49 protein-coding genes (2 of these 49 cut by a window edge) are annotated in these 57,671 nt (G+C 58.1%); 20 read left to right on the top strand and 29 right to left on the bottom strand.

The annotated features are described in order from the left end of the window. On the top strand, positions 1–1,025 hold the 3' portion of the coding sequence (locus AC07O1_RS10790; protein ID WP_495088753.1) for an amino acid permease. The gene continues 394 nt to the left of window position 1, outside the view; 1,025 of the gene's 1,419 nt are visible here — the last part of the coding sequence; the start codon falls outside the window, past its left edge; its stop codon occupies positions 1,023–1,025. 71 nt (positions 1,026–1,096) lie between these two features. On the opposite strand, the gene AC07O1_RS10785 is transcribed toward AC07O1_RS10790, so the two are convergent. Further along, positions 1,097–2,221: an OpgC family protein gene (locus tag AC07O1_RS10785; RefSeq protein WP_495088752.1), complete on the bottom strand. Its 1,125-nt coding sequence runs from the start codon at positions 2,219–2,221 to the stop codon at positions 1,097–1,099. Positions 2,222–2,643: 422 nt separating this feature from the next. Here AC07O1_RS10785 and AC07O1_RS10780 point away from each other — a divergent pair, with 422 nt between their 5' ends. The 4 genes from AC07O1_RS10780 to AC07O1_RS10765 all read left to right on the top strand — a co-directional run bounded on the left by AC07O1_RS10780 (position 2,644) and on the right by AC07O1_RS10765 (position 7,115). Further along, a complete protein-coding gene (locus tag AC07O1_RS10780) occupies positions 2,644–3,024 on the top strand; it encodes a GtrA family protein (RefSeq protein WP_494992144.1) in 381 nt (126 codons plus the stop codon). Further along, the gene (locus AC07O1_RS10775; RefSeq protein ID WP_495088751.1) at positions 3,021–3,962 is read left to right on the top strand and encodes a glycosyltransferase family 2 protein; all 942 of its coding nucleotides are present in this window, start codon (positions 3,021–3,023) and stop codon (positions 3,960–3,962) included. Before AC07O1_RS10780 ends, AC07O1_RS10775 begins: the two co-directional genes overlap by 4 nt. 40 nt (positions 3,963–4,002) lie before the next feature. After that, on the top strand, positions 4,003–5,487 hold the full coding sequence (locus AC07O1_RS10770; RefSeq protein WP_495088750.1) for a glucosyltransferase domain-containing protein: 1,485 nt from the start codon (positions 4,003–4,005) through the stop codon (positions 5,485–5,487). A gap of 83 nt (positions 5,488–5,570) precedes the next feature. Further along, the gene (locus tag AC07O1_RS10765) at positions 5,571–7,115 is read left to right on the top strand and encodes a glycosyltransferase family 39 protein (protein WP_495088749.1); all 1,545 of its coding nucleotides are present in this window, start codon (positions 5,571–5,573) and stop codon (positions 7,113–7,115) included. Positions 7,116–7,266: 151 nt separating this feature from the next. Here AC07O1_RS10765 and AC07O1_RS10760 read toward each other — a convergent pair whose 3' ends face one another. Then, complete coding sequence (locus tag AC07O1_RS10760; protein ID WP_495088748.1) at positions 7,267–8,067, bottom strand: helix-turn-helix transcriptional regulator; 801 nt, start codon at positions 8,065–8,067, stop codon at positions 7,267–7,269. Positions 8,068–8,194: 127 nt separating this feature from the next. Here AC07O1_RS10760 and AC07O1_RS10755 point away from each other — a divergent pair, with 127 nt between their 5' ends. After that, positions 8,195–9,016: a carbon-nitrogen hydrolase family protein gene (locus tag AC07O1_RS10755; protein WP_495024627.1), complete on the top strand. Its 822-nt coding sequence runs from the start codon at positions 8,195–8,197 to the stop codon at positions 9,014–9,016. A 212-nt stretch (positions 9,017–9,228) separates the two neighbouring features. Continuing rightward, positions 9,229–10,554, top strand: a complete 1,326-nt coding sequence (locus AC07O1_RS10750) for an APC family permease (protein ID WP_495011107.1) — start codon at positions 9,229–9,231, stop codon at positions 10,552–10,554. Positions 10,555–10,591: 37 nt separating this feature from the next. On the opposite strand, the gene AC07O1_RS10745 is transcribed toward AC07O1_RS10750, so the two are convergent. The 5 genes from AC07O1_RS10745 to AC07O1_RS10725 are packed head-to-tail and all read right to left on the bottom strand — an operon-like array spanning position 10,592 to position 19,000. Next, a complete protein-coding gene (locus AC07O1_RS10745) occupies positions 10,592–11,998 on the bottom strand; it encodes an ATP-binding protein (protein ID WP_495088747.1) in 1,407 nt (468 codons plus the stop codon). Continuing rightward, positions 11,995–13,806 (bottom strand): DAHL domain-containing sensor histidine kinase, encoded by a 1,812-nt coding sequence (locus tag AC07O1_RS10740; RefSeq protein ID WP_495088746.1) that lies wholly within the window; start codon positions 13,804–13,806, stop codon positions 11,995–11,997. The genes AC07O1_RS10745 and AC07O1_RS10740 overlap by 4 nt, the downstream gene beginning before the upstream one ends. Beyond that, complete coding sequence (locus AC07O1_RS10735) at positions 13,803–14,762, bottom strand: cytochrome-c peroxidase (protein ID WP_495088745.1); 960 nt, start codon at positions 14,760–14,762, stop codon at positions 13,803–13,805. The genes AC07O1_RS10740 and AC07O1_RS10735 overlap by 4 nt, the downstream gene beginning before the upstream one ends. A 60-nt stretch (positions 14,763–14,822) precedes the next feature. Next, the gene (locus AC07O1_RS10730) at positions 14,823–16,697 is read right to left on the bottom strand and encodes a GGDEF/EAL domain-containing response regulator (protein WP_495011103.1); all 1,875 of its coding nucleotides are present in this window, start codon (positions 16,695–16,697) and stop codon (positions 14,823–14,825) included. Then, positions 16,694–19,000 (bottom strand): GGDEF/EAL domain-containing response regulator, encoded by a 2,307-nt coding sequence (locus AC07O1_RS10725; protein ID WP_495088744.1) that lies wholly within the window; start codon positions 18,998–19,000, stop codon positions 16,694–16,696. Before AC07O1_RS10725 ends, AC07O1_RS10730 begins: the two co-directional genes overlap by 4 nt. Positions 19,001–19,265: 265 nt before the next feature. Between AC07O1_RS10725 and nosR the strand changes: the two genes are divergently transcribed. The 4 genes from nosR (at position 19,266) to AC07O1_RS10705 (ending at position 22,472) form a co-directional block, all read left to right on the top strand. Beyond that, on the top strand, positions 19,266–20,621 hold the full coding sequence (gene nosR / locus AC07O1_RS10720; protein ID WP_495088743.1) for a response regulator c-di-GMP phosphodiesterase, NosR family: 1,356 nt from the start codon (positions 19,266–19,268) through the stop codon (positions 20,619–20,621). Between the two features lie 203 nt (positions 20,622–20,824). Continuing rightward, positions 20,825–21,262, top strand: coding sequence for an NUDIX hydrolase (locus AC07O1_RS10715; RefSeq protein WP_495088742.1), 438 nt, complete (start codon positions 20,825–20,827; stop codon positions 21,260–21,262). A gap of 25 nt (positions 21,263–21,287) precedes the next feature. Further along, entirely contained in the window at positions 21,288–21,926 is a 639-nt protein-coding gene (locus AC07O1_RS10710) for a LysE family translocator (protein ID WP_495011100.1), read from the top strand. Positions 21,927–21,968: 42 nt separating this feature from the next. Then, entirely contained in the window at positions 21,969–22,472 is a 504-nt protein-coding gene (locus AC07O1_RS10705; protein WP_495088741.1) for a GNAT family N-acetyltransferase, read from the top strand. Between the two features lie 141 nt (positions 22,473–22,613). On the opposite strand, the gene metR is transcribed toward AC07O1_RS10705, so the two are convergent. Then, positions 22,614–23,531, bottom strand: coding sequence for a transcriptional regulator MetR (metR, locus tag AC07O1_RS10700; RefSeq protein WP_494991981.1), 918 nt, complete (start codon positions 23,529–23,531; stop codon positions 22,614–22,616). A gap of 106 nt (positions 23,532–23,637) precedes the next feature. Between metR and metE the strand changes: the two genes are divergently transcribed. Then, complete coding sequence (metE, locus tag AC07O1_RS10695) at positions 23,638–25,950, top strand: 5-methyltetrahydropteroyltriglutamate--homocysteine S-methyltransferase (protein ID WP_495088740.1); 2,313 nt, start codon at positions 23,638–23,640, stop codon at positions 25,948–25,950. A 169-nt stretch (positions 25,951–26,119) separates the two neighbouring features. Then, positions 26,120–27,154, top strand: a complete 1,035-nt coding sequence (locus AC07O1_RS10690; protein WP_494991983.1) for an alpha/beta fold hydrolase — start codon at positions 26,120–26,122, stop codon at positions 27,152–27,154. Positions 27,155–27,304: 150 nt separating this feature from the next. Here the strand turns inward: AC07O1_RS10690 and AC07O1_RS10685 are convergent, their stop codons facing one another. The 6 genes from AC07O1_RS10685 to AC07O1_RS10660 are packed head-to-tail and all read right to left on the bottom strand — an operon-like array spanning position 27,305 to position 34,572. Then, positions 27,305–28,702, bottom strand: coding sequence for a sigma-54-dependent transcriptional regulator (locus AC07O1_RS10685; RefSeq protein WP_495088739.1), 1,398 nt, complete (start codon positions 28,700–28,702; stop codon positions 27,305–27,307). After that, positions 28,692–30,464 carry a sensor histidine kinase gene (locus AC07O1_RS10680; RefSeq protein ID WP_495088738.1) on the bottom strand — a complete coding sequence of 591 codons (1,773 nt, stop codon included), beginning with the start codon at positions 30,462–30,464 and terminating at the stop codon, positions 28,692–28,694. The genes AC07O1_RS10685 and AC07O1_RS10680 overlap by 11 nt, the downstream gene beginning before the upstream one ends. Next, complete coding sequence (locus AC07O1_RS10675; protein WP_494991986.1) at positions 30,464–31,588, bottom strand: GNAT family N-acetyltransferase; 1,125 nt, start codon at positions 31,586–31,588, stop codon at positions 30,464–30,466. Before AC07O1_RS10675 ends, AC07O1_RS10680 begins: the two co-directional genes overlap by 1 nt. Before the next feature lie 14 nt (positions 31,589–31,602). Continuing rightward, entirely contained in the window at positions 31,603–32,478 is an 876-nt protein-coding gene (locus tag AC07O1_RS10670) for an alpha/beta hydrolase (RefSeq protein WP_495011094.1), read from the bottom strand. Next, positions 32,475–33,869: an aspartate aminotransferase family protein gene (locus AC07O1_RS10665; protein WP_494991988.1), complete on the bottom strand. Its 1,395-nt coding sequence runs from the start codon at positions 33,867–33,869 to the stop codon at positions 32,475–32,477. Before AC07O1_RS10665 ends, AC07O1_RS10670 begins: the two co-directional genes overlap by 4 nt. Then, positions 33,862–34,572, bottom strand: a complete 711-nt coding sequence (locus tag AC07O1_RS10660) for an HAD-IB family phosphatase (protein WP_495088737.1) — start codon at positions 34,570–34,572, stop codon at positions 33,862–33,864. The genes AC07O1_RS10665 and AC07O1_RS10660 overlap by 8 nt, the downstream gene beginning before the upstream one ends. Before the next feature lie 217 nt (positions 34,573–34,789). Here AC07O1_RS10660 and AC07O1_RS10655 point away from each other — a divergent pair, with 217 nt between their 5' ends. After that, positions 34,790–35,557, top strand: a complete 768-nt coding sequence (locus AC07O1_RS10655; RefSeq protein WP_495088736.1) for a MipA/OmpV family protein — start codon at positions 34,790–34,792, stop codon at positions 35,555–35,557. 163 nt (positions 35,558–35,720) lie between these two features. On the opposite strand, the gene AC07O1_RS10650 is transcribed toward AC07O1_RS10655, so the two are convergent. The 8 genes from AC07O1_RS10650 to glpD all read right to left on the bottom strand — a co-directional run bounded on the left by AC07O1_RS10650 (position 35,721) and on the right by glpD (position 44,796). Then, positions 35,721–36,050: a GlpM family protein gene (locus AC07O1_RS10650; protein ID WP_495088764.1), complete on the bottom strand. Its 330-nt coding sequence runs from the start codon at positions 36,048–36,050 to the stop codon at positions 35,721–35,723. 30 nt (positions 36,051–36,080) lie between these two features. After that, positions 36,081–37,406 (bottom strand): two-component response regulator AauR, encoded by a 1,326-nt coding sequence (gene aauR / locus AC07O1_RS10645; protein ID WP_494991991.1) that lies wholly within the window; start codon positions 37,404–37,406, stop codon positions 36,081–36,083. Further along, positions 37,403–39,304, bottom strand: coding sequence for a two-component sensor histidine kinase AauS (gene aauS / locus AC07O1_RS10640; RefSeq protein ID WP_495088735.1), 1,902 nt, complete (start codon positions 39,302–39,304; stop codon positions 37,403–37,405). The genes aauR and aauS overlap by 4 nt, the downstream gene beginning before the upstream one ends. A gap of 143 nt (positions 39,305–39,447) precedes the next feature. Beyond that, positions 39,448–40,182: an amino acid ABC transporter ATP-binding protein gene (locus AC07O1_RS10635; protein ID WP_495088734.1), complete on the bottom strand. Its 735-nt coding sequence runs from the start codon at positions 40,180–40,182 to the stop codon at positions 39,448–39,450. Next, entirely contained in the window at positions 40,179–40,847 is a 669-nt protein-coding gene (locus tag AC07O1_RS10630; protein ID WP_495088763.1) for an amino acid ABC transporter permease, read from the bottom strand. The genes AC07O1_RS10635 and AC07O1_RS10630 overlap by 4 nt, the downstream gene beginning before the upstream one ends. Continuing rightward, positions 40,844–41,590 carry an amino acid ABC transporter permease gene (locus tag AC07O1_RS10625; RefSeq protein WP_495088733.1) on the bottom strand — a complete coding sequence of 249 codons (747 nt, stop codon included), beginning with the start codon at positions 41,588–41,590 and terminating at the stop codon, positions 40,844–40,846. The genes AC07O1_RS10630 and AC07O1_RS10625 overlap by 4 nt, the downstream gene beginning before the upstream one ends. Before the next feature lie 193 nt (positions 41,591–41,783). Then, positions 41,784–42,698 (bottom strand): glutamate/aspartate ABC transporter substrate-binding protein, encoded by a 915-nt coding sequence (locus AC07O1_RS10620; protein WP_495088732.1) that lies wholly within the window; start codon positions 42,696–42,698, stop codon positions 41,784–41,786. Positions 42,699–43,257: 559 nt separating this feature from the next. Beyond that, positions 43,258–44,796 carry a glycerol-3-phosphate dehydrogenase gene (gene glpD, locus AC07O1_RS10615; RefSeq protein WP_495088731.1) on the bottom strand — a complete coding sequence of 513 codons (1,539 nt, stop codon included), beginning with the start codon at positions 44,794–44,796 and terminating at the stop codon, positions 43,258–43,260. A 571-nt stretch (positions 44,797–45,367) separates the two neighbouring features. Between glpD and AC07O1_RS10610 the strand changes: the two genes are divergently transcribed. Continuing rightward, a complete protein-coding gene (locus AC07O1_RS10610) occupies positions 45,368–45,640 on the top strand; it encodes a hypothetical protein (protein ID WP_495088730.1) in 273 nt (90 codons plus the stop codon). Positions 45,641–45,894: 254 nt separating this feature from the next. On the opposite strand, the gene AC07O1_RS10605 is transcribed toward AC07O1_RS10610, so the two are convergent. From AC07O1_RS10605 to AC07O1_RS10595, 3 genes are all read right to left on the bottom strand, one after another. Next, positions 45,895–46,650: a DeoR/GlpR family transcriptional regulator gene (locus AC07O1_RS10605; protein WP_494991999.1), complete on the bottom strand. Its 756-nt coding sequence runs from the start codon at positions 46,648–46,650 to the stop codon at positions 45,895–45,897. Between the two features lie 94 nt (positions 46,651–46,744). Further along, entirely contained in the window at positions 46,745–48,250 is a 1,506-nt protein-coding gene (glpK, locus tag AC07O1_RS10600; protein ID WP_494992000.1) for a glycerol kinase GlpK, read from the bottom strand. 77 nt (positions 48,251–48,327) lie between these two features. Then, positions 48,328–49,179: an MIP/aquaporin family protein gene (locus tag AC07O1_RS10595; RefSeq protein WP_495088729.1), complete on the bottom strand. Its 852-nt coding sequence runs from the start codon at positions 49,177–49,179 to the stop codon at positions 48,328–48,330. A 382-nt stretch (positions 49,180–49,561) separates the two neighbouring features. On the opposite strand from AC07O1_RS10595, the gene ybaK reads away from it, so the two are divergent. Both ybaK and AC07O1_RS10585 read left to right on the top strand, forming a co-directional pair. Next, positions 49,562–50,032: a Cys-tRNA(Pro) deacylase gene (gene ybaK / locus AC07O1_RS10590; protein WP_494992002.1), complete on the top strand. Its 471-nt coding sequence runs from the start codon at positions 49,562–49,564 to the stop codon at positions 50,030–50,032. Positions 50,033–50,151: 119 nt separating this feature from the next. After that, positions 50,152–50,934: a PhzF family phenazine biosynthesis protein gene (locus AC07O1_RS10585; RefSeq protein ID WP_495088728.1), complete on the top strand. Its 783-nt coding sequence runs from the start codon at positions 50,152–50,154 to the stop codon at positions 50,932–50,934. 118 nt (positions 50,935–51,052) lie between these two features. Here the strand turns inward: AC07O1_RS10585 and AC07O1_RS10580 are convergent, their stop codons facing one another. Further along, the gene (locus tag AC07O1_RS10580; RefSeq protein WP_495088727.1) at positions 51,053–52,162 is read right to left on the bottom strand and encodes an ABC transporter ATP-binding protein; all 1,110 of its coding nucleotides are present in this window, start codon (positions 52,160–52,162) and stop codon (positions 51,053–51,055) included. Then, positions 52,159–53,079, bottom strand: coding sequence for an ornithine carbamoyltransferase (argF, locus tag AC07O1_RS10575; protein ID WP_495088726.1), 921 nt, complete (start codon positions 53,077–53,079; stop codon positions 52,159–52,161). The genes AC07O1_RS10580 and argF overlap by 4 nt, the downstream gene beginning before the upstream one ends. Positions 53,080–53,640: 561 nt before the next feature. Here argF and AC07O1_RS10570 point away from each other — a divergent pair. Continuing rightward, positions 53,641–55,749 (top strand): molybdopterin oxidoreductase family protein, encoded by a 2,109-nt coding sequence (locus AC07O1_RS10570; protein ID WP_495088725.1) that lies wholly within the window; start codon positions 53,641–53,643, stop codon positions 55,747–55,749. 124 nt (positions 55,750–55,873) lie between these two features. Next, complete coding sequence (gene grxD, locus AC07O1_RS10565; RefSeq protein WP_150643657.1) at positions 55,874–56,215, top strand: Grx4 family monothiol glutaredoxin; 342 nt, start codon at positions 55,874–55,876, stop codon at positions 56,213–56,215. A gap of 222 nt (positions 56,216–56,437) precedes the next feature. On the opposite strand, the gene bfr is transcribed toward grxD, so the two are convergent. Both bfr and AC07O1_RS10555 read right to left on the bottom strand, forming a co-directional pair. Further along, positions 56,438–56,908: a bacterioferritin gene (bfr, locus tag AC07O1_RS10560; protein ID WP_494992007.1), complete on the bottom strand. Its 471-nt coding sequence runs from the start codon at positions 56,906–56,908 to the stop codon at positions 56,438–56,440. A 200-nt stretch (positions 56,909–57,108) separates the two neighbouring features. Then, positions 57,109–57,327 carry a bacterioferritin-associated ferredoxin gene (locus AC07O1_RS10555; RefSeq protein ID WP_489071701.1) on the bottom strand — a complete coding sequence of 73 codons (219 nt, stop codon included), beginning with the start codon at positions 57,325–57,327 and terminating at the stop codon, positions 57,109–57,111. 317 nt (positions 57,328–57,644) lie between these two features. Here AC07O1_RS10555 and AC07O1_RS10550 point away from each other — a divergent pair, with 317 nt between their 5' ends. Continuing rightward, on the top strand, positions 57,645–57,671 hold the 5' portion of the coding sequence (locus AC07O1_RS10550; RefSeq protein ID WP_494992008.1) for a peroxiredoxin. It continues 576 nt past the right edge of the window; the window shows 27 of its 603 coding nt (coding positions 1–27); it begins with the start codon at positions 57,645–57,647; the stop codon falls past the right edge of the window.

Here is a 57,671-nt window from a genome sequence, read left to right as displayed (position 1 = left end):
TGCCGCGCTGGATCTGGGCGTTGGCGGCGTTGGTGAGCATGGGCTCGATCAACCTGATCGCGGTCAAGGCCTTCGGTGAATTCGAGTTCTGGTTTGCCCTGATCAAAATCGTCACGATCATTGCGATGGTCGTCGGCGGCATCGGTGTGATTGCTTTCGGTTTCGGCAACGACGGCGTGGCGCTGGGGATTTCCAACTTGTGGAACCATGGCGGTTTCATGCCTAACGGCATCCAGGGTGTGTTGATGTCCCTGCAAATGGTGATGTTCGCCTACCTGGGCGTCGAGATGATCGGCCTGACCGCCGGTGAAGCGAAGAACCCGCAGAAGACTATTCCGAATGCAATCGGCTCGGTGTTCTGGCGCATCCTGCTGTTCTACGTCGGCGCGCTGTTCGTGATCCTGTCGATTTACCCGTGGAATGAAATCGGCACTCAAGGCAGCCCGTTTGTGATGACCTTTGAGCGTCTGGGGATCAAGACTGCTGCCGGTATCATCAACTTCGTGGTGATCACTGCGGCGCTGTCCTCCTGCAACGGCGGCATCTTCAGCACCGGTCGCATGCTCTACAGCCTGGCCCAGAATGGCCAGGCCCCGGCAGTCTTTGCCAAGACGAGCAACGGTGTGCCACGTCGCGCGTTGCTGCTGTCGATCGGTGCTTTGCTGCTGGGCGTGTTACTCAACTATCTGGTGCCTGAGAAGGTCTTCGTCTGGGTTACCGCGATTGCCACCTTCGGCGCAATCTGGACCTGGGTGATGATCCTGCTGGCACAGCTCAAGTTCCGTAAAGGCCTGAGCCCGGCTGAACGTGCGGGTCTCAAATACCGCATGTGGCTGTACCCGGTAAGTTCGTACCTGGCGCTGGCGTTCCTGGTGCTGGTGGTGGGCCTGATGGCTTACTTCCCGGATACTCGCATCGCCCTGTATGTCGGCCCGGCGTTTCTGGTGCTGCTGACGGTGCTGTTCTACGTGTTCAAGCTGCAACCGGCCAATGCGCTGCAGGGTGTGGTGCGTTCGACGTCGTAATTGGTAGATTGAGAAAAGCAAAAGCCCCGACCGAGTGATCGGGGCTTTTTGTTTTTCAAGATCTTTTGACGTTAAGCCGCTACGACTTGTACCGGGCGGTTCAAGCGCTTGTTCAAATCCAGCCACGCCGCCAGCACGGCCATCAATCCCACCCCCAGTACGGCGCTGAATACCTGCATCGCCAAGGTATCTCCGGCCAGGGAGTTGAGCATGTCCGCCAGCGGCGCGAGCAGCACGCCGAAACAAAATACCTCCAGCGAATAACGACCCATGCGGCAGCTTTGCTGCGCCAACCAGTTTTGTGTCCAGCCGCTGCTTGGCAACAGCTTTGCGGTGACGTAGGCGAGGGCCAGGAAGTGCAGCAGACGCGTCGGCGAAAGGTTGGTCTTGCTGATCGGGTAGAGCCATTCGCCGAGCATTTTTGGCATGAAGGCGTCATGCACGGTCGGCCATTTCCACGAGAGTGCGATCAACCCTGTGATCAGCAGATAGGTCGCCGCTGCGACAAACAACGGCTGGCGAGGCAAGGAACGGTTTTGCGGCATGGCTGGCCGCTGCCTGTGAATTGCCGCTGCACCGCCGAGGATAAACAGCAGTTGCCAGGCCATCGGATTGAAGAACCACACGCCGCCGTCCGTAGCCGCCAGGTTCCACTGGAACCAAGGCGCCAGCAGATACACTGCCACCGATAGCAGCACCACGTATTCAGCCTTGTGCAACAGCATTGGCAAAACCAGCGGCAAGCCGAGCAACAACAGGATGTACAGCGGCAGCGGGTCCATCAGGTTCGGTTTGAAGCGCAGCAACAGCTCATCGACCAATGCTTGCTGCGGATTGCTCAGGAAATACTGGAGACCCATTTCCTGCACCAGATCGCGGGTTTGCACATGGCTGTTGGCGAAAAATACGATGCCCATCAGCAGCGCCAGCAGGAAGATATGCACCACGTACAGCACCCAGGCGCGTCGCAGGATCTTCACACCGGCGATCAGATAACCATCGCGCTGGACGATCCTGCCGTAGGCCAGTACCGCTGCATAACCTGCCAGAAACACGAAGATTTCCGCCGCGTCGCTGAAACCGAAATTGCGCACGGTGAAATGGGCGAGCGGACTTTGCGGCACGTGATCCCAGAAAATGAAGATCAGCGCCAGGCCGCGAAAGAAATCTATGCGAGGGTCGCGTCCGTTAAGCATCACAGCGGGCTCTTGAGCGAATATTAAGCAAGGAGTGGCGGACAAAACAAAAGATTGCATGCCGCACATCGGCGGCGCGCAGGGTGGCGTGGTTCGCCGGCAATTGCAAAGGTTGGGTATTACTGGATGTCTCAGACGCAGGAACGCAGGGGGCTGTCAGTGATCTGTTAATTAAAACGAGTCGGTAGAATGGCGTTTTGTCCACTGGTCTAATTGCGGGTCTGAAAGTAGACAAGTGGGCGCAGGGTGCCTAGCGTGGAGTACAGACCGCTCTTGTCTGAAAGCCGCAGCAGTGTTCGCAAAGAACGGTGCGTACGTCATATCTCCTGGAGCAGGAAGGTGTCGTTCGGTGAGTCGTGGATTGACCACTCAAGTCAATGGAACAGGTGCCAGCAGGTTAATCGGAAATAAACGCCATGGCCATGGATGTAAAGCCTGTGTTTCACGGCTTTTACAGATTCGTCTCAGTCGGTCTTCTTAATACGTTGATTCACTGGTCGACGTTTTTTGTTCTACACGCGCTCATGGGCTTTCGTCAGGCGCCAAGTAACCTCGCGGCCTTTTGTGTGGCAGTTTCATTTTCCTTTTATGCCAATGCGCGATACACCTTCAAACTAAAAGCCACTGCTTCGCGCTATCTGCTGTTTGTCGGGTTTATGGGCGTGTTGAGTCTTGGCGTGGGTTATGCGGGGGACCGATTACAGCTGCCGGGGTTGATCACCCTGGTTGTCTTTTCCGCCATCAGTCTGGTGTGCGGTTTCTTTTACTCGAAATTCTTCGTTTTCCAGGAGCGTGAGACGTGAAAGTTTCGCTGATCGTTCCAGTGTTCAATGAGGAACAGGCGATTAACCTGTTTTATAACGCTGTCCGCCAGCAATTGTCGCTCGATGAGTGCGAGGTCGAGATCGTTTTTGTAAACGACGGCAGTTCGGACCAGACCGCCGAGCAGGCCAAAGCCCTCGCGTTGGCCGATGACAATGTGTTGGTCATCAATTTCTCGCGCAACTTTGGCAAGGAGCCGGCGTTGTTTGCCGGGCTTGAGTACGCCACAGGGGACGCTGTGATTCCGATGGATGTCGATCTGCAGGACCCGATCAATGTAATTCCTCAGTTGATCCAGGAGTGGAAGAAGGGGGCCGATGTGGTTCTCGCCAAACGTCATGGTCGCGCCGCTGATGGTTATCTGAAACGGCATAGCGCGGCGCTGTTTTACCACCTGCTAAACAGGATCGCCTACACCAGGATCGAAGAAAACGTGGGTGATTTCCGGCTGATGGACCGCAAGGTCGTGAATGTGATCCGCACGCTTCCGGAACACCAGCTATTCATGAAGGGCGTCCTGTCGTGGGCGGGATTCAATACCGTGGTCATCGAGTATGAGCGGGCCGAGCGAGTGGCGGGAACGAGCAAGTTCAACGGTTGGAAACTGTGGAACCTGGCACTGGAGGGTATTACTTCTTTCAGTACTGTGCCGTTGCGGTTGTGGACTTATATCGGTACCGGGATTTCCTTGTTTGCGATCCTTTACGCGATTTATATGGTGCTGGATAAAGTTTTCTTTGGTAACAGTGTGCCGGGCTACCCTTCGTTGATGACCGCTATTCTGTTTCTGGGCGGTGTGCAGCTTATTGGTATCGGCATACTCGGTGAGTATGTCGGCAGAATTTATATTGAAGCCAAGCATCGGCCCAGATACGTGGTGAGGGATGTCATAGGCGGCAAAAACAGGCCCGGGCTATAAAAAATCCAGTGAAGTTCAGGGCTGAGAAAGGAGCGCTGAAATGAGTGTGGTCAGTTTTTTGGACAAGAAACTGGATGGGCGTGAAGTACGGGTGTTTTTTTTGATCAGCGCTTTCATTTACATATTCCCTCTGGTTCTGACGGATTACTATTATATTGACGATAACTGGCGGTCATTGGCTGCCGGAACAGCCTGGGCAGGTCAGGGGCGGTTATGGGCTGATCTGTTTTACAATGCGTTGACGTTTTCGTCGGGCGCGCCAAATATTTTCCCGTTACCACTTTTAATTGCAACGTTCGCAATGGCCCACGCCTTGACGAGCCTGACGATGCACTACTACAAAAAAATCACTGTTTCATGTTGCTGTGTGCTGTTACCCCTTTGGTATAACCCGTTTTTCCTGCAGAACCTGTCTTATCAATACGATGGACCTGCCATGACGTTGAGTCTGGTCGCCATTATTTATGCGATGACCTTTCGTGCGAAGTCTGCGGTGCTGCAAATTGTGGTGCCCGGCATGCTGATAGCAACGGGGGTAGGGCTTTATCAGTTGAGTATTAATGTATTTCTGGGACTTTGCTGTGTCGAACTGATCAGGGCTGTCAATGACGAAGCGTCATGGGGTTCGTTATGTTCGTTGGTTAAGTGGAAAATTGCACAGTCGATGGTGGGCGGGGTTGTTTATTACGTGGTTGCTTATCCATTCATTATTCAGGAACGCTTGCCACTGCTGGAATGGAGTATGAGTGGATTTCTCCAGGTTGAAAGCAGTCTCGGTGTCCTGGTAAACAAAGTTACTCTGCTTTTTCATGGAGGGAATTTCTGGTTGCTTTGGGCTGTGCTGCTTTGTGCCGGAGCCGGGACAATACGGGTCGGGTTCACCATAGTTAAACGAAAAGAGAGTGTTCTGAAAAAAATAATACTGAGTTTGATCTGTCTCCTGACCCTGCCTGTTCTGCTGTTGCTTGTTCCGGGTGCCACGCTGGTTTTCAGGGATTTCAATGAGGGCGCAAGAACCTTGATGGGCTTTGCCGTATTGCTGGTGTTTTTATTTTATTTGAGTCATCTGGTGCTGGAGGCTATTGATCCGCGACTGAGCGTTCTACTGGCGGTCCCTCTGCTAAGCATGCTTTCTCTGTCCTATGCGTATGGACGCGTTCTGAATGTGCAGAAAGAATTCGCCACCAGTGCACTGTTTTCGCTTGAGCATGACATCGCGTCCAATCAGCGCCTGCGAGAAGCCAAGCGAATATATATGTCGGTTAATTATTCCGATCACTGGCTGTCGGATTCGACAGGTTCTTTTAAGTTGATGCCGGTGCTGGCTTATATTTTAAATGTGGACTTTTTCATGTTGTCCGAAAATTTGCCCAGGGTAGGCATCACTAATGTGGTCACCGAAGGAGAGCGGCGAAATGCGACGCGGGTAGGTTATAGAGGCTATCCAGCGGTGGTGGATAGCAAGTTCTATAACATCTACCTGGTGGGCGACTATGGATTCATTGTCATGAAAGAACCACCATGAATCGAAAAGTTCATATGTAAATAGCGCCAGGCGCAATAGTGCGTCAAATGAACGAGCCTTTCTGAAAAGGATTGTTTAACGCGATGAGACTTTATTCCGTTGATCGAGCAAACCATCGGCAGATGTTCGTCGACGGCCTTGGCCTGGTCGCTATAGTCACACTCGCGTTGATTGTGCGCTTCCACGGTATTAGCGTGCCGGTCATCTGGTACGACGAAGCGTACAGCCTGCTGCTAAGCGAAAAGTCTCCCAGGCTGATCTGGTTCAATACTGCGCGGGACGTTCATCCACCTCTCTATTATCTCCTGCTGCATTACTGGATGAGATTGTTTGGAAACAGCGTCGTGTCTGTACGAGGTCTGAGTGCGCTGGTCGATGTGGGAACACTGTTGCTCTGCATGAAACTGATGAGTCTGGTTGCAACCCGCAGAGCAACCTGGATGGCAGCCTTGCTGCTGGCGTTGCTGCCGATCTCGGTTCGCTACAGCCAGGAAGTTCGAATGTACACGATGGTGGGTTTTTGGCTCATGGGCGCAACCGTGGCTTTTGTGTGTTGGGTCAAAACACCGCGGCACATACGTTATCCGGTTATTTACGTGTTGCTGATGACGTCCGCGTTTTATACGAATTACTTCGCGGCTCTTTGTGCATTGGTTCATTGGCTTTACTGGTGGAGGGGGCAAATCGCTGGTCGTGGCACGGCGCTACCCGCCCGGGCATGGGGACTGGCTAATGGTGCAATTGCCTTGCTCTATTTACCGTGGCTGCCCCATTTCATTGATCAACTGCTACATATCGGCGGACTCGGATGGATACCGCCTGTCACCTGGCAGACATTGTTGGGCGCTGTAGCGCAATTCACCGTGATGAAGGATGCTGCGGATGGCTCGGTGTTGTGGGCAATAGTCCTGTCAGCGTCAGTCGTTTTGGCGGCCGCAATGGTGGTCCTGAAGGATCGCAACGATCGAAGGTTCAGTCTGTTGCTGGTCGGTTATTTTTTTGTGCCAGTACTCACTGTCTTTCTGATGTCCTTGGTCGTTCCAGTGTTTGTCGCCAGGTACCTGGTGTTTGCGGCCGTCGGATTGCCCCTTATCGCAGCGGTTGCGCTGGATGCATTGGCCGAACGACGAGCGGTCATCGCGTTTATTGCCATGGTTGTTTTTGTCATGGGGGAAATACAGGGGCTGCTGATTGTCTATGAGCAAACGGATGGGCTGAACGGGACATCCGTTCGCAAAGTGGCCAGGCTGGACACTGTGGCGGCCGGTATCAATCGCCAGGCTCGTCCAGATGACGAGATCGTGGTCGACGGTTTGTACTGGTATTTACCGTTCATGTACTACAACACTACGGGCATCCAGCCGAGGCTGTACGTTTCCAGATCGTCATCCGGTGAGTCCCGAGGACCTTACAATTACGGTGGATGGGTGCTCATCCCCCAACGTCTGGACTGGATTTTTTTCAACGATGTTTCCGCATTGAAACTGAGTGCCAGCAGAGTCTGGTGGGTGACGGGAAAACCCCAGCCCGAAGATGTCGTGACATTTCCAATGGAGTGGAAACAGACGTTGACGATCAAGGGCGGGGAGGTCGAAGCCCGTCTTTTTATCCTTGGAAGCGGGCGCTGACGTGACTGTCAATCGCCCCCTTGTAGGAGCGAGCTTGCTCCGGGCGGCGTTCCGACGATGGACGTTAACGATAACGCATGCTTTCTGAATAAACGCGTCGCCCTTGAGTCCATCGCGAGCAATCGAGCGTCGACCGGCTGCTCCTACAATGTCAGGCACTCTGCGCCTGGAGAAATATCGAGAACAGCTCGGACTGGGACTTGATCCCCAGCTTGCTGTACATGTGTTTCTTATGGACCTTCACGGTTTCGACGGAGATTTCCAGTTTGCGGGCGATTTCCTTGCTTGAGCAGCCGCTGAGCATCAAACGCCCGACATCCAGCTCGCGGGCCGTCAGTTGCGCGCCCTTGAGCTGCTGCACCGAAGCTTCCAGCTGAGTCCGCCAGTCGCCCTGTGGCGCGGTTTGTGGTGCCACCAGCACTTCGTTGATTTCATAGGGTAAGCGCTGGCGCAACAGGCCAAGCACCCAGGGCTGGATCAGCGACAACAGGGCGATCTGCTCGGGGCTGAAGCATTGCCGGGAGCCCAGCGACAGGCACAACGTCCGGTCGCCATCGAGCTGGCAATTGAACTGGATTTCATCGGCCACCACATTCAGACGAAAGTAGCGCTGGTAATACTCGGTCAGTTCGAAGTGCTCTGGCGCGACTTCGGCCAGGCGATAGAGACCCGTTCGGGATTGCTCGCGGCTGGCGATGTAGAACGGGTCGAGCAGGTACAGACCCTTGAGGTAATCCTGAAACAATTGATCGGGGCTGCCGTCCTCGCCCGGGCATTCGGCGAACACTTGCGGGCGCTGAGCATTGCTGAAAAGCAGCGCGACCCAGCTGTCGAAGGCCACGTACTGATCGAGCAGGCGCACCAGTTGCGTCCAGAAGTTGGGTTTGTCGAGGGTATCGATCATTTGCCCGACCGAGCGGTGCCAGGCGATGTCTTCAAGCGTGAGCGTCATACGTCTACCCCTATCGGGTTACCCCAGCCGCGTAATTCCCCCGGCTGCTTGCAGCTGCGCATACTGAACGCAGATCCAGTGGCCGGGCAACATTCTGCCAGTCCGGCGAATAGAACAAGGAAAACCCATGAAGGTCGAATTAGCCCAATTGGCGGGCCGTGACAACGGCACAGCTTACAACCTTGAGCGAGCCTTGGTGGCGATTGCTGCCTGCGCCGTCGATACGCAGTTGATTGTGTTCCCGGAAACCCACTTGATGGGCTTCCCGTCTGCCGAGACCGTGGCCCGGATCGCCGAGCCGCTGGACGGTCCGACCGTCACTGCCGTGCTGCAGGCCGCGCGTGAGCGCAATATCGCCGTGGTGATCGGCGTCGCGGAGAACGATCACGGGAATTTCTACAACACCACCTTGCTGATCACGCCTGAAGGCATCGCCCTGAAGTACCGCAAGACCCACCTCTGGGCCTCGGATCGAGGGGTGTTCAGTGCCGGTGATCGTTACGCGACCTGCCAGTGGAACGGTGTGCGGGTGGGTTTACTGATCTGCTACGACATCGAATTCCCGGAAACCGCCCGTGCGTTGGCGCAGCTGGGGGCTGAGCTGCTGATTGTCACCAACGGCAACATGGACCCCTACGGTCTGACCCACCGCACCGCGATCATGGCTCGCGCCCAGGAAAACCAGGCGTTTGCGCTGATGGTCAACCGGGTGGAAGAGGGTGATGGCGGGCTGCTGTTTGCCGGTGGCAGTGCGCTGGTGGATCCGTTCGGCAGCCTGTTGTTCGAGGCTGGACGGGAAGAAGGGACATTTGCTGTTGAGCTGGATGTGAGTCGGCTGGCGGCAGCGCGGCGCGATTATCGGTACCTGGATGACCAGCGGCTCAGGTTGCCTGGTGAGGTGATTGAGCATGCTGATGGGCTGCGGGAGTTGATGATTCCTGCGGCATAGATCGTTCCCACGCTCTGCGACGGATCGTTCCCACGCTCTGCGTGGGAATGCAGCCCGTGACGCTCCGCGTCACAGAAGCGGACGCGGAGCGTCCTTAGAGGCGTTACCACGCGGAGCGTGGGAACGATCAATACCCAATAACAACAAGCAACACCTGCTGTTTTCGCCGAACTCGGCTCTGCCATAAATCTAATAAATCGGAGTAGTCGCTCATGGCTCGTTTGCAACGCACCCTGTCGTTAGGGTCGGTGGTGCTGTTTGGCATCGCTTATATGACGCCGATCATCGTTCTCGGCACCTTTGGCATTCTTGCGCAATCCACCGCCGGCATGGTCCCGGCCGCGTATCTGGCGGCGCTGGTGGCGATGTTCTTTACCGCCATGAGCTACGGGCGAATGGCTGCTGCGTTCCCGGTTGCGGGGTCCGCTTACAGCTATGTGCGCAAAGCCATCAGCCCCAAACTCGGTTTCATCGCTGGCTGGGCGGTGTTGCTCGATTACCTGTTCCTGCCGATGGCAATCTGGTTGATCGGTGCGGCATACCTGAGCTCGGCATTCCCGGCGGTGCCGCAGTGGATCTGGGTGTTGGCGTTCATTGGGATCACCAGTGCGATCAACATCGTCGGCCTGAAACTGGCCAACGGTATCAACGCCTTGTTGATGGTGGTGCAGTTTCTGGTGTTGGTGGCATTCGTCGCGCTGTGCATCCATTACATCGGTGGTGACGCCAGCAAACCGTTGTGGACGGTCGCACCGTTCTTCAGTGGCGACATGCAGATGCCGCTGGTCATGAGCGGGGCGGCTATCGCCTGTTACTCGTTCCTCGGTTTCGATGCGGTCAGCACGCTCACTGAAGAAACCCGTGAGCCTCGTCGCACCATCCCCCGGGCGATCATGTTGATCACTCTTATCGGCGGGCTGATTTTTGTCGGCGTGTCGTACTTCGTGCAGATCGCACATCCGTCGTTTCAGTTCGACAACGCCGACTCGGCGGCCTATGAGATTGCCCGCAACGTTGGCGGTGATCTGTTCGTTTCGATCTTTCTGATCGGTCTGATCGTCGGCCAGTTCGCTTCGGGCCTGGCGGCGCAGGCCAGCGGTTCGCGTCTGCTGTTCGCCATGGGGCGTGACGGTGTATTGCCCAAATCCTTTTTCGGCGCCTTGCATGAGCGCTTCGACACACCGGTCAACAGCATCCTGCTCTGTGCCGTGGTGGCTTTGCTGGCATTGAAACTGGACGTGACGACCTCCACCTCATTCATCAACTTCGGTGCGTTTCTGGCGTTCAGTCTGGTGAATCTGTCGGTGATCTTTCACTACTGGATCGGTGGCGACAAACGCGGCCCGCGCGAGTTGCTGCTGTTTCTGATTTTTCCGTTGATCGGGCTGGTGGCGGACTTGTGGCTGATGGTCAGTCTCGATCATCTGGCGATTTATCTGGGGGGGAGTTGGCTGGCGATTGGTTTCGTGTATCTGGGGGTGCTCACCGGCGGTTTCCGTCGCCAGCCACCAGAGATGGATTTCCAGGAAGCGGCGTAAGCTGTCTGATACACCGCGATGCTTTTGAACGGTTCATTCAATCGTTCAAAAGCATCTGTCGGACCGGCAATTGAACCCGAAACGTTGTCCCCACACCGACTTCACTGCGCACTGAAATATCCCCGCGATGCTTTTTCACAATACCGTAGGACAGTGACAGGCCTAGCCCGGTCCCTTGCCCTATCGGTTTGGTGGTAAAGAAAGGATCGAAGATTTTCTGCAAACTCTCCGGCGCAATGCCTGAGCCAGTATCGGCGACCTCCAGCCAGACGGATTCCCCTTCAATGCCGTTGCGCAGCGTGATCGTGCCCCGTTCAGGCCCCATGGACTGAGCGGCGTTGACGATCAGGTTCATGATCACCTGATTGATCTGTGATGGCAGGCATTCGATCTCGGGCAGATCTTGATACTCCTTGACCACGTCGGCCTTGTACTTGAGTTCGTTGGCGACGATGTTCAGGGTCGAGTCGATGCCATGCTGCAGATTTGCCCACTGCCACTGCTGGCTGGCGTCCACCCGGGAGAAGTCCTTCAAGTCTTTGACGATTTGTCCAACCCGGCCAATACCTTCCTTGGACTCCTTGATCAGCAATGGAATGTCTTCCATGAGGAAGTCCAGTTCGATCCGCTCACGCAGGCTTTTCAGGCGTTCAAGACGCTCGTTTGAACCGATGGCTTCTTCGGCACTGCGATAAGCGTCGAGCATTTCCTGCAAATGGTTGAAGTAGCCGCTCAGCGTGCCGAGGTTGGAGGAAATGAAACCGATGGGGTTGTTGATTTCATGGGCGACGCCGGCCGCCATTTGGCCAAGGGAGGCCAGTTTCTCCGATTGCACCAACTGGTCTTCCAGTTGTTTACGCTCATCGGTTTCCCGTTGCAGGGCGTCGCTGGCCATTTTGAATTGCTGAGTCCATTGCTCGACCATCTGTTCCAGATGGCTCATCTGCATCTGCGCTCGCTCGGTCATTTCCCATTTGGTGGTGAGGATATTGGCCATCTGCTGAACTTCGATATTGTCGAAGGGCTTTTTCAGGATCAACAGCCGGTCGTGGGCCAGCAGCCGGTCGAGCAGTTCCTCCCAGGAATAGTCGGAATAGGCGGTGCAGACCACCACTTGCAGGCGCGGATCTTCTTTCCACAAATGTTCGATGGTTTGCGCACCATCCCAGCCCTCGGGCATGCGCATATCGACGAAGGCCAGTGAGTAAGGCCGATCGTTTTTCAAGGCCTCACAGAGTTTGCTCAGACCTTCCTGACCTCCATAGGCCGAATCCAGTTCGAACGTGGTGCTCGAGCGCTTGACCTCGCTGCCGAACAGCGCGGCTTCCATCAGCTCCAGATCGGCGTTTTGCTGCGCCTGCGGGCTGAGGATCTTGCGAAAGTCCTCATGGATCGAAGGTGTGTCATCGATCAGCAGGATGCGTCGGTTCGACAGGTTGTTCATGCTTGACCTGCTACGGTTTTCAAAGGGATTTGCAAGGTGAACAGCGCACCCTTGCCCGGCCCGTCGCTATGGGCGGTGAGGTGGCCGTTCATCTCGATGGCGGCCAGGGCGCAGCTGTGCAGGCCGAAGCCGTGACCCTCCTTGCGGGTGGTGAAACCGTGGGCAAAGATCCGTGTCATGTTTTCGGGCGCGATCCCCTCACCTTCATCCTTGACGCTGACCTGCAACGTTTCATCGTTGACGACCCTCACCCCCAGGGTCATTTGCCGAGGCCGGTCACTGAGGTCGGACATCGCGTATTTGGCGTTGCTGATCAGGTTGATCAGAATCAACAGCAGCCGGTGTTTATCGCCCATCACCTGTGGCACATCGCTGTAGTCCTTGATCACCGTTACATGGTGCCGGGTCAGGGCGCCGGAGTTCATGCGCAGGGCGTCTTCGAGCAGGTCACTGACCTGCAGCGGTTCCACCAGGCTGGCGGCACCGGCGTAGGACTGTTGGGTCGAGACGATGTCTTTGATGTGATCGACGCTTTTGCTCAACTGGGTCAATTCATCGGTGATGCTTTTTTGCTCGATGGCGATGGCGTCGACCAACTGGTTCAGGTATCCCGGCAGCAGCTTGCCTTTTTCGTCCCGGGTGATGAATTCGCCGAGGTCGTGCGAGTGTTCGTTGATCAAATGCATGGCCTTGCCCAACCCGAGCGCCTTGCTGGTGCGCAGTTTGCGGGTGACCAGGTCAGCAGAGATATTCACGCTGTTAAGCACATTACCGACGTTATGCAGCACATTGGTCGCAATCTCCGCCATTCCGGCCTGGCGCGCCGTATGCAGTAATTCGCTCTGGGTGTCTTTGAGCTCACGTGTGCGCTTTTCTACCCGTTGTTCGAGCTCCTCGTTGGCCGATTGCAGGTCCTTGTTGACGCGATTGATCACCGCGAAACTACGCAACAGCCGAATCGCCAGGTACAGCAGCAAGACCACCAGCAGGGTCGAGAACAGCAGCATGTAGAAGTGGTATTTGCGGTCGCTGATGTCGTTCTGTTGCTCGTCTTTGTTGAGCAGGTTGGTGATGTCATCCAGGCGCTCAGCCACAGGGATCGCGGCGATATTATCCAGCAAGGAGTTGACCACCGGCTGTTCGCGCAGGATCAGCGCGATGTGGTTGCCCAGAATTTCCACCGGGCCGTGGAACTCCACCGGTAGACGCTCCCGGTCCACCGACAGTTTGTTCAGGCCGACCTGGATATCGGCAGCTTTGTCATCGGAGGTGACCTGGGCGAATTCAAGGCTGCTGAGCAACAAGTCGTAGGTGTCGGCGGCAAAGTTTTGCAGCCGCAGCTTGTCACTGTCCTGGAAGCGGGTGAGCTGACCCTGAATATCGTCCTCGGCGGTCGGCAGAAATGCCAGGGAGTTACGCAACACGGCGTTGTGCGATTTGAACCGCTCCACCAGCCGGGTTTTTTCCTTGATCGCGTTCAGGTAGGCGTCATGACTGGCTTGCCATAACACTGAGTCATTGCGGCCATGGCTGGACTCCATCATGTCGAACCTGTCCCAAAGGCGGGTCATTTCGGTCAGCGGCGAAACCAGTGGATCGTAGTTGTGGGTGATGGCGACTCTGGCCTTGAGCACCTCGGTTTCCCACTGTGCGTTCAACTGCTTTATCTGTGCGATCAGATCCCGTGATTCGGTATAGGTCGTGGTTTGATCGGAGCTGGACTTGAGGTACAGGAACAGCAGAATCGAGGCGAGCAGCAGGGACATACCAGTGAGCAACGCCAGGCTGAGGCTGCGGGACATTTTCATAACGGCTTGCCTTCCCATTCACCGGTCAGGGTTTTGAGGAATTTGATGATCAAGGTCTTGTCCTGCTCGGAAGGGACGCGCCCCAGCTGGTACTTGAACATCACGTCCACCGCGTCTTCGAGTGTCCTGGCCGACGCGTCGTGAAAGTACGGGGCGGTAACCGCGACATTACGCAGACTGGGAACCTTGAAGACATTGCGGTCCTCTTCATCCTTGGTCACCAGGTAACGTCCCAGATCGGACTCGGTCGGGTTGCCCCGGGCCTGGAAGTAGTCGCCCATCACACCGAACTTCTGGAACATGTTGCCGCCAATGTTTACGCCCTGATGGCAGGCGATGCAGCCGTAATCCTTGAAACGCTGGTAACCGTACTTTTCATCGAGGGTCAGAATGTCGGTGTTGCCCAGCAGGTATTGGTCGAAGCGTGAGCGGCTGCTCAATAGGGTGCGTTCGTAGGTCGCCAGAGCATTCTGCACATTAGCGACTGTCACGCCGTCGGGGTAAGCCGCACTGAAGGTCGAGTGGTAGGCCGGGTTGGCGGAAAGTGTTTCGACCACGTTCTTCCAGTTGCTGCCCATTTCGGTGGGGCTTTGCACGACGCTGTGGGCCTGCGCTTCCAGGGTATCGGCCCGACCGTTCCAGAACTGTCTGAAATTCAGGCTGGCATTCAACACGCTAGGGGTGTTGACCGCCAACGGCTTGCCGTCGAAGCCGAGGGAAAACGGCTTGTCATCGGCACCGCCTTTTTCCAGGTGATGGCAGCTGGCACAGGACAGGCTGTTATTGACCGATAACCGCGTTTCGTTGAACAGCCGGCGGCCCAGCTCTACGCGTTGGGGATCCTGGTGAGGGACCGGCGGCAGTGGTTTTAGCGGCTCGTCGAGTGGTTCGGCACTGGCTGTCAGGCAAACCCCAATCAACAGGGCGCCGATCAGGTTGGGACGGTATGGCGACATCTGATGATTCCTTGGCCGGATGCCTGAGTGTCGTTAAACCTGAAGGGGCAAAGCGTTGATCTATTCGTCCGGTGGTGCAGGTTGCGCATCGGCCTTGAGCAACTGGGCAAACGCCAGAGGTTCTACCGCTTTGCTGAAGTAATAGCCCTGACCTTCCTCACAGTGATGGGTCTTGAGGAAGTCCAGTTGCTCAAGGGTTTCCACACCTTCGGCGATGATGTTCAGGTTGAGGCTTTTGCCCAGGCTGATGATGGCGCTGACCAGCGCTGCGTCATTGCTGTCGTTGCTCAGGCCGCGAACGAAGGACTGGTCTATTTTCAAGACATCGATGGGAAATCGCCGCAGATAACTCAGACTCGAGTAACCGGTGCCGAAATCATCGATGGCCAGCCGGACTCCCAGCGCCTTGATCGACCGCAGGGTTGCCACGGTGGCGTCGACGTTTTGCATCAGTACGCTTTCGGTAATCTCAAGTTCGAGCAGCGTCGGATCGAGACCGGTTTGTTCGAGTATCTGCACTATGCCGTCGACATAACCGCGCTGACGGAAATCGATGGCGGAAACGTTCACCGAGATGCTGATCGGCGGCAGCCCGGCCGCCTGCCAGGTGCAGGCTTGACGGCAGGCCTCGGCCAACACCCATTTGCTCAGCGGGACAATCAGGCCGCTGTCTTCGGCAACGGAAATGAAGTCCGATGGGTAGACCCAGCCGTGCCCGGGTTTGAACCAGCGAATCAGCGCTTCGGCGCCGACCACTTTGCCGGATCTGAGGTCGAGTTTGGGCTGGTAGTGCAGGACGAACTCCTTGCGTTCCAGGGCCAGTCGGATGCCGGACTCGATACTTTGCTGTTCACGGGCGCGCTGATTCATGTCGTCGATGAAAAATCCGAAATCGTTAGGCGCGTTTTCCTTGATGTTGCGCATGGCGGTTTCGGCTTTCTTGATCAGCACCAGGGCATCGAAGCCATCTTCGGGATAAATGCTGATACCCAGGCTGGCGGTCACGCTCAGGTCATGACCGGCAATGTGCTGAGGGGTACTCACAGCGCTCAAGAGTTTCTCGGCGATGCCTTTGGTCTGCTGGGGATGATGGACATCGGCGAGGATCACCACGAACTCGTCGGAACCGTAGCGAAATACCGAATCGGACTCACGCACGGTCGCTGCCAGGCTGCGGGCAACCCGTTTGAGCATTTCATCGCCAATCGGATGCCCAAGGGCGTTGTTGATACGCTTGAAGCGATCCAGGCCCAGGAACATCACCGCCAGTTGCTTGTCATGGCGCCTGGAGAGCGCCAGGGATTGGGTCAGCCGGTCACCGAGCAGGGTGCTGTTGGGCAGTTCGGTGAGCACGTCGTACTGCAACAGATGAGAGACTTTCAACAGCTCATGGACGCGGTCTTCGATGGTTCGCTCCAGGCTGAGCATTTTTAGCGCCGCATCCTGAGCCATCTGCCATTTCCAGGTCAGCGCACTGGCCATCTGGCGTATTACCAGGCTGTCGAAGGGTTTTTTCAGTACCAGTAACTGGTCGCTGAACTCCAGGCGCTCGGCCATGGCTTCCCAGGAATAGTCGGAGTGGGCGGTGCACAGCGCGATCTGCAGGTTAGGGTCGGTCTTCCATAGATGTTCGATGGTTTCCAGTCCGTCCCAGCCAGTTGGCATGCGCATGTCGGTGAACGCCATGGCGTAAGGCCGGCCCTCGGCCAGGGCGCGCGTGACCAGCTCCAGAGCTTCCTGGCCCCGATAGGCCGAGTCGACCTCGAAGGTCGGGCGTACAGGCTGAGCAGTGCCGAACAGGGTCTCTTCGGTGCCGGCCAGGGGCTGTTCACCCGCAGGTACAGGACTGAGGATCTTGCGAAAGTCCTCATGGATCGACGGTGTGTCGTCAATGATCAGAATGCGCCGGTTGGTAATGGCTAACGATGGCTTCATCTCGCGGCCTCCGGTGGTCGGTGCGAGTCTTCGACCGCAAGGGTTGCGGCGTCGGCAGGGGGCGTCAGCACGATGCTGCCGTTCATCAACAGTTGCGCGGCCTGCTGGCTGCTGACCGCTTTACTGAAGTAGTAACCCTGAGCATTCATCGGCGAGCCGGTAGAGATCAGGGAGGTTCGTTGCTCTTGGGTTTCCACCCCTTCGGCGATGATGCCGATGCCGACTTCGCGGGCGAAGTTGATGATGGCACGCAGGGTCGTCGCACTGGCCGGATCCCGCGTGGCGCTGTCGATAAACGCCTGGGCAATCTTCAGGTGGTTGACCTGGTACGTCTTGAGGTAGTCGAACGAGGAATATTCGGTGCCGAAATCGTCGATGGCGATTTTCACTCCTAGCTCTCGCAGGCGCGGCAGCACATCATTGTGGGTCCATTTGGTCTGGGCCAGGGTCGCTTCGGTGACGTCGAACCGCAGATCCCAAGGGCACAGGGTCCAGCGGGCGGTGGTCCGCAGGACGTCATAGATCAGGTCCGGGCCGCTCTTGAGCTGGGCCAAGGAGAGCTTGATCGCAATCACGGGTGGCGCCATGCCCTGGTCGCGCCATTGGCGCATTTGCTGGCAGGCCTGATCCAGAAGCCAATGCCCAAGGGCAATGATGGTCCCGGTTTTTTCCGCCGCCGGGAGGAATACATCGGCCTCCAGCAGCCCGCGCTCGGGGTGGTTCCAGCGCACCTGGGCTTCCATTCCGAGGATTTTCCCCGAACTCAGATCGACTTCAGGCAAATAGTGCAGTTCGAGCTCGCCTTGTTCGATGGCCGTTTTCAAGTCATTGGCCAGGGTAATCCGGTCGACCACCTCCTGATTGATCTCCTCTGAGTGGAAGTGGTACTGGTTGCGGCCCTCCTCCTTTGAACGGTACAGCGCCATATCGGCCTGGATCAGCAGGTTATCGGCGCTCGCGCTGTCTGGTGTGTAGGTGCTGATACCGATGCTGACCGACACCCGCACATCGTTGCCATCCAGCGAGTGGGGCAGAACCAGCGCATCACGGACCTTCGCCGCCAGGGCCGCAGAATGGGTCGGGTCGCCCACGTCCAGCTGCAATATCGCGAACTCGTCGCCGCCCAGGCGCGCCACTACATCGTTTTCGCGTACGCAGGCCTTGATGCGCCTGGAGACTTCTTGCAGCAATAGATCACCCACCGGGTGGCCGAGGGTGTCGTTGATCCGCTTGAAGTGATCCAGATCCAGATAGAACATCGCAAAGGGTGCAGCGCCGCGTCGGGCCGCGGCAAAGGCCTGGTGCAGGCGCTCGATCAGTGTGGCGCGGTTGACCAGACCGGTCAGCCCGTCGGTACGCGCCAGCAGGAAGATCTTCTCTTCGGCCACCTTGCGCTCGGTGATGTCGATGATGATGCCTTCGACTTCCAGCAACCGACCTTCGTTATCGCGCACCGGGATATAGCGGTTTTCGACCCAGCGCCAGGCACCGCCGCCGGTGCGCATGCGGAACTCGATGGATGCGCCTGCGGCGTGGCGGTCCAGCACCCGGGCCATGGCGGCGTCGACTTTCTCCTGATCGTCGACGTGAATCAGCTCCTTGGCCCAATTCGCCGACGCGACCAGTTGGGCCGCGACGTGACCGAACTTGGTGATGTTGTGGGAGATATACATCAGCGGGAACGACGGCTCACCGCGCAGGCGATAAAGGATGGTCGGACTGTTCTGCACAATGATATTGGCGTCGGACAGTTCCCGGGTGCGCTCCTCGACTGCCTGTTCCAGCAGGTTCATTTTCATTGAGGCGTTTTCGGTCATCTGCCATTTGACCGTCAGTGCACTGGCCATCTGGCGAATTTCGATGGCATCGAAGGGTTTTTTCAGGATCAGCAGCCGGTCACCCAGGTCAAGACGCTCGGTGATGTCCTCCCACGAGTAGTCGGAATACGCGGTGCAGAGTGCGATTTGCAGCCTGGGGTCGGCCTGCCAGAGTCGCTCGATGGTTTCCAGCCCATCCCAACCGGGCGGCATGCGCATATCGATGAAGGCCATGGCGTACGGCAAGTCGTTGGCCAGCGCCGACTCCACCTTGTTCAGGGCTTCGAGGCCTTGAAACGCCGAATCGAGCAAAAAGCTCTGGAGGGGAGCGGCCACCGGGGAGCCGAACAGTGCCTCTTCGACGCTGTTCAATGCGTCCTCATCAAGCGCTTGCGGGCTGAGGATCTTGTAAAAGTCCTGATGGATCGATGCGGTATCATCGACGATCAGGATTCGTCGGTTTACCGGCTCCTGCAACGTCTTCATTGGAATACACCAAGGAATACGGCCATTGTGCGCGTTGAATTCATATGGCATCCCTTCCTGTCGCGGACTTATGCGGGAGCAGATATTGGATCCTATTTTCTTGAGCATAGTCCGGCTCCTTTGGGTTCGCCGGGCGCTTGAGCTCAAATTGCCATCGAATTAGCTGAAAATCGTCTAGCCTTTAGCTCAAACCCACGCAATAGCCGATGTTTACCTTTCATTTACCCAAAGAATGAACGTCCCAGTGTTGAAAGGAGGTACTGCCATGGATGAGCAATCTGCGATGGCTTCGGCCTACAGACCCAAGGTTCTGTTGGTCGATGATGAAGAGTCGATCCTCAACAGCCTGCGTCGTCTGCTGCGCAGCCAGCCTTACGACGTGGTATTGGCCAATAGTGGCGCTCAGGCCCTGGAGGTCATGGGGCAGCAACCGATCGATCTGGTGATGACCGATGCGCGCATGCCCAATATGGATGGCGCCACCTTGCTGGTGGAAATTCATCGGCGTCACCCTTCGACCATGCGCATTTTGCTGACCGGTTATGCGGATCTGACGATGATCATCAAAGCGATCAACGAAGGGCAGATCCATCGGTACATCAGCAAACCCTGGAACGATGAGGAAATGTTGTTGACCTTGCGTCAGTCCCTGGCCCATCAGCACTCCGAGCGCGAACGGCTGCGCCTGGTGCAGTTGACCTGGGAGCAGAACGAGCAATTGAAGTCGCTCAACGCGACGCTGGAAAAGCATGTCGCTGCACGCACCGCTGAACTGCAGCAAACGGCGGACATGCTCGACCTGGCCTACGAAGAGCTCAAACACAGCTATGTCACGGGTACCGAAGTGTTCTCGCTGTTGGCCAATCTGCGTTTACCGAAGGCCAAGCAAACCAACCGGCAGATCATCGAACTGGTGCGCGTCTACTGCAAATCCCATGGGCTGGATGAGGCCACCAGTCGCGACCTGACCATGGCCGCGGCCCTCTACAACATCGGTAAGTTGAGCTGGAGCGACAGCATGATGACGGCCCCCGCCGACTTGCTGCGCCACACCGAGCGTGAGCGTTACCGGGGGTATCCGAAACAGAGTGAGTCGCTGTTGATGACCCTGGACCCGATGAAGGATGCGGCCCGCTTGATTCTTCACCATCAGGAGCGTTGGGACGGCAGCGGCTTCCCCGATCACCTCAAAGGCGAGGCGATTCCTTTCGGTTCGCGGCTGCTGAAACTGGCGGTGGACTTTATCGAGTTGCAGCGCGGGCTGATCCTCGAGCGGCAGATGAACAGTGATGAAGCACTGGTATTCATCCGCAACTACGCCGGCAAGCTTTACGATCCGGAGCTGGTGGAAGATTTCGTTCAAGTCTGCGCAGCGTACCTGAGCGATGTCACTGTCGGTGATCCTTCGGTCAAAGTGCTGAGCACCCGTGAACTGGCGGCGGGCATGGTGCTGGCACGCAACCTCAATGCCGACAATGGCATGCTCCTGCTCAATGCCGGCAAGCAGCTCAATGGGCCGCTGGTGGCGAAACTGATCGCCTTCGAAGCCATGGAGGGGGGCAAATACAGCATTTTTGTCAAAGTGCCGGAGGAGGTGGGGGGCTTGCAGCAGGTTGGTTAGACGTTGTTTGAGGTGGAGCGAGGTTGTATGGGGGCGGGAAATCGTTGCCTGACTCGAAAGCCAGCTCTCTCCCTTTTGGGGAACGGACTGGCTGTCATGACCCGTTCGAAGTTCGAACGACTGCGATACCCGGCTCCTCAATTGCCGACAAACTGAAACTCATGGGATCCTTGCGCCTTTGCGTCCAAGGCCATTTCTCACCCATGACTCTTTCATCATCCGCAACATTTTCCTCCATCATCCGCATTGCCGCGGCGCTGTTGATTGGTCCAGACGGTCGAACCCTGCTGGTACGCAAGCGCGGCACTCAGGCGTTCATGCAGCCGGGCGGCAAGATCGAAGTTCATGAACAACCAGTGGCGGCGCTGGCGCGTGAGCTTGCAGAAGAACTCGGATTGCGTATCGATACGACGGCAGCCCGTTACCTGGGCAAGTTCTGCGCTCCAGCCGCCAACGAGCCGGGTTCTGTGGTGGAAGCCGAACTTTTCCAGCTGAACATCGCCTCTGATGTGGCTGCGGCAGCGGAGATCGAAGAGGTGGTCTGGATCGATCCGGCCACCGATGGCGGTCTGGTGTTGGCGCCATTGACACGGGACCTGATCTTGCCGTTTTATCGAGCATCACAAACGACCCCTGCCTGATCTTCAACGGACAAAGGACTGCTCCATGATTCCCACTCAAGACTTATTGCTGTTCGCCGCTGCCGCACTGCTGATGGTGCTCACGCCAGGGCCGAACATGATCTACCTGATTTCCCGTTCGATCTGCCAGGGCCGCAAGGCCGGCGTGACTTCATTGCTGGGGGTGGTGGCGGGATTCTTCGTGCACCTGTTCGCGGCTGCGGCAGGTTTGACGGCGGTGTTTCTCGCCGTGCCGATGGCCTATGAAGTGCTGAAATGGGCTGGCGCGCTGTACCTGCTGTGGCTGGCCTGGCAGGCACTCAAACCGGGAGCGCGCTCGCCGTTCGAGGCCCAGCAACTGTCGCCGGACTCTTCCAGAAAACTGATCTTGATGGGCTTTCTCACCAGTGCCCTGAACCCGAAAATCGCGGTGTTCTACCTGTCGGTGTTTCCGCAGTTCATCAACCCCGAGCACGGCTCGGTGTTCAGCCAGAGCATCATTCTTGGCCTGACCCAGATCAGCGTGAGCTTTTTAGTCAACTTGCTGATCGCATTGTTTGCCTCCGGAATTGCAGCGTGGTTCGCCCACAACCCGCTGTGGCTGGCGGTGCAGCGCTACTTCATGGGCTTTGTGCTGGCCGCGCTCGCGGTGCGTTTGATGCTCGAACAACGTCGGACTGCCTGATAATCCACATGAGCCATTTTTCATTGCCGGTTTGAACGCGCCATGAGCATCCAACGCCTGAACCAACGACACGCCGCGCAGTATCGGGCGTTGATGCTTGAAGCCTACGGTCTGCATCCCGAGGCGTTTACCTCCAGCGTCGCCGAGCGCGCCACAATGCCATTGGCCTGGTGGGAGTCGCGCCTGACCAGCGATCTGGATCTGGTGCTCGGCGCGTTTGAAGGCGACAACCTGGTGGGCATCGTCGGTCTGGCCTTCGAACCGCAGGAAAAAGCCCGGCACAAGGCTACGCTGTTTGGCATGTATGTATCCGCTGCGTCTCGTCATATCGGGTTGGGCTACCAATTGGTACAAGCCGCACTCGCCGAGGCGCGAGCGCGTGAAGGGTTGAAACTGATTCAACTGACCGTCACCGCTGGCAATGACGCGGCGTTAACCCTGTACCAACGCTGCGGTTTTGTGCAGTTCGGGCTCGAGCCGTTGGCGGTGAGGGTGGGTGTGGAGTACTTCGACAAGATCCATATGTGGCGGGAGTTGGGGGTGTAACTACGTATGATCGTTCCCACGCTCCGCGTGGGAATGCCTCATTGGACGCTCTGCGTCCGCTTCTGCGGTGACGCAGAGCGTCACGGGCTGCATTCCCACGCAGAGCGTGGGAACGATCTGCGTGGGGTTGCGCGCAGCTCTTTAGCGCACCGCACTCACTCCATCCAGGGTCGAGAATGAGGTGTCTTTGGCCGTCAGCAAGAAGTCGCGCATGTACGGCGCGTCCAGCATGTCGGCGCGAATGCCCGCATACAGCGTCGCAAACAAGCCTTTTTCGCCTAACCGCTTGGCCTTCACATAACCCCGTGAGCTGTACTCATGCAGAGCCCAGTGGGGCATGCCGCACACGCCACGACCGCTGGCCACCAACTGCATCATCATCACCGTCAGCTCCGAGGTGCGCACCTGTGCCGGTTCGATATCCGCCGGCTCCAGGAAACGGGTGAAGATGTCCAGCCGGTCCCGTTCCACCGGGTAGGTGATCAAGGTTTCACTGAGTAAGTCTTCCGCCACGATGTACGGCTTGTTCGCCAGCCGATGCTGGTTGGCCACGGCGAGCATTGCTTCGTAGGTGAATAACGGCACATAAGTAATGCCCGCCAGCTCCAACGGGTCGGATGTCACCACCAAATCCAGGTCGCCACGGGCCAGGGCGGGCAGGGGAGCGAAAGAGAAACCTGAAGCCAGGTCCAGCTCAACCTCCGGCCAGGCATCGCGGAACTGGTCGATGGTCGGCATCAGCCACTGGAAGCAGCTGTGGCATTCGATGGCCATGTGCAATCGTCCGGCGGTGCCACCGGCTAACCGGGCGATATCCCGTTCAGCGCCGCGCAGCAGCGGCAAAGTGGCATCGGCCAGCTGCAACAGGCGCAGCCCGGCGCTGGTGAAACGCACCGGCTTGGTCTTGCGCACGAACAGTTGCATACCCATGCGCTCCTCCAGCTCTTTGAACTGGTGGGACAACGCGGACTGGGTCAGGTGCAAGCGCTCGGCGGCTTCAACCAGGCTGTCTGCTTCGCGCAAGGCGTGCAGGGTCTTCAGGTGACGGATTTCCAGCACTGAGGCCTCCATGAGGAAAACTTGTGATCAACACGAAAAGGTTGAGTTTGTCTCATGTTGCCTTGGCTGTCGACAATAGAGCCATCTTTTATGAAGGAATGCCGTCATGGCCCTGGCCCACAATCTTGGTTTCCCGCGCATCGGCGCTGACCGCGAACTGAAAAAAGCCCTTGAATCCTATTGGAAGGGCGACCTCGAGCAGAGTGCCTTGCAAGCCATTGGCCGTGAACTGCGGGCCAGACACTGGCAACTGCAAAAGGATGCGGGTATCGACTTGCTGCCGGTGGGCGACTTCGCCTGGTACGACCAGGTGCTGAGCCACTCACTGACCTTCGGGGTGATCCCCGAGCGATTCGACAGCGTCAAGGATGCCCGTGGCCTGCCGACCCTCGATACGCTGTTCGCCATGGCTCGTGGCGCCACTGCCTCCTGCTGCGGCGGGGAGCATGCCAACGCGCAATACGCTCAGGAATTGACCAAGTGGTTCGATACCAATTACCACTACCTGGTCCCGGAATTCAGCGCTGACCAGCGGTTCAAACTGAGCTGGGAGCAGCTGTTCGAAGAAGTCGATGAAGCGCTGGCGCTGGGGCACAGGATCAAACCTGTGATCATCGGTCCGCTGACCTACTTGTGGCTGGGCAAGGCCAAAGGCAACGACTTCGACAAACTCGACCTGTTGGAGCGTTTGCTGCCGATCTACGGTGAAATCCTCGGTCGGCTTGCGGCCCAAGGCGTGGAGTGGGTGCAGATCGACGAGCCGATCCTGACCCTCGACCTGCCCCAGGAATGGAAAAACGCCTTCGAGCGCGCCTATCACATCCTGCAATATTCACCGCTGAAAAAACTTGTGGCGACCTACTTCAGCGGTCTGGAAGACAACCTCGGGCTGGCCGTCGGCCTGCCAGTGGATGGCCTGCACATCGATGCGGTGCGCGCTCCGGAACAGTTGGCGGCGGTACTCGACCGGCTGCCGACTTACAAAGTCCTTTCGGTGGGCCTGGTCAATGGTCGCAACGTCTGGCGCTGCGAGCTGGAACAGGCGCTGGAGCATCTGCAAGCTGCCCAGCAGCGATTCGGCGACAACCTCTGGGTGGCCGGTTCCTGCTCGCTGCTGCACAGCCCCGTTGATCTGGGCCGCGAAGACAAACTGGATGCCGAACTGAAAAGCTGGCTGGCCTTCGCCGTGCAGAAGTGTGGCGAAATCTCTGTGCTGCGCGATGCCTTGAACGATCCGCAAGCCCCTGCGGTGCAAACCGCGCTGGCTGAGAGCCGCGCCGTACAGGCCAGCCGTGCCCGGTCGCCGCGCATTCACAAGGCAGAGGTTCAGGCCCGTATCGCCGCCATCAGCGCCGCCGACAGCCAGCGCCAATCGCCGTTCGCCCAGCGCATCGAGGTGCAACGTGCTCGTCTGAACCTGCCGGCGTTCCCGACCACCACTATTGGCTCGTTCCCGCAGACCGCCTCGATTCGTCTGGCGCGCCAGGCGTTCAGGCAGGGCAAGCTATCCGCCAATGACTACACCGACGCCATGCGTAGCGAGATCCGTCACGCCGTGCAAGTCCAGGAACGCCTGGGTCTCGATGTGCTGGTCCACGGTGAAGCCGAGCGCAACGACATGGTCGAGTACTTCGCCGAGCAACTCGACGGTTACCTCTTCACCCGCTTCGGCTGGGTCCAGAGCTACGGTTCGCGTTGTGTGAAACCGGCAATCATCTACGGCGACCTGAACCGCCCGAATGCCATGACCGTGGACTGGATTCAGTACGCCCAGAGCCTGACCGACAACGTCATGAAGGGCATGCTGACAGGGCCGGTGACCATGCTGATGTGGTCCTTCCCGCGCGAAGATGTATCGCGCAAAGTCCAGGCGCAGCAATTGGCACTGGCCCTGCGTGATGAAGTGGTCGATCTGGAAAAGGCCGGAATCAAAATTGTCCAGATCGACGAAGCCGCCTTCCGTGAAGGCCTGCCGTTACGTCGTGCGCAATGGCAGGAGTATCTGGATTGGGCAGTGGAGGCCTTCCGTCTCACTGCTTCGGGGGTACAGGACCAGACCCAGATCCACACCCACATGTGCTACAGCGAATTCAACGACGTGATCCAGTCCATCGCAGCCATGGATGCCGACGTGATCACCATCGAGACTTCGCGCTCGGATATGGAACTGCTGGACGCGTTCGAGGCGTTCGACTACCCGAACGATATCGGTCCGGGCGTCTACGATATCCACTCGCCACGGGTGCCGGACACTGCTGAGATGATCAAACTGATGAGCGAAGCGGTCAAACGCATCCCCGCCGAACGACTGTGGATCAACCCCGACTGCGGCCTGAAAACCCGCGCCTGGCCGGAAACTGAAGCGGCACTGGTGAACATGGTTGCGGCGGCGCGGCAGTTGAGGAGTCAGTTGGCGTAAAAGCCTTTTTGTTTGATCGTTCCCACGCAGAGCGTGGGAACGATCAGCTCCTCTGATATTAGCAACCGCTCGGCAATCTTCATCAAACTGTCACGTAACTGTGGCAGCGCGCTTGATCAAAGTTCATCAGACTCGCGCTCTACTGGGTTTCTGCGTTTCGGTGTTTTTCATGCGTGCATTTTTTTTAAAGTCGGCATTTTTTCTGGTCGCACTGGTGTTCGGCCTGCCGGCTTTTGCGGCGTCACGGTGCGATGTCAACGTACCGACCCAACAGGTCGAGCTCAATCAGGTCAATCTGGCCTATCAGAGCATTGGCCGTGCCTCGGATCCGGCGTTGCTGCTGGTGATGGGGCTGGGCGGTCAGTTGATTCATTGGCCGGACGAGGTGGTCGTCGCGCTGTGTCAGCAGGGCTTTCGGGTGATCCGCTACGATAATCGCGATGTCGGGCTCTCTACCTGGCGCGAGCCACCCGCCAGCGCCAACCTGGCCTTTGAAGTGTTGCGCTACAAACTCGGTTTACCGGTGTCGGCGCCGTATACGCTCACGGACATGGCTGACGATGCGTTGGGCCTGATGGATGCCTTGCATGTGCAGCAGTTCCACGTGCTGGGTGCGAGCATGGGCGGGATGATTGCCCAGCATATGGCGGCGATGGCGCCGCAACGGGTGGAAAGCCTGACCCTGATCATGACCAGTTCCGGTGCCGAAGGCTTGCCGGCGCCGAGCGCGGCGTTGGTGCAGTTGCTCTCTCGGCGCAGCGCGCCGAACCGCGAAGTGGCGCTCGAGCAACAGGCGGATTTACTGGCGGCACTTGGCAGCCCGCAGGTGGCGGATGACCGGCAGGCGCTGCTGCATCAGGCCGCGGTGTCGTATGACCGGGCGTTCAACCCCGAAGGCGTGAAGCGCCAGATCATGGCGATCCTGGCTGAACCAAGCCGGGTGGCATTGCTCAATCAGCTGCGGGTGCCGACGCTGGTGGTGCACGGCACCGCCGACCCGTTGCTGCCGGTGATGCATGGCGTGCATTTGGCGGCGCATATCCAGGGCAGTCAGTTGAAGCTGATTCCCGGATTGGCTCATCGCTTTCAGGAGGCGTTCAAGGCGCCGCTGCTGGCGGCGGTGTTGCCGTATTTGCAGAGCCATCGCGAAGATACATCGCATTGGGCACAGATTGATCCGGTGCTGACGCCGAACCTGTTGTAACCCAGAGACTGCTGATCGTTCCCACGCTTTGCGTGGGAATGCAGCCCGTGACGCTCTGCGTCACAAAAGCGGACGCAGAGCGTCCAGAGAGGCATTCCCACGCAGGAGCGCAGGAACGATCAAGTTATCGCGACAGGCGCGCAATGTTGCTCAGCGCACGATCTTGTCCACATGAATCCCGAGCTTCTTCAACCGGTACCAGAAACTGCGCTCGGAGATGCCGATCAGCTGCGCAGCGGCGGCCTGTACGCCGTTGCTCTGTTGCAGGGCGGCGAGGATGTAGTTCTTTTCCACTTCGGCCAGCGCTGCGTCCAGATCCTCAGGCACGCCGGTACCTTCGCTGAGAATCGCGCTGGCGCCGCTGCTGGAGGGTTGTGAGGCGAACAGATAGGCCGGCAGATCGCTGTCTTCAATGATGCTGCCGCGGGCAACGATGGTCGCGCGCTCCACGCAGTTTTGCAGTTCGCGGATATTCCCCGGCCAGGCGTAATTGGTCATGATCTGCAGCGCGCGCGGGCTGAAGCCGGTGATGCGTTTGCCAGCGGTGGCACCCAGGGTGTGGGCGAAATGACGGGCCAGCGGCGCGATATCTTCGACCCGTTCGCGCAGGGCGGGCAGCGGGATAGGGAACACGTTCAGACGGTAGTAGAGGTCTTCGCGAAACTCTTTATTGGCCACCGCTTCCAGCAGGTTTTTGTTGGTGGCGGCGATGACCCGCACATCGACCTTGCGCTCGCGCGGGTCGCCCACCGGCTCGATCACGCGCTCCTGCAAGGCCCGCAGGATTTTCGCTTGCAAGGCCAGGGGCATGTCGCCAACTTCATCGAGGAACAGCGTGCCCGTGTCGGCCTGCATGAAGCGCCCCACACGATCGGTCACGGCGCCGGTAAAGGCGCCTTTGCGATGGCCGAACATTTCGCTTTCCAGCAGGCCTTCCGGGATGGCCGCGCAGTTGACCGCGACAAAGGGTCTGTCGGCACGGTTGCCGTGTTTATGGATGGCCCGGGCAACCATTTCCTTGCCGGTACCGCTTTCACCGGTCAGCAGGATCGTAGCGTTGCTTTCTCGCACAGAGTCCACTGCTTGCAGTACTCGGCGAAAGGTCGAGCTATCACCCACCAGGCTGTCGATCTGCTGGTGTTCGTCGAGCTCGGCGCGCATGCGCTGGTTGTCTTTGAGGATTTCGCGAAACTGCAAGGCTTTGCTGACGGTGATGTCCAGTTCGTCGATGTCGAACGGTTTGGCGATGTAGTCGAAGGCGCCATTGCGCATCGACTGCACGGCGTTTTTTACCGTGCTGTAAGCGGTCATGACAATCACAGGCAGTTGCGGAAAGCGTACTTTGATTTCCGCCAGCAACTGCGGCCCGTCCATGCCGGGCATGCGCCAGTCGCTGATCACCAGGTCGATGTCCTCCTGTTCAAGCACAGCCAGGGCGTGCAGGCCGTTGCCAGCGGTGAACACTTGAATGCCGTTCTGGTTCAGGGCTGAAGACAACAGGTCACAGAGCTTGGGCTCGTCGTCGACCACCAGAATATTATGCGTCATCGTTGTCCTCACCGCTGTCTTCGCCGTTGGCCGGAATGTACAGGCTGAAGGTGGAGCCGGCATCTTTTTCGCTGACGCATTCGATACGGCCGTCGTGGTTTTCCATGATCGAGAAGACTTTTGCCAGGCCAAGTCCGGTGCCGGTGGCCTTGGTGGTCACAAACGGGGTGAAAATACGTTCGATCATATCCGGTTCGATGCCTTGGCCGGTATCGGCAACACTGATGATTGTCTCTTTCTTGTCTGTGGCAATGCCCAGGGTCAAACGACCGCCTGCGGGCATGGCGTCGATGGCGTTGAGGATCAGGTTCAGGCAGGCCTGTTTGAGTTGCCGTGCATCGGCGTAGACGGTCGCGCCGGGTGCCTGATCGTCGATCCGTGCATCGATGTTATGGGTCGCCAGTTCCGGCGCGCAGAAACCGATCAGATCTTCCACCAACGGCCGGGCCAGCAGGGTCGAGCGTATCGGTGCGCTGGGTTTGGCAAAGTCGAGAAACTCGGTGATCAGGTCGTTGATCCGGCTGACTTCGCTGACCACATATTCCAGATGACGTTTGTCGGTCTCGGGCAGGTCCGCGCGGCGGTGCAATAACTGGGTCGCGGTCTTGATGATACCCAGCGGGTTGCGAATTTCATGGGCCAGGCCCATCGCCACTTCGCCAAGGGCGTGCAGGCGATCACGGCGGCGCAGCTGCGCTTCCAGATGGTGAAGTTCTCCGAGGCGTTCGGTCATGTGGTTGAAGGTACTGCTCAGTTCGGCCAGTTCGTCGCTGCCAGTGACGGCTAACCGTTGGCGATAATCGCCAGCGGTTACTGCCCGAACCCCCTCGGAGAGGCCGCGTAGCGGTCGGGTCAGACGCTGTGATACCAGCCAGCCAGCGCCCAGTGACAGGGCGCTCGCAATCACGAAAATCAGGATGAAAAGGTTACTTTGATTGACCAGCCCGACCAGGCTGGTGTGGCGTAGCAACCCGCTGAAGATAACACCCTGCAGTTCGCCGTGGTCGTTGAGAATCGGCCAGTAAAGTCCACTGACGCGGCTGGTGAACTGTTCGCTGGGTAGTTTGGTTTGGCGTATGTTCGCCTCGATGTTGCTCGGTACTTGAGAGGGGTGATCCTCGAAGCGTTGGGTCGAGAATATCTCGGAGAACCCGTTGGCGTTGGACAGATACAAGCGCAGGTCGAGGGAGTGAACGTCCGCCACACTGTTCAGGAAGCTGCTGTCCAGATAGCTGGCGACCAGCAGTTGGTAGTCTGCGCCGTCCTGATTGGTGTGGAAAACAGAGACCACCGCGCCAAAGAGGTCGCCATTTACTTTGAGTGTTTGCAATACCGCATTGGGCTCGGTGCTGAGTTGCGCGGTGATCTCATCGGGAACGGTGGAAAATACCACTTTGTGATCGCTCTCGCGGATCAGTGCGACTACGTCGATACCCATGGCGTCGGCAATATCTACCGTCAATTTGTCATGTTTGGCCGCTGAGCGCGAAGACGGCGGTCTGGTATAGCGAAGGAACAGTTGGGCGACCCGCGCATTGCTTCGCAGGATTTCTCCTATTTCGTCCTTGACGATCTTGGTCGACTCCTGCAACCAGATCCGCACGTTGCTATCGAAAATCTCTGACAGGGTCGTCGCCGCGAGTTCGGCAGCGATCATCGTCGGTACCACGCTGACCAGCCAGAACGCCAGGACCAGTTTGCGCTGGACGCTCCAGCGTGAAATGGCAAAGGGGCGTGAGGTACGGCGGTTTTTTCTGGTCATCAGGTTTCGCTTATCGCAGCAGCCATGGCGGGGTCGGATCGATCCGGTCGGACAAACGGTTTCACCAGTTTCAGCATTGTGTTGAGCAGCCAGTTGCGATGGCGGAAGAACAGCATGTTGCCCTGAAACTCACAGCCAAGCCGCAGCTTATTGGCATAAGCAGCCTGGCCGCACTCATACAGTGGGATATTGTGTTGAATACAGTAGCCGACATTGGCCAGCCAACTACGCAAATACAGGTTGTGCTCACGACTGGATTCGATGTCGTGGGCGAAAAGCTTGTCGATCAGGCGTTGCTGGTCAATCAGTATCAGGTTGAACGCCACTAACTGCTCGTCGACCCAATACAGCACACAGGCCGCACGATCTTCGAGTTGTTTGAGGATGCCAGTGAAGTAGCGCGCCGGTAACCGCTCGATCTGCTGATCGCTGCGCGCCAGTGTCGCTTCGTACAACTGCATTATGCTCGGCAGAACGTCGTCAATGGAGCGCCGCCATTCGATCCGTGGACCGGGGGCGCGAAGCTTGCGCCGCAGGTCCTTGCGGGTGGATTTGCCCAGAGATCCCAGGTACGCGTCGATCGAGCCGTATGGCACCGGTAGAAGCGCTGTCGGAAGGCTTGGCATCGCTTGAAAACCTGCCGCAAGGCAACTGGCGGCCCATTGCTCATCGTGACTGGGTGCATCTTTCACGGCCAGCAGGCCGATACCGAAACTATCGGCATCGCGGCGGGCCGAGCTGAGTAATTGCTCCAGCAAGGCTTGACGTCGATGCGCTGCAACATGGCTGGCGGTCCCGGCATTGCACCGCTCGGCCACAGGCGAGCCGATGACATAGAGGCGCAATTGCAGAATGCCCGGCCATAGTTGTTCCAGGCGTTCGGTGAAACGCTTGCCCACCCCTTGAACTCTAGTGCCGAGTCGATACCTGGTCATGAACGCTGGCGCCACGGCCAGTAGCGTCGAGCCCTCGTACAGGGCCAGGTAGCGCCACTGAAAGTCCTCTATTCCGGCATTCTCTACGGCAGCGTAATAATCCCAACCCTCCAGAGCATCCGGAAAGCAATCATTCCAGGCACTGCGCTCGATGGCCTGGATGGTCGAGAAGGCTTGGGCGGTGATCACGTCTTTTCCTTAAGTTACGCCAGCTGCCGATACTCTTCGCGCTCGGTCGGTTTCATGGAAAGCTGTTGGACAAAATCCGCACTCAGATCCACAACGCGGCGGTACTCCAGGTCGACCGTGATCATGTGATAGCAGTTATCCAGCAGGACCTTGGTGACCGGGCCGCCGAGATTGCGTTCGACATAATCGGCGTTCCAGCGGCTGGTGATATCGTCCTCTATGGAGTGCAGCACCAGGGCCGGTGTTTTGATCGACGGCATGCGCTTCTTAACCACGGCATTCATCCGGTGCAATTCGCGCACGGTGACACCTTCCATGGTCAACAGCCCGGCATTGCTGCTTTCGCCGTCTTTCATCTGACGTTCGACGATCGCTCGTAGACGCTCGTTCTTGATGCCATAGGGCGGCTTCTCTTCGAAGCTGCAGATGTGCACGCCAAACGGAATCTTCATCAACAAGGGGGTCAGGAACGCCAGCTTGTGGATGCTCCAGCCGTCGTAGCGCAGGGTGGTTGAGTACATCAGCAGGCCGCTGACCTGCCCCGGATGCTCGGAGGCGACGTACATGGACATGACCGCGCCCATGGACAGACCACCGACGAACACCTTTTCATGCCGCTGGCGTATGCCCACGAACGTCTTGCGGACACCTTCGTACCAGTCCTGCCAGCCAGTGGCTTGCAGGTCGGCGTTGTCACCGCAGTGCCCGGCCAGGGTTGGCACGTATACCGTGCAACCCGATTTGGCCAGGCCGATGGCAACCCGACGTAACTCCGTCGGGGTGCCGGTCAGGCCGTGGATCAACAACACCGCGACCTCACCACTGCCGAGAACGAAACCGGCGCTACCTTCGCCGAGATCGATCTCGTCTTTTGAAACAGCGGGATTCATCGTTTCATGGCTCGGGCAAGCAGGCGGTCGAGCAGAGCAATACCCAGATCGATTTCCTCGTAGCTGATTTCCAGCGACGGGGCCAGGGTGATGACGTTCTTGTAGTAGCCGCCCACATCGAGAATCAGGCCCAGACGCTTGCCGTCGATTTCGATGTCGCCCTTCATGCCTTCCTCAACCATGAAGTCCAGGGTGGCCTTGTCCGGAGTGAAGCCGTCCGGACCGCAGATTTCGCAGCGCAGTGCCAGGCCCAGGCCGTCGACGTCGCCGATGATCGGGTAGCGCTTCTGCAGGTCCTGCAGACCGTCCAGGAAGTATTTGCCCTTGGCCATGACCATCGCGCCGTAGTCGACTTCGCTGGTCATCTTGAACATTTCCAGGCCCACCGCCGTACCCAGCGGGTTGGAGGCGAAGGTGGAGTGAGTCGAACCTGGCGGGAAAACCTTCGGGTTGATCAGCTCTTCGCGAGCCCAGATGCCGCCCAGTGGGTTGAGGCCGTTGGTCAGTGCCTTACCGAAGACGATCACGTCCGGTTTGACGTCGAAGTGCTCGATCGACCACAGCTTGCCGGTGCGCCAGAAACCCATCTGGATCTCGTCGACCACCATCAGGATGCCGTGCTGATCCAGCACTTGCTTGAGCTCGCTGTAGAAGTTCATCGGCGGGATCACGTAGCCGCCGGTGCCCTGGATCGGCTCGACGTAGAAGGCTGCGTATTCGCACTGGCCGGTTTTCGGGTCCCAGACGCCGTTGTATTCGGTTTCGAACAGACGGGCGAACTGCTGCACGCAGTGGCTGCCGTATTCTTCCTTGGTCATGCCTTTAGGACCACGGAAGTGGTACGGGAACGGGATGAAGTTGGCGCGCTCGCCGAAGTGACCGTAGCGGCGACGGTAGCGGAAGCTCGAGGTGATCGACGATGCACCCAGGGTACGGCCGTGGTAGCCGCCTTCGAAGGCGAACATCAGGCTCTTGCCGTTGCTGGCGTTACGCACGACTTTGAGCGAGTCCTCGATGGACTGCGAACCGCCGACGTTGAAGTGCACGCGACCGTCCAGGCCAAACTTGTTCTTGGCATCGACCGCGATCATTTCCGACAGCTCGATCTTGCCTTTGTGCAGGTATTGGCTGGCGATCTGCGGCAGGGTGTCGATCTGTTGTTTCAGGGCGTTGTTCAGGCGCGGGTTGGCGTAACCGAAGTTGACCGCCGAGTACCACATTTGCAGGTCGAGGTAGGCCTGGTCGCTGGTGTCCCACACGTAGGAACCTTCGCAACGGCTGAAGATGCGTGGCGGTTCGATGTAGTGAACGGTGTCGCCGTAGGAGCAGTACTTGGCTTCTTTTTCCAGAAGAATCTGGTCTTCTGCGGTCGCGATTCGAATATCAGACATGATGGAAGAGTTCCTGTGTTTCGGAAGAGTGTTCAAGTGTGAAGGCGCTGGCGTTGGCGGCGCTGGCCGCTGGCAGTTTGGCCAGCAATGCAGGCAGTTCGGCGAAGCTGTCGAAGCGGGCGTAGGCAATGCCGTTGCGCTCGCAGTGTTCGGCCAGACGATCCTTGGCGAAAACGAAGTCGGCGGTGGAGGCCACGCACATGTCGGACTGGCCGTCACCGATCACCAGCACGCGTTTGCTGCTGGGGGTGGATTTGCATTTGCAATTGCCGGAGGCGGCGCGGCAGGCGTCGCTCGAATACGGGAAGTCGATGCGCCAGCTGTTGTGGTCGACCTGGCGCAGACGGTTGGCCAGGATTGGCAACAGGCTGACGTAGTTGCGCGCCAGAATCCGTGCGATGCCTTGCTCAATGCCGTCGCTGACCACTTCGATGGACGCGCCGAGGCCGATCACGTGGTCGACGAAGTCCGGGAAGTCAGGGTCGATTTCGATCGTGTCGAAATACGCCAGCAGCTCGGCAGGCGTGGCCTTGACCAGCGACAGTTGGCGGCTCAGACATTCGCGCGAGCCGATGTGACCATCCAGCCATTCCTGCTCGATGCTTTCCCAGATCGGGTCGGCGAAGCGTTCAAGGATGTTGTCGATCGCGTCGGTGCGGGATATGGTCCCGTCGAAATCACACACGATATGCCAGTCAATCATCTGCATTACCTATTTGCCAGGGGCGCGCTGTTGCGCTTGCCGGGGGATAGAGCAGGGACTGTGCCAAGTGACCCTGGCCCATGGCTGGCGGGCTTTGGCCGGTAACCGGCAAGCTTGAAGCTACAATTTTTGTAGGTCTCTACAAAAAACATGAGTGCTTGCGCGACGATGCCGCTCTGGGGATTGATGCACGCATGTATAGATAAGGAATCGTTCCATGTTCAGGGTTTTCACTGCTTTATTGGCCTGCCTGCTATGTCTTGGCGGCTTTTCGGTCAGCGCTCAGGCTGATGGCATTACCGGTGAGGCAGGGCTGGGCATCAGTTATCAACCCCATGACCCTAGTGGTAGTCGTTATGAAACGGCTCCGGTGCCGTATCTCGATCTGGACTGGGGGAATGTCAGCCTCAGCACTGACGATGGATTGACCTGGAGTGCTTTCAAAGCCTCCGGTTTCAGGGCCGGTCCGTTTATCAATTACCTGCCGGGACGTAGCGCCAATGGCTCGATACGAGGGCTGCGCAATGTGCCGGATATGGCAGAGGTGGGCGGGTTCATCCAGTACAGTCCGCAAGATTTCTGGCGCGTGTTTGCCCAGGTCGGGCAGGCAGTGGGTGGCAACGGCGGGCAGGGCGGGCTGCTCGGACGCGTGGGTGGGGAGCTTGGCTATCCACTGGGTATGGGGATTATCGGCAGCAGCAACCTGACCGCGCACTTCGCCGATGGCCGGCAGACCCAGACCTTCTTTGGGGTCAGCGCCCAGGAGGCGCAGGCCTCGGGCATCCGCGAATACAACGCCAGTGGCGGTTTGCAGAACCTGGCGTTGACCCAAAGCCTGGATTTTCCTCTGGCGCAGCATTGGTCGCTGCTGACCAGTGCCAGCTGGATTCATCTCACGGGCTCAGCGGCGCAGAGCAGCATCGTTAAAGAAAAGGGCGACGCGAATCAGGGCGAAGCGCAAGTGGCGATCAGTTATAGATTCTGAAGGTGGCGGCGCGCTCGTAGCAGCAACTGTCTTCGGCTTCATTAATCATGAATGCAGGCCGAACATGGGTTTGAGGGTCAATGCGAGGGCCGGTCCAGGGGGCAGGTCGATATGAAAACCTGTAGCAGCAGCCGGTCGACGCTCGATTGCCCGCCAAGCGTTATCAGGCGTGAAACCGAAGCCAAACACTCACCACCAGCGTCGCCGCCATCAACCACGCGACGGCTGCAACGGCCAACGACAACTCCAGGCGCAAACGATCGACCATCACGTACAAGGTGGCCAGATAAATGAAGTAGGGAATGATCGACCACATGCCGAACACGATGGTGGTCTTCAGGTCGTCCACTGAGCGACCTTTGCCGACGATGTAGTGGGCGATCAGCGCAAAGGTCGGAAACAGTGGCACCAGCCCTGCGATGTAATAGTTTTTGGTTTTCGCCAGTGCCGCCAGAATAAGCACTACGGCGGCGCCCAATGTCGCCTTCAACAATAAATCCACAGTGTTCTCGCAGGTGTAGGGTTAGTGGCTCAAGCCGTATTTCTTGACCTTGTCGAACAACGTGGTCTTGGCCATGCCCAGTTCCAGGCTGGCCTGGGTCAGGTTGCCGCCGCTACGCTGCAAGGCATCGTTGAGCAGGTTACGCTCGAAGGCCTCGACCGCCTCGGCAAAACCCAGGCCTTGACTGACGCTGCTGCCGGATTTTTTGAACGCCGGCAGGCCGAGGGCAAAACGTTCGGCAACGTTACGTAACTCACGCACGTTGCCCGGCCAGTCATGACTCATCAGGTTCGACAGGGTCTGGTTGTCCAGCTCTGGCGCAGTGCGGTCAAAGCGCAGGGACGATTGCTGCAGGAAGTGTTCGAACAGTTGCAGGATGTCTTCACGGCGTTCGCGCAGCGGCGGCAGTTCCAGGGTCACCACGTTCAAGCGGTAATACAGGTCGCTGCGAAACTGGCTGGCCTTGCTCAATTCATCCAGATCTGACTTGGTCGCGGCAATCACCCGGCAGTCGACGGCGACGCTCTGGTTCGAGCCGAGACGTTCCAGGGTGCGCTCCTGCAATACCCGCAGCAGTTTGATCTGCAGGTTCAGCGGCATGCTTTCCACTTCGTCGAGAAACAGCGTGCCTTCGTGGGCATGTTCGATTTTACCGATCCGCCGTTTGCCGGCGCCGGTGAAGGCGTTGGCTTCGTGGCCGAAGATTTCGCTTTCGAACAGGTTCTCCGGCAGGCCGCCGCAGTTCAGCGCGACAAACTGCCGGGACTGACGGCGACTGAAGTCATGCAGGCAGCGCGCGACCAGTTCCTTGCCAGTGCCGGTCTCGCCTTCGATCAGCACATTGGCCGAGGTGTCGGCAACGTTGGCGATCAGCTCGCGCAGATTTTGCATGGCCGGCGAACGCCCGATGATCCGGCCTTCCAGTGAGTCGCGTTCGGCCAGCTGTCGACGCAGTGACCAGACTTCCCGAGCCAGGCTGCGCTGTTCCAGCGCACGCCGGGCCACGTCCACCAGACGCTCAGGGGAGAAGGGTTTCTCCATGAAGTCATAGGCGCCTTTTTGCATCGCGCCGACCGCCATGGAGATATCGCCATGGCCGGTGATCAGCACGACCGGCAGGCTGCGATCGCGGGCCTTGAGGCGGGTCAGCAGTTCCAGGCCATCGATGCCCGGCAGGCGAATATCGCTGATGACGATCCCGGCGAAATTGTCGCCGACTTGCGCCAGGGCTTCCTCGGCACTGCCCACGCCAATGCAGGGAATATCTTCCAGGGTCAGGGCTTGCTGGCAGCCGAGCAGGACATGGGGGTCGTCTTCGACGATCAGCACGGTAAGGTCAGTGTTCATAGCGGCTCGGCTTGAGTAGGGCTTACCAACGGTAAACTGAGGACGAAGGCGGTACCACCGCTGGCCGGGTGTTCGACGCCCAGATTGCCGCCAGTGGCAGCGGCCAGGCTCGCCGACAGGGTCAGGCCGAGGCCCAGTCCCTGTTCGCCAGGTTTGGTGGTGAAGAAAGGTTCGAACAAATGCTTGCGCGTCTCGGCGTCGATACCGTGGCCGTTATCGCGTACCCGCAGACGGTATTTGCCGTCGACGGTTTCACCTTCCAGCCACAATTCGGGCAACGGCTGCGCCTGCATGGCGTCCAGGGCGTTGCCGATCAGGTTGACCAGAATCTGTTCCAGACGGGTTTGATCGATTTGCACCTGTACATCGCTGAAATAGCGGTGCAGTTGCAGCTCGCTGTTTTCCAGGCGGCTGCCCAGTAACTGCAAGGCCGCGTCGACGGCTTTACCGAGGCTGGCCTGGCCCTGGTCATCGCCGCGACGGGCGAAGGAGCGCAAGCTGGCGGTGATGCGGCCCATGCGGTCGATCAGTTCGTTGATGGTTTTGAGGTTGGCACTGGCAGTGTCCAGCGCACCGCGCTCCAGAAAGCGCACGGTATTGCCCGAGAGGGTACGCAGGGCTGCCAGCGGCTGGTTCAACTCGTGGGCGATGCTGGTGGACATCTGGCCGATGGCTGCCAGCTTTCCGGCTTGCACCAGTTCATCCTGGGCGCGACGCAAGGTTTCTTCGGCTTGTCGCCGTTCGCGTATCTGGCCCTTGAGGCGTTCGTTGCTGGCACGCAGGTCGGCCGTGCGTTCGGCGATCTTGCGTTCCAGCTGGTTGTTGGCTTCCTGCAAGGCTTCACGGGCAGCGAGGCGGGTGGCGATGACCTTGCGTCGTTCGTTCCAGGCAATCAGTAAAAACGCTAACAGGGCAAATGCCACGGCCACCAGAATCCCCTGGTTGATGGCTTCGCGTCGCAGGTCTTGCAGGGGCGTCAGCAGGGTGAAGTTCCACGGGGTATCGCTCAACGGACGAGTCTGCGACAGGTAGCTGATGTCCTTTTCATCCGACTCCAGTTCGGTGTTGGCGGGGAAAGTCAGTTTTTCCACGCCTTCGGCCAGGCGTTCGCGGGCCAGCGGTTGCAGTTCGTTGAGCGGGAACCAGTAATACTGCAGGCTGCGCGCCAGGCGTTCCTTGGTTTCATCACTGAGAGGGCGGACCGCCTTGAGCCGTCGCGCCGGGTCGCTGGAGAGGATGATGATGCCGTTTTCATCACTGACGAAGGCTTCCAGGCGCGCCCGCTGCCAGCGCTCCTCCATGGCTTCCAGGCGCACTTTGACCACCGCGACACCGATGATCTTGCCTTGCCGTTCCAGGCCGTGGGCCAGGTAGTAGCCGGGCTCGCCGCTGGTGCTGCCAATGCCGTAGAAACGCCCCGGCTGACCGCGCACGGCGTTCTGGAAGTAGGCGCGGAAGGACAGGTCTTCGCCCAGGTAACTGTCGACATCGCGCCAGTTACTGGTGGCCAGTACGCGGCCAGTGGTGTCCATCACGTAAATGGCCCGACTGCGGCTGCGCCGGTTCAGGCCTTCGAGGTAATCATTGACCATCTGCCGGTGTTCGGGGGATGGTTCGGCCAGCAGCAGTGAGACACTGGATTCGAGCTCCAGCAGGCTGGGCAGGTAGGTGTATTTGCTGATCTCGCTTTCGACGGCGCGGGCGTGCAGCTCCAACTGACGCTCGCCATTCTCGCTCAGGGTGCGAATCGCGTAGTGCTCGCTTATCGAGAAGCCGACATAACCCAGGCCGATCATCAACAGGATGACCAGCGGTGGCAGGAACAGCTGGCGAATCAGGCGGGGTTTCACGGCGAGTGATGGCGGCGCGGCGCGATAGAGAGTGGGGTCGCATTTCATCACAGATGCCTTGGGTCAACCAGATGTAGGAGCGAGCTTGCTCGCGATAGCCGCGTAGCGGCGGGGTATCAGTCACCCCGGTTATCGTTGGCGTTCATCGCGAGCAAGCTCGCTCCTACAGGGGGTCGCGTATGCCTCGAAGATCAGTGCTGCAGAATCTTCTCTAGGAAGTGCTGGGCGCGGTCGGAGCGGGCGTTGATGTCACCGAAGAACTCTTCTTTGCGGCAGTCTTCGATGATCTGGCCCTGGTCCATGAAGATCACCCGGCTGGCGACCTTGCGGGCGAACCCCATTTCGTGGGTCACGCACATCATGGTCATGCCTTCATGGGCCAGTTGCACCATCACGTCGAGTACTTCGTTGACCATCTCCGGGTCCAGCGCCGAGGTCGGTTCGTCGAACAGCATGACGATCGGGTCCATCGCCAGCGCGCGGGCAATTGCCACACGTTGCTGCTGACCGCCGGAGAGTTGGCCCGGATGCTTGTGGGCGTGTGCCGAGAGGCCGACGCGCTCCAGCAATTGCAGACCTTTCCTGGTGGCTTCTTCCTTGCTGCGGCCCAGCACCTTGATCTGCGCGATGGTCAGGTTTTCGGTGATGGTCAGGTGCGGGAACAGTTCAAAATGCTGGAACACCATGCCGACCCGCGAACGCAGTTGCGGCAGGTTGGTTTTCGGGTCGGCGATGGAGGTGCCGTCGACCGTGATGTCGCCTTTCTGGAACGGTTCCAGGGCATTGACGCATTTGATCAGCGTGGATTTACCGGAACCCGACGGGCCGCAGACCACCACCACTTCGCCTTTTTTGACCTCGGTGCTGCAATTGGTCAGCACCTGGAAGTCCCCATACCACTTGTTGACGTTCTTGATAGAGATCATATGGCAAACCTTTTTTGCAGACGCTTGACCAGCAGCGAGGCGGCAAAGCTGATTATGAAATACACCAGGCCTGCGAAGACCAGGAACTCATTGGCGCGGCCGATGATGTCGCCACTGGCGCGCGAAGCATTGAGGAAGTCCACCAGACCTACCGTGTAGACCAGCGAGGTGTCCTGGAACAGGATGATGCTTTGTTGCAGCAACAGCGGGGTCATCTTGCGAAACGCTTGCGGCAGGATGATCAGGCGCATGGTTTGACCGTAGCCCATACCCAGTGCCTGGGCAGCGCCCATCTGGCCTTTGGGAATGGACTGCACGCCGGCACGGACGATTTCGCAGAAGTACGCGGCTTCGAACATCATGAAGGCCACGATGCACGAGGTGAATGCCCCGACCGGGGTGTCCTGGCCAGTGATCCAGCGCAACACGAACGGCACCGCCAGATAGAACCAGGTGATCACCAGCAGCAGCGGGATCGAGCGGAAGTAGTTCACGTAAGCGCCGGCGAAGCGCGACAGAATCGTATTCGACGACAAGCGCATCAGCGCCAGCAGCGTACCGAGAATGATGCCACCGACAACGCCGAGCGCCATCAGCTGGAAGGTCATGATCATGCCGTTCCACAGGCCCGGCAAGGCTTGGGTAATACCACTGAAGTCCATTATTTACCCCCCACGGAGATCAGGCCGGGCACTGCGACTTTCCGCTCGACCATACGCATCAGCAGCATCAGGCTCATGTTCAGGGTGAAGTAGATCAGAGTTGCCAGGGTGAAGGCTTCGAACAGGTTGGCGGAAAACTCGGCAGTCTGTTTCGTCTGTGCGAGCAGCTCCATCAGGCCGATCAGCGAGGCCACGGAGGAGTTCTTGAAGACGTTGAGAAATTCCGAGGTAAGCGGCGGAATGATGATCCGGTAGGCCTGGGGCAGCAGCACGTTCCAGTAAATCTGTGGCAGCTTGAAACCCATGGCGCGGGCGGCGGATTCCTGGCCGCGAGGCAGCGCCTGGATGCCCGTGCGCACCTGTTCGCAAACGCGGGCGGCGGTGAACAGGCCCAGGCACACCACAACGCTCAGGTAGGCCGAGGTGGTCGGGTTGAGGTCCTGCTTGTACCACTCCTGCAGGTTCTCCGGCAGCATGTCCGGTACCAGGAAGTACCAGATGAACAGCTGAACCAGCAGCGGCACGTTGCGGAAGATCTCCACGTAGACGGTGGCGATCCCCGATACCAGACGATTCGGTACGGTACGCATGACGCCGAGCACCGAGCCCAGCAGCAGGGCGACAATCCAGGCCACGATGGCGATGGCGATGGTCCAGCCCAGACCGGAGACAAACCAGTCGAGATAGGTCTCGCTGCCAACGCCGGTGGACTTGAAGAATACGCCCCAGTCCCAGTTGTAATTCATTAGGGTCTCCCCCTCGGATCGAACGATGTACAAGCACCTGCCAGGGGGAGGGTCCATTCCCGTCTGACGTTAACGGTCAGGCACACACTATCGGCTCGACAACCACCGGTTCGAGTGTTTCCAAAAGTGCCAGCAGGTAGTGACAGACTCCTGAAAGAGCTTTCACCCTTTCAGGACGCAGGTTAATCAGAAATCAGGATTTCTTTTCGTCAGCCGCTTTGTCGGTCGGATTGGCGATCAATACCTTGAGCTCCTCGCTCATCGGGAACATCAGGTTCAGGCCCTTTGGCGGAATTGGCTGCATGAACCATTTTTCGTAGATCTTGTTGATTTCGCCGGATTTGTAGGTCGCGACAATGGCGTCGTCGACGGCTTTCTTGAACGGTTCGTCGCCCTTGCGGACCATGCAACCGTAGATCTCAAACGACTGTGGAGTGCCGGTCACGGCCCAGTCAGTCGGCTTCTTGGCCTTGGCCATCTCACCGGCGAGCAGCGCGTCGTCCATCATGAAGGCAACGGCACGGCCGCTTTCCAGCATCTGGAAGGATTCGCCGTGGTCTTTGGCCGAGATAACGTTCATGCCCATCTGCTTGTCGGCGTTCATCGACTTCAGGATGCGCTCGGATGTGGTGCCGGCGGTGGTGACAACGTTCTTGCCTTTGAGATCGGTGAAATCCTTGTAGCTGGAGTCCTTTTTGGACAGCAGCTTGGTACCGATTTCGAAGATGCCGACGGAGAAGTCAACTTGCTGCTGACGTTCGAGGTTGTTGGTGGTGGAGCCGCATTCCACGTCCACGGTGCCGTTCTGCACCAGCGGGATACGGGTTTGCGAGGTGACCAGGTTGTACTTGACCTTCAGGTCCGGCATGTCCAGGTCTTTTTTGATGGCCTCAACGATTTTCAGCTGGATATCGTGGGAGTAGCCAACCGGTACGCCGGAAGCGTCCGCGATGTAGGAAAACGGAATGGAAGCGTCGCGATGTCCGAGGGTGATGGTGCCGGACTCTTTGATCTTCTTCAGTGTGCCGGTGAGCTCGGCTGCGAAAACTGGAGTGCTGATCAGAGCAACAGCGATAGCTGCGCCCAGAATTTGGGGAACGATGCGCATCAAACTTTCCTCGACATTGTTTTTTTTATGGAGCCAGTTTATCGGCCCTTCTGTACTGAGAATGCCTTGTGGGCTCCTGAAGAGTTGGCGCATCAGGCATTCGTCCAAGTGTATAGAGCATGAGTCGTGCCAGACTGGTTTTGTTTAATCAAGCTGTTGATTTTAAAGATTATTATTTATTTTAGATGATGATTTTTTGGATGAAAAATCCGGTAAACCGAATCGGGCCATAAGGCGCGTTCGGAAAACCGAATGATTGATTGGCCTGTTTTTGATCGTTCTCACATTCAGCGTGGTAACGCATCCAGTGACGCTCCGCGTCACAAGAGCGGACGCGGAGCGTCCGGTCAGGCATTCCCACGCAGAGCGTGGGAACGATCTTGAAGCGGCTATGAAAACGCCCCTGAACCTTTCGGCCCAGGGGCGTTTTGATCGTTCCCACGCTCAGCGTGGTAACGCATCCAGTGACGCTCCGCGTCACAAGAGCGGATGCGGAGCGTCCGGTCAGGCATTCCCACGCAGAGCGTGGGAACGATCTTGAAGCGGCTATGAAAAGCGATCAGGCCGCTTCGATTTTGCTGCGGTTCTGTTTGACCTTGTCCAGATACTGCTGCAATTGCTGCTGCTCTGCCTTGGTGGTGAACAGCCCCAGCTTGCTGCGGCGCCAAAGAATGTCCTGAGCGCTCACGGCCCATTCTTCGCTGCACAGGTAATCGACTTCGCGAGAGTAGAGGCCGCCACCGATGTGTTCACCCATGTCGCTCATACTCTTCACGCCTTCCAGCAATCGCCAGGTGCGGCTGCCGTAGGCGGTGGCCCAGCGGCGGGAAATTTCAATCGGCAGCCAGTCGTACTGGTCGCGGATCAACGAGCTCAGCGCCTGCGGTGTGGTCATGTCCTCGCCGCCCGGCAGGGGGGCATGGGCGGTCCAGTCTGGCTTGATGTCTTTGAAATACGGTGCCAGTTGGGCCATCGCCGACTCGGCCAGTTTGCGGTAGGTGGTCAGCTTGCCGCCGAACACCGACAACAGCGGTGCTTGTTCAGTACTGCCCGACAGCGCCAGGGTGTAGTCGCGGGTGACGGCCGAGGGGTTGTCGGATTCGTCGTTGCACAGCGGACGAACGCCGGAATAGCTGTGCAGGATGTCGTCGCGGCTGACTTGCTTCTTGAAGTGGGCGTTGACCACTTTGAGCAGGTAGTCGGTTTCACCTTCGGTGATCGCCACTTTGGCCGGATCACCTGTGTATTCGCGGTCGGTGGTGCCGATTAGAGTGAAGTGGTTGAGGTATGGAATGGTGAAGACGATGCGCTGATCTTCGTTTTGCAGAATGTGCGCGTGTTCGCCTTCATATAGTTTTGGCACGATCAGGTGGCTGCCCTGGATCAAGCGAATGCCGTACGGCGATTCCATCTTCAGGTCATCGCGGATGAACTTGGCAACCCACGGGCCGGCGGCGTTTACCAGCGCCTTGGCGCGGATCGAGAACAGGCTGCCATCGGCGCGTTCCAGCTGCAGGTGCCACAGGCCTTCGCTGCGACGGGCGCTGACACAGCGAGTCCGGGTGTAAACGTGGGCGCCTTTTTCGCGGGCGGCCATGGCATTCAGGACGACCAGGCGGGCGTCATCGACCCAGCAATCGGAGTATTCGAAGCCTTTGGTGATTTCGCTTTTCAGCGGGCTGTCAGGGCCAAACTTCAGACTTTTGGAACCGGCGAGTTTTTCCCGCTTGCCCAGGTGGTCATAAAGGAACAGGCCGGCACGGATCATCCAGGCTGGACGCAGATGCGGGCGGTGCGGCAATACGAAACGCATCTGCTTGACGATGTGCGGGGCCTTGGCCAGCAGCACTTCGCGCTCGGCCAGGGCTTCGCGCACCAGGCGGAATTCGTAATGTTCGAGGTAGCGCAGGCCGCCGTGAATCAGCTTGCTGCTGGCAGACGAAGTGTGGCTGGCCAGGTCGTCCTTTTCGCAAAGGAACACCGACAGATCGCGACCGGCGGCATCAGCTGCAATCCCCACGCCGTTAATCCCACCGCCGATGACGGCGATATCGTAGACCTCGGCAAGAGGAGGCATAGGCAAGGTAGAAGTGGGCATCGGCTGGCCTCGGGGGTCTCTTGGTATTTGAATTCGAACATTAGTGTTCGATTTCGAAAATGGTAGCGCATAAACACAGGCGTAGCCAGTCAGCTTCGATTGAAAATACTGATCGAAGGACGCCAAAAGGAAAATTTTCGAACATTTGGAACAGGGCGGGGTGCGCGAGCGGTCTATGTGGCGCGGGAGCTTGCTCGCCACAATTGACCGCGCTCCGCTGTAGGTCCTGCCGCAGGCTGCGATGTTTTTCGGGCCAGCACCGCACGTCCCACACCCGCCTCGAAAATCCCGTCACATCAACGCCTTGCACGGCCCGGAGGATGAAGCTTATAGTCCGCCGGTCGCCCATATGGCGACCGGGTTTGGCGACCCAGAGGATGATATGCAAAAGCTCTCTGCTTGCTTGCAGGCGTTTTTGCACCCGCAAGGCTGCTTTATGGCGGCTGTGCGCGGGAGACCTTCGGGTCTGCCGGTTACCATCCCCGGTTCGCCAACCTGCGTACAGCTGCCACCCTTTCGTTTGGCGACGATTGAGCGGTAGCTCTCTTCAATTCTGGATGGAGTTTTACCCATGAATCGATACATGCCAATCACTGGAGTCGACAACGATTTCCACGCCCTGTTGATCGACACCGAAGCGCCCCTCGACGTACTGCACGAAACCGCTGACTACCGTATCCGCGCCGTGACCCAACTCCTGGAAAACCTCGCCATGCGCGAAGAGATCCACTCCGACGCCGTGGTCCTGCACGACTTCGCCCGGGTCCTCGCTATCCCGCTACGCGACGGCTGCGATCTGATGGACGTCATCGGACGGCGATTGCGGGCGCAGATGGCGCCATAAACAAAACGGGCAACCTCAGAGGCGCCTGTTTTTTGATTACTGGGTGTCAGATCTGCCAATGATCGTTCCCACGCCGAGCGTGGGAACGATCGACTCTCCCACTCGGGTGCGAACACACCAGTGATTGGCTACGGTCTCTGTCCCCGCGCGCACTTCAATGTTAGGTCGACGCCTGTTTGCTGCGAGACAGCGCAGCGTCGAAGACGCGGCGGCCACTTCCTCGCCACAAGGGAGTGCGCCCGGCCTGTCGTGGCTTAAACCACTTCCAGCCGAATCTTGTGCTGACTCAGCAATTGCGCCAGCGCAGGCACTGGTGCCTGATCGGTGACCAGGCAATCGATCAGGCTGATCGGTCCCAATCGAACCATGGCGTTGCGGCCAAATTTACTGGAGTCGGCCGCCAGTATCACTTGGCGGGCATTGGCGATGATCGCTTGGGAAACCCGTACTTCCTGATAGTCGAAATCCAGCAGGCTGCCATCTTCATCGATGCCGCTGATACCGACCAGGGCGAAGTCGACCTTGAACTGATTGATGAAGTCGACGCTGGCCTGACCGACGACACCGCCGTCACGGCGCACATTGCCGCCAGCGAGCAGGACTTCGAAATCATCCTTGGCGCTGAGGATCGAGGCGACGTGCAGGTTGTTGGTGATCACCTTGAGCTGGGTGTGATTGAGCAGCGCCCGGGCGATGGATTCGGTGGTGGTGCCGATGTTTATGAATAGCGAGGCGTGATCGGGAATCTGCGCGGCGATGGCTTCGGCGATGCGTTGTTTCTCATCGCGCATTTGATCGGCACGCATGGCGTAGGCAGTGTTTTCTACGCTTGAATCGTAAGCTGCGCCGCCGTGATAGCGACGCAATAAATTCACTTCCGCCAATTGATTGATATCGCGGCGGATGGTCTGCGGTGTAACGACAAATAGCTGAGCCATTTCCTCGATGCTGACGTAACCGCGTTCGCGGACCAGCTCGAGGATTTGCTGCTGACGGGGAGGCAGATTCATGGGCTTCCTTGGGGCTGCCGTGCAAAATTTGCCCATGATGCCGCACGAATCCACTCCCTACCAGTTACATGCCGATACGAGTCCGTGTGCTGGTTTATTTAGCCTCTTCGTGCGGCTCCCAGTCGCGGGTGCGGCTCACCGCTTTTTTCCAGCCGGCGTAGAGTTTTTCCTTCTCGGCTTCGGCCAGGTGAGGTTCGAACTCGCGTTCGATCACGGCCTTGCCGCGCAGCTCATCCAGGCTGCTCCAGAAGCCACAGGCCAGGCCCGCCAGATAGGCTGCACCCAGTGCGGTAGTCTCACGCATCTGCGGGCGTTCGACGTGAGTGCCGAGAATGTCCGCCTGAAATTGCATCAGGAAGTTGTTGGCGACTGCACCACCGTCGACGCGCAGGGCTTTGAGGCGTTCGCCCGAATCCTGTTGCATGGCGTCGAGCACGTCGCGGGTCTGGTAGGCAATCGATTCCAGGGCCGCGCGAATGATGTGATCCACGCGTACGCCACGGGTCAGGCCGAACAGCGCGCCACGGGCATAGGGGTCCCAATACGGGGCGCCCAGACCGGTGAAGGCCGGGACCAGGTACACGCCGTTGCTGTCTTTGACCTTGTTGGCAAAGTATTCGGTGTCGTGAGCGTCGTTGATGATTTTCAGCTCGTCACGCAGCCACTGCACGGTGGAGCCGCCATTGAACACTGCGCCTTCCAGCGCGTAGGCGACTTCGCCACGCGGGCCGCACGCGATGGTGGTGAGCATGCCGTGACTGGATTTCACGGCCTTGTCGCCTGTGTTCATCAGCAGGAAACAGCCGGTGCCGTAGGTGTTTTTCGCCTGGCCGGGTTCGACGCACATCTGGCCGAACAACGCAGCCTGTTGGTCGCCGGCAATCCCGCCGATAGCGATACCGCTTTTGGTATGGCCGTAGATTTGCGAAGACGACTTCACTTGCGGGAGCATCTCGCGCGGAATATCCAGCACCTCAAGCATCTTCGCATCCCACTCCAGGGTGTGGATGTTGAAGAGCATGGTGCGCGATGCGTTGGTGTAGTCGGTAACGTGGGTCTTGCCGCCGGTAAATTTCCAGATCAGCCAGCTGTCGACGGTGCCGAACAGCAGTTCGCCGTTGCGGGCGCGTTCGCGGCTGCCTTCGACATTGTCGAGAATCCATTTCAGTTTGGTGCCGGAGAAGTACGGATCGGTAACCAGACCGGTGGTTTCACTGATGTACTGTTCATGGCCATCGCGTTTGAGCTGCTGGCAGATCTCGGTGCTGCGTCGGCACTGCCAGACGATCGCGTTGTAGATCGGGCGCCCGGTGGTCTTGTCCCAGACCACTGTGGTTTCGCGTTGGTTGGTGATGCCGATGGCTGCAACCTGATCGTGATGCAGGCCGGCTTGAGCCAGGGCTTCGACCATCACCGCGCTTTGGGTGGCGAAGATTTCCATCGGGTCGTGTTCGACCCAGCCGGCTTGCGGGTAATGCTGGGCGAATTCGCGCTGAGCGGTACAGACCACGTTGGCGTCACGGTCGAAAATGATCGCCCGGGAGCTGGTCGTACCCTGATCGAGGGCAATGATGTAGTTCTTGTTCTGAGTGTCGGTCATGTCGATTGCCTTGGACGAAATAAGGGAGTGGGGTGGGGCGCGAGATCAGGGTTGGGCAGGATTTCGCGCCGCCGGTTTCAAGAAATTCTTGCTTCGCCGTCAATGGCGCGTTCTGCATCCTTTGTAGCAGGTATGGCGACGGGCAGATGACGAGCAATCAGCCCGCGATAGGCGGCAGCGCCAAGGCTGGCACCAACGATCGGGGCAAATACTGGAATCAGGAAGTAAGGAATATCGCGCCCGCCGGTGAAAGATATTTCACCCCAGCCCGCGAAGAAGGTCATCAGTTTAGGTCCGAAATCCCGAGCCGGATTCATCGCGAAACCCGTCAGCGGCCCCATCGAGCTACCAATTACGGCGATCAGCAGACCGATCAGCAAAGGCGCCAGCGGACCGCGCGGCAGACCGTTGTTGTCATCGGTCAGAGACATGATCACACCCATCAAAATGGCGGTGATGATCACTTCAACCAGGAACGCCTGGCCAGTGGACAGGGCAGGGTTCGCGTAGGTGGAAAACACCGATGCCAGTTCCAGGCTGGCCTGGGTGCCACGGATCATGTGATGGGTTTGTTCGTAATCGAAGAACAGGTTGCTGTAAAGCGTGTAAACCAACAACGCTGAGCAAAAGGCACCGGCGATCTGGGCGAAGATGTAAAACGGCAGCTTGCGCTTTTCGAAGTCGGCAAAAATGCACAGTGCAATACTGACTGCCGGATTGAGGTGCGCGCCGGAAATGCCCGCGGTCAGGTAGATCGCCATGCTCACGCCGACCCCCCAGATGACACTGATTTCCCATAAACCGAAGCTGGCACCCGCGACCTTGAGCGCGGCGACGCAACCAGTACCAAAGAAAATCAGTAGAGCAGTACCCAGGAACTCGGCCATGCATTGGCTCGAGAGCGAAGGTTGTTGTAGAGCAGTCGTCATTGAAAACCTCGTTTATTGTTGTTGTCCGGCGCTTTTGGAAAGGCTCAGAGTGCGATTTTCACCAAGGCAAGAATCCCCATCTTTGCCTCGGCTTGCTGCTGGGTACGACTTTGGAACTGTTGGATCCATATTCAGATTCGAAAAAATATAGACAAGAAACACTGATGTCAAAGGTCGAAAGTGAACCGTCGGTCATTTTTTAGCTATCTGTCGTCAAAATGATCGCGTTACGGGTGTGCGAGGACGCTGCCAATCAGCAGGATGATGGCCGCTTGATTCAACGGTGAGCTGGCGTAACGGCGGTGCAATAGAGCCTTTTGCCAACCGATGACCTAGAATCTGTCATCAGCGATTTATTCCATTAGCCAAGCTTGGAGCTGCCATGACCCCCGCATTGGATTTGTTGAAAAAAGTTCGTGCCGAACATCGAGTGCACAGTTACGAACATGATCCGAAGGCGGCTTCTTATGGTCTGGAGGCGGCAGAAAAGCTGGGTCTCGATCCGGCTCAGGTGTTCAAGACGCTGTTGGCGGCCAGCGAAAAAGGGGAGTTGTTGGTGGCAGTGGTACCGGTCGTCGGAAGTCTGGATTTGAAGGCGCTGGCCCATGCGGCGGGGGTGAAGAAAGTCGAGATGGCAGACCCGGCCGCTGCGCAACGGGCGACGGGTTATTTGTTGGGGGGGATCAGCCCGTTGGGGCAAAAAAAGCGTTTGCGGACTTTCCTCGATAACAGCGCACAACCTTTCGCAAGTATTTTTGTCAGCGCCGGGCGCCGGGGCCTTGAGGTCGAGTTGTCAGCGGCTGTGCTGGCCGAGCATACCCAGGCGACGTTTGCCGATATCGGCCGGGCTTGACCCCTGAACGACGGTCTTTGAATCGGCGCTGTATGGTGGAAATTAACCTGCGCTGTACCTGGTTCCGGATTGCGCCCGGGCGCATGCTCGCTGTCGCATATTCAAGGAGAGGTAGGGTGATGCAGTTTGAATTTCATCAGGTCGACGCGTTCAGCGATCGCCCGTTCAGTGGCAACCCGGCAATGGTCTATCGGCTTGATGTGTGGCTCGCCGATGAGTTGATGCAGAAAATCGCCGCCGAGCACAATCTGGCCGAAACCGCTTTCCTGGTGCGCGAAGGTCAAGGCTGGCATATCCGTTGGTTCACGCCGACCACTGAGGTGCCGCTGTGTGGGCACGCCACGCTGGCCAGCGCCTACGTCCTGTTCGAGGTTTATAGGGAGCCGGTCGAGCGGCTCGACTTCATCAGCAAGTCCGGCCCCCTGAGCGTCAGTCGTGAAGGTGAGCGGCTGTGGCTGGATTTCCCGGTGGTTGTGCCCCGCGAGGTTGGCGTGAAGCTGGAAGTGGAGCGAGCACTGGGCGTGGAGGTGGTGGAGGTTCTGGGTTCCAACGAATTGTTTGTGGTGTTGGAGTCCGAGCAGGCTGTCCTGGATTGCCAGCCCGACATGGTCGCTTTGGCCAAACTTGCGTGGCTGGGAGCGATCGTCACAGCGCCGGGCAACACGCATGATTTTGTCTCGCGCTATTTTGCCCCGGCGATTGGAATCAACGAAGACCCCGTAACCGGTTCGACCCATTGCAGTCTGATTCCTTACTGGTCGCAGCGTTTAGGCAAGTCGAGCCTGACGGCGTATCAATGTTCGGCGCGGGGAGGGGAGTTGTTCTGTCGTCTGGAAGGGGATCGGGTGAAGATCGGCGGCAATGCCGCGTTGGTGGCCAGCGGGAAGTTGATGCTGGGATAGGGAGGGGGTCGCAGGAGCGAGGCTTGCCCGCGATGCAGGTGCCGCAGTGTTACCGATAACTGCGCTATCGTTCATCGCGGGCAAGAACCAGGCGTCCGCCCTGCTCCTGCAAAAAACATCAACTGGCGGTGCAATACCGCCGGACACCGGACTCCACCGCCGGGATCTGCGCCGCCGTGCTGCCCGAGGCCTGAAACAACACCAGATGTTCTGCCGCCACACGAATGCCGACATCGGCCCCCACAGCATGATCGACATGGCTCGGGAAGATTGACTCCAGCTGGCTACCGGTCGGCAATTGCAGGCGATACAGCGTCGATGCGCCGAGGAAGGTTTTACCGATGATTCGCGCTTTCAGCTCACTGTCCGGTGCATAGACGATATCGTCCGGACGCAGTAGCACATCGACAGCGCCGCCAATGGGCCATGTATAAGCGCGATTACCGCGCAGTACACCCAGTTCGGTTTGCACCGATTCCGGGCTGAGTAACTGGCCGCGAATGAAATAACCCTGGCCGATAAAGCTCGCGACAAAGGGCGTCAGCGGCTCGTGGTAGAGGTTATATGGCGTGTCCCATTGCTCCAGTCGACCTTCCTTGAATACACCGACATGATCGCTGACCGCGAACGCTTCTTCCTGATCGTGGGTCACCAATATGGCGCTGGTGCCACGAGCCTTGAGAATATCCCGCACCTCATGGCTGAGCTTGCGGCGCAGTTCACCGTCGAGGTTGGAGAAGGGCTCGTCGAGCAACAGCAATTGCGGCTCCGGCGCCAGTGCGCGAGCCAGCGCGACACGCTGCTGCTGGCCGCCCGACAACTCATGGGGAAAACGCTTGCCGAGGTTTTTCAGGTTGACCAGTTCGAGCAGTTCTTCGCTCACCCGGTTCTTTTGCGGATGCTTGCGGATCCCGAAAGCGATGTTCTCGGCCACGCTCAAGTGTGGAAACAGCGCGTAGTCCTGGAACACCATGCCGATCCGTCGTTTCTCGGTCGCCAGGGTGAAACCGGCACTGGAGATGACTTCATCGGCCAGTTTGATTTCACCTTCGTGCACCGGCTCGAAACCGGCAATCGCCCGCAGAGTGGTGGTCTTGCCGCAGCCGGACGAGCCGAGCAGGCAACCTATATCCCCGGCATTGAGGTGCAGGTTGAGGTTCTGTACAACCCGTTGGTCTTGATAGCCGCAGGCCAGGTTGCGCAGGTTAAGCAGTAATGGCTGGCTCATGCGTGGTGGTATGCCGGTTCGACCAGAAATTCGAGCAGGGCCTTTTGTGCGTGAAGACGGTTTTCCGCTTGATCCCAGGCGACAGAGCGTTTGTCGTCGAGCAGGTCGAGGCTGATTTCTTCACCACGGTGAGCAGGCAGGCAGTGCATGAACAGCACGTCCGGTGCGGCGATATCGAGCAGGGCGCGAGTCACCTGGAAGGGCGCGAACAGCGCGAGGCGCTTGGCGGTTTCCTCTTCCTGGCCCATGGAGGTCCAGACATCAGTGCTGATCAGGTGAGCGCCGATCGCTGCATCCCGAGGATCGCGGACGATGGTCACGCGATCGCCGGCCTTGGCGACGAACTCAGGGTTTGGCTCGTAACCTTGCGGGCAGGCAATACGCAGTTGAAAGTCGAACTGAATGGCGGCTTCTATATAACTGTTACACATGTTGTTGCCGTCGCCGATCCAGGCAACGGTTTTGCCCTGGATCGAACCGCGGTGTTCAAGGAAGGTTTGCATATCGGCCAGCAACTGGCACGGGTGCAGGTCATCGGACAAACCGTTGATCACTGGCACGCGGGAATTGGCGGCGAATTCGGTCAGGGTGCTGTGGGCAAAGGTACGGATCATCACCGCATCGAGCATGCGCGACATGACGATCGCGCCATCACCTATCGGCTCGCCACGGCCCAATTGGGTATCGCGTGGCGACAGGAAGATCGCTTGGCCGCCCAGCTGGATCATGCCGGCTTCGAAGGAAATACGGGTACGGGTCGAGGACTTCTCGAAAATCATCCCGAGAACGCGGTTTTTCAGTGGCTCGAAGAGTACGCTGCGATTGCGCAGGTCCTTCAGCTCGATGCCGCGGCGAATCACGCTGACCAGCTCTTCGGACGTGCAATCCATCAGGGAGAGAAAGTGCCTTGCGCTCATCATTAACTACCTTTTTGCAACAGACCGCAGATACTCAAAGCCGGGTTTATTCGAAAAACGGGCGAGACCTGCGGCGGAAGCCGCACGGGGCGACGAAATAGGGGAAGGCGCGATCTTGACATTAAATGTCGCGTCTTACCAATAGGGCTACGGTTTTTAGGGGAGTTCAGAGGTGCTACGAGGAGGTCGCGGTAGCGCTTTTGAAGCCTGTTTCCTGACAGTAGCCCAGCATTTGTACACTGCCCTCGAGCAGCTTGGCAATCAAACGGGGCGGGCAAGGCAGCGTAACGGTCGGTTTCTGACTCTACAGCCGGGGTTAATGTGGGCAGGATCTATAAGGCAGGCCCGGCTGAAACATTTCCTAATGTAAAAAACCGGGCTCGACGAGCACTGGCGGCTGATCGGTGAGCCGGGCTTTTGCGGGGGGGGGGGGGGCGCATCGGTTGGCCTGATATCCTTCGATTCACAAGACGAACGTCGCTGGCGCAGGAGTCGGTCAGGCACCATAGTTTTGCTCCCGCAGCCTGACGCTGGTTGCCCAGAATAAAATAGAGACTGGCCATGACCAAGACTCTCCATCACCGTGCCTGCCATCTGTGTGAAGCCATCTGCGGTTTGACCATCGAAACCACTGCAGTCGACGGCGCTGGCGTACAGATCACCTCAATCAAGGGGGACCCGCAGGACACTTTCAGTCGCGGTCATATCTGCCCCAAAGCGGTAGCGCTGCAAGATATCCAGAACGATCCGGACCGCCTGCGTCAGCCCATGCTCAGGGTTGGCAGCGAATGGCAGCCGATCGACTGGGATGAGGCATTTGCGCTGGTAGCCGAACGGCTTGGAGCGATTCAGGAGCGTCATGGCCTCAATGCCGTGGCGGTTTATCAGGGCAATCCCAGCGTGCATAACTATGGGCTGATGACCCACAGCAATTACTTTCTCGGTTTGCTGAAAACCCGCAACCGGTTTTCCGCGACCTCGGTCGATCAGTTGCCCCAGCACTTGAGCAGCCATTTGATGTACGGCCATGGCTTGTTGCTGCCGATTCCGGATATCGATCACACCGACTTCATGCTGATCCTGGGTGGCAATCCACTGGCCTCCAACGGCAGCATCATGACCGTGCCGGATGTGGAGAAGCGCCTGAAGGCGATTCAGGCGCGGGGCGGCAAAGTTGTGGTGGTCGATCCACGACGCAGCGAAACGGCGGCCATCGCCGACCAGCATGTGTTTGTCCGTCCGGGCGGCGATGCGGCGCTGTTGTTCGGGTTGCTCAACACGTTATTCGATGAAGGCCTGACTCGCGAGAGCCATTTACCTGTGGATGGTCTTGATGAGGTTCGCCAGGCCGTCAGCCGTTTCACTGCAGAGGTGATGAGCGCGCTCTGTGCTGTTCCTGCCGGGCAGATCCGCCAGTTGGCGCGGGACTTCGCTGCCGCGGACAAGGCGGTCTGCTATGGCCGTATGGGCGTTTCCACCCAGTCATTCGGCACCCTGTGCCACTGGCTGGTGCAACTGATCAATCTGGTGACCGGCAATCTTGACCGGGTGGGTGGTGCGCTGTGCACGGAACCTGCGGTGGACCTGGTGGCTTCGACCTCGGGTGGTCATTTCAATCTCTGGCAAAGCCGGGTCTCAGGGCGTCCTGAATATGGTGGTGAGTTGCCGGTGTCGGCGCTGGCCGAAGAAATGCTCACCGAAGGGGAAGGGCAGGTACGGGCGCTGATCACGGTAGCCGGAAACCCGGTGCTGTCGACGCCCAATGGCCGGCAACTCGAGCAGGCGCTGGACGGGCTGGAGTTCATGCTGAGCATCGACTTGTACATCAACGAAACCACCCGTTACGCCGACTTGATCCTGCCGTCGACGTCGGCGCTGGAGAATGATCACTACGACACCACGTTCAATATGTTTGCGGTGCGTAACGTCAGCCGTTTCAATCGGGCGATTCTGGCCAAACCCGAGGGGGCGTTACACGATTGGGAAATTTTTGTCGGCCTGGCTCAGGCCTTCGCAGCGAAGAGCGGCAAACAACTCAAACCAACCATTGCCCCGGCACAAATGATCGACCGAGGGCTGCGTGCGGGTCTATATGGCGATGCTTCGACGTATAAATTGTCTGTCGCGACCTTGTTCGACTATCCCCACGGGATCGATCTTGGGCCGTTAAAAGCCAATCTTGGGCCGCGCTTGAAGACTGCCAATCAACGCGTTCAGGCGGCGCCTGCGGCGATTCTGGCTGACCTGGAGCGTTTTGCCGCGCAGCAAGCGCCATCGGCCGATGAACTGCTGCTGATCGGCCGTCGGCATGTGCGCAGTAACAACTCCTGGATGCACAACTATCACCGCCTGGTGAAAGGCAAACCGCGTCATCAATTGCTGATGCACCCGGATGACCTGGCCAGTCGCGGCCTCAGTGATGGGCAGCGGGTGCGTGTCAGCTCACGGGTCGGAGCCATCGAAGTTGAAGTGTTGGCAAGTGTTGAGATGATGCCGGGTGTGGTCAGTCTGCCTCATGGTTGGGGACATGCGCGGCCAGGTGTGCAGATGGGGATTGCCAGCGGCCAGCCGGGTGCCAGCGCCAATGACCTTACTGATGAGCGACAACTGGATGAGCTTTCGGGCAACGCAGCGTTGAACGGCGTGCCGGTCAAGGTGGCGGCGGCCTGAGTGCTGCTGGATGAAATCTGCGATGATGAGTGTCTGTCGGGGAGACCGAGCATGGCGCCTGGCTTTCCGTTACAATGCGCCACCGTGCCGACAACTGAGTCGGAAAGTTCAGCCGAGGTGCTTCATGGATATCATTGAAACTATTAAAGAGCAGATTGCCAACAACACCATTCTGCTTTACATGAAAGGCTCGCCGAATGCCCCGCAGTGTGGCTTCTCTGCGAAAGCCGCTCAGGCCGTCATGGGCTGTGGTGAGAAGTTCGCTTATGTGGACATCCTGCAGAACCCGGAAATCCGCGCCAACCTGCCAAAATACGCCAACTGGCCAACCTTCCCGCAATTGTGGGTCGGCGGTGAGTTGGTCGGCGGTAGCGACATCATGACTGAAATGGCCGCCGACGGTTCATTGCAGGCCACGATCAAAGCTGCTGTCGAAAAAGCCGCAGCGAACAAGACTGAAGCCTGACGCGATCCTGTAGGTGTAGGTGTAGGTGTAGGAGCCGAGCTTGCTCGCGATAGCCGCGTAGCGGCGGTGTATCAGTCTCGCCGCGTTATCGTTGACGTTCATCGCGAGCAAGCTCGCTCCTACAGGAGGGAGTGGATAATCACCGCGTTACATAGGCAATAAAAAGCCCCGCCTCTCGAAAGAAGGCGGGGCTTTTTGTTACATCGAGATTCTGGCGCCAGGTTATTCGCCCATCTGCGATTGCAGGTAGTTCTCAAGACCGACTTTATCGATCAGACCCAGTTGGGTTTCCAGCCAGTCGATATGTTCTTCTTCGGACTCGAGAATATCTTCCAGTAGTTCACGGCTGCCAAAGTCGCCAGTCACTTCACAGTGAGCGATGGCTGCCTTGAGGTCGGCGTGGCCGGTTCTCTCGATGCGCAGGTCGCACTCAAGCATTTCCTTGGTGTGTTCACCGATATGCAGCTTGCCGAGGTCTTGTACGTTTGGCAGGCCTTCGAGAAACAGGATGCGCTTGATCAGCTTGTCCGCATGTTTCATCTCGTCGATGGATTCGTGGTACTCGTGTTTGCCGAGTTTGTTCAGGCCCCAATCTTCATACATGCGCGCATGCAGGAAGTACTGATTGATCGCGACCAGCTCATTGGCAAGGATCTTGTTGAGATGCTGGATGACTGTAATGTCGCCTTTCATGATGGGAGTCCTGTCCTGTCTTCGCTGTATATAAAGCAGAGTTTGAGCCGCGCAATTACAAGTGTCAAACCTAAGTTATTGAATAATATATGAAAATTAATCGGAATAAGAATGTTTGTGTTCCGCGTCTTAGTGCTAAGCGATTGAATTCTAGGCATAAAAAAACCGGACATTGAGTCCGGTTCTTTCAAATACGTAATTTAAGCGGCGGAAAATTCTACTGGGTAGGGGATCGCGGCCTGGCTGCTTTGCAGTTCGGTCAGGGTTTCGCGTACCACTTGTTTGGCAAGGCATGCGCATTTGCCGCATTGGCTGGCAACACCGGTGGCTTGGCGCACCTCACGGTAGCTGCAGCAACCATCAAAGATCGCATCGCGGATTTGCCCGTCAGTGACGCCTGTGCAGAGGCAGACATACATATGTGAGAACCGTCGCTGGTTATGGCTCAATTGCGATGGATCTTAATGTTAACGAGAATGATTGTCAAAGTGCTTTCTGAAAGCTTTGAGCTGGCATGGGGGGTTGGCTGACGAACGGTATTGGCGCTTTGATGTTGATGTCTTCAAATGTCAGGCCGGCTTTTTAACGTCGTTATAAAAACCGCTAAGGACAGGTCAAAAACGCGGTGTATGATGCTCGGCCCTTGCGAAGGGAGATCACGTCACAGAGTTGTCGCTGACCCGTGGCAGACTTGGCTGGATCTTGTCCTTCACTCCACCACACCAGGAGATATCCAATGAGCGTACTCGTAGGCAAACAAGCC

The sequence above is a fragment of the Pseudomonas sp. GW821-FHT07G10 genome, assembly GCF_059418545.1.
Note: the sequence above shows the minus strand (reverse complement) of the source record. Positions and strands in the feature narration are given on the sequence as shown.

What these genes read in the sequence shown, in the direction of transcription:
- AC07O1_RS10785 (WP_495088752.1), bottom strand. Translation starts at nt 2,221, where the DNA reads ATGCTTAACGGACGCGACCCTCGCATAGATTTCTTTCGCGGCCTGGCG.
- AC07O1_RS10780 (WP_494992144.1), top strand. Translation starts at nt 2,644, where the DNA reads ATGGATGTAAAGCCTGTGTTTCACGGCTTTTACAGATTCGTCTCAGTC.
- AC07O1_RS10770 (WP_495088750.1), top strand. Translation starts at nt 4,003, where the DNA reads ATGAGTGTGGTCAGTTTTTTGGACAAGAAACTGGATGGGCGTGAAGTA.
- AC07O1_RS10765 (WP_495088749.1), top strand. Translation starts at nt 5,571, where the DNA reads ATGAGACTTTATTCCGTTGATCGAGCAAACCATCGGCAGATGTTCGTC.
- AC07O1_RS10760 (WP_495088748.1), bottom strand. Translation starts at nt 8,067, where the DNA reads ATGACGCTCACGCTTGAAGACATCGCCTGGCACCGCTCGGTCGGGCAA.
- AC07O1_RS10755 (WP_495024627.1), top strand. Translation starts at nt 8,195, where the DNA reads ATGAAGGTCGAATTAGCCCAATTGGCGGGCCGTGACAACGGCACAGCT.
- AC07O1_RS10750 (WP_495011107.1), top strand. Translation starts at nt 9,229, where the DNA reads ATGGCTCGTTTGCAACGCACCCTGTCGTTAGGGTCGGTGGTGCTGTTT.
- AC07O1_RS10745 (WP_495088747.1), bottom strand. Translation starts at nt 11,998, where the DNA reads ATGAACAACCTGTCGAACCGACGCATCCTGCTGATCGATGACACACCT.
- AC07O1_RS10740 (WP_495088746.1), bottom strand. Translation starts at nt 13,806, where the DNA reads ATGAAAATGTCCCGCAGCCTCAGCCTGGCGTTGCTCACTGGTATGTCC.
- AC07O1_RS10735 (WP_495088745.1), bottom strand. Translation starts at nt 14,762, where the DNA reads ATGTCGCCATACCGTCCCAACCTGATCGGCGCCCTGTTGATTGGGGTT.
- AC07O1_RS10730 (WP_495011103.1), bottom strand. Translation starts at nt 16,697, where the DNA reads ATGAAGCCATCGTTAGCCATTACCAACCGGCGCATTCTGATCATTGAC.
- AC07O1_RS10725 (WP_495088744.1), bottom strand. Translation starts at nt 19,000, where the DNA reads ATGAAGACGTTGCAGGAGCCGGTAAACCGACGAATCCTGATCGTCGAT.
- nosR (WP_495088743.1), top strand. Translation starts at nt 19,266, where the DNA reads ATGGATGAGCAATCTGCGATGGCTTCGGCCTACAGACCCAAGGTTCTG.
- AC07O1_RS10715 (WP_495088742.1), top strand. Translation starts at nt 20,825, where the DNA reads ATGACTCTTTCATCATCCGCAACATTTTCCTCCATCATCCGCATTGCC.
- AC07O1_RS10710 (WP_495011100.1), top strand. Translation starts at nt 21,288, where the DNA reads ATGATTCCCACTCAAGACTTATTGCTGTTCGCCGCTGCCGCACTGCTG.
- AC07O1_RS10705 (WP_495088741.1), top strand. Translation starts at nt 21,969, where the DNA reads ATGAGCATCCAACGCCTGAACCAACGACACGCCGCGCAGTATCGGGCG.
- metE (WP_495088740.1), top strand. Translation starts at nt 23,638, where the DNA reads ATGGCCCTGGCCCACAATCTTGGTTTCCCGCGCATCGGCGCTGACCGC.
- AC07O1_RS10690 (WP_494991983.1), top strand. Translation starts at nt 26,120, where the DNA reads ATGCGTGCATTTTTTTTAAAGTCGGCATTTTTTCTGGTCGCACTGGTG.
- AC07O1_RS10685 (WP_495088739.1), bottom strand. Translation starts at nt 28,702, where the DNA reads ATGACGCATAATATTCTGGTGGTCGACGACGAGCCCAAGCTCTGTGAC.
- AC07O1_RS10680 (WP_495088738.1), bottom strand. Translation starts at nt 30,464, where the DNA reads ATGACCAGAAAAAACCGCCGTACCTCACGCCCCTTTGCCATTTCACGC.
- AC07O1_RS10670 (WP_495011094.1), bottom strand. Translation starts at nt 32,478, where the DNA reads ATGAATCCCGCTGTTTCAAAAGACGAGATCGATCTCGGCGAAGGTAGC.
- AC07O1_RS10665 (WP_494991988.1), bottom strand. Translation starts at nt 33,869, where the DNA reads ATGTCTGATATTCGAATCGCGACCGCAGAAGACCAGATTCTTCTGGAA.
- AC07O1_RS10660 (WP_495088737.1), bottom strand. Translation starts at nt 34,572, where the DNA reads ATGATTGACTGGCATATCGTGTGTGATTTCGACGGGACCATATCCCGC.
- AC07O1_RS10655 (WP_495088736.1), top strand. Translation starts at nt 34,790, where the DNA reads ATGTTCAGGGTTTTCACTGCTTTATTGGCCTGCCTGCTATGTCTTGGC.
- aauR (WP_494991991.1), bottom strand. Translation starts at nt 37,406, where the DNA reads ATGAACACTGACCTTACCGTGCTGATCGTCGAAGACGACCCCCATGTC.
- aauS (WP_495088735.1), bottom strand. Translation starts at nt 39,304, where the DNA reads ATGAAATGCGACCCCACTCTCTATCGCGCCGCGCCGCCATCACTCGCC.
- AC07O1_RS10635 (WP_495088734.1), bottom strand. Translation starts at nt 40,182, where the DNA reads ATGATCTCTATCAAGAACGTCAACAAGTGGTATGGGGACTTCCAGGTG.
- AC07O1_RS10625 (WP_495088733.1), bottom strand. Translation starts at nt 41,590, where the DNA reads ATGAATTACAACTGGGACTGGGGCGTATTCTTCAAGTCCACCGGCGTT.
- AC07O1_RS10620 (WP_495088732.1), bottom strand. Translation starts at nt 42,698, where the DNA reads ATGCGCATCGTTCCCCAAATTCTGGGCGCAGCTATCGCTGTTGCTCTG.
- glpD (WP_495088731.1), bottom strand. Translation starts at nt 44,796, where the DNA reads ATGCCCACTTCTACCTTGCCTATGCCTCCTCTTGCCGAGGTCTACGAT.
- AC07O1_RS10610 (WP_495088730.1), top strand. Translation starts at nt 45,368, where the DNA reads ATGAATCGATACATGCCAATCACTGGAGTCGACAACGATTTCCACGCC.
- AC07O1_RS10605 (WP_494991999.1), bottom strand. Translation starts at nt 46,650, where the DNA reads ATGAATCTGCCTCCCCGTCAGCAGCAAATCCTCGAGCTGGTCCGCGAA.
- glpK (WP_494992000.1), bottom strand. Translation starts at nt 48,250, where the DNA reads ATGACCGACACTCAGAACAAGAACTACATCATTGCCCTCGATCAGGGT.
- AC07O1_RS10595 (WP_495088729.1), bottom strand. Translation starts at nt 49,179, where the DNA reads ATGACGACTGCTCTACAACAACCTTCGCTCTCGAGCCAATGCATGGCC.
- ybaK (WP_494992002.1), top strand. Translation starts at nt 49,562, where the DNA reads ATGACCCCCGCATTGGATTTGTTGAAAAAAGTTCGTGCCGAACATCGA.
- AC07O1_RS10585 (WP_495088728.1), top strand. Translation starts at nt 50,152, where the DNA reads ATGCAGTTTGAATTTCATCAGGTCGACGCGTTCAGCGATCGCCCGTTC.
- AC07O1_RS10580 (WP_495088727.1), bottom strand. Translation starts at nt 52,162, where the DNA reads ATGAGCCAGCCATTACTGCTTAACCTGCGCAACCTGGCCTGCGGCTAT.
- argF (WP_495088726.1), bottom strand. Translation starts at nt 53,079, where the DNA reads ATGAGCGCAAGGCACTTTCTCTCCCTGATGGATTGCACGTCCGAAGAG.
- AC07O1_RS10570 (WP_495088725.1), top strand. Translation starts at nt 53,641, where the DNA reads ATGACCAAGACTCTCCATCACCGTGCCTGCCATCTGTGTGAAGCCATC.
- grxD (WP_150643657.1), top strand. Translation starts at nt 55,874, where the DNA reads ATGGATATCATTGAAACTATTAAAGAGCAGATTGCCAACAACACCATT.
- bfr (WP_494992007.1), bottom strand. Translation starts at nt 56,908, where the DNA reads ATGAAAGGCGACATTACAGTCATCCAGCATCTCAACAAGATCCTTGCC.
- AC07O1_RS10555 (WP_489071701.1), bottom strand. Translation starts at nt 57,327, where the DNA reads ATGTATGTCTGCCTCTGCACAGGCGTCACTGACGGGCAAATCCGCGAT.